The organism is Neobacillus fumarioli NBRC 102428 (assembly GCF_001591485.1).
Lineage (GTDB): Bacteria > Bacillota > Bacilli > Bacillales > Cytobacillaceae > Neobacillus > Neobacillus fumarioli.
In genome coordinates this window covers 1-41,021 of the sequence record NZ_BCUZ01000016.1, presented here as the reverse complement: position 1 = coordinate 41,021, position 41,021 = coordinate 1, and the positions used below count along the sequence as shown (strand labels likewise).

The 41,021-nt window shown below is 39.1% G+C and carries 42 protein-coding genes, 1 tRNA gene and 2 riboswitches; of the genes, 32 read left to right on the top strand and 11 right to left on the bottom strand.

Features of this window, described 5'->3' with window-relative positions:
* The first annotated feature begins 324 nt into the window (after nt 1-324).
* A tRNA-Val gene (locus tag BFU02S_RS04975) sits at nt 325-397 on the top strand.
* A 51-nt stretch (nt 398-448) separates the two neighbouring features.
* On the opposite strand, the gene BFU02S_RS04970 is transcribed toward BFU02S_RS04975, so the two are convergent.
* Complete coding sequence (locus BFU02S_RS04970; protein WP_066367411.1) at nt 449-1,147, bottom strand: alpha/beta hydrolase; 699 nt, start codon at nt 1,145-1,147, stop codon at nt 449-451.
* A gap of 293 nt (nt 1,148-1,440) precedes the next feature.
* On the opposite strand from BFU02S_RS04970, the gene pxpB reads away from it, so the two are divergent.
* From pxpB to BFU02S_RS04935, 7 genes are all read left to right on the top strand, one after another.
* Nucleotides 1,441-2,151, top strand: coding sequence for a 5-oxoprolinase subunit PxpB (gene pxpB, locus BFU02S_RS04965; RefSeq protein WP_066367410.1), 711 nt, complete (start codon nt 1,441-1,443; stop codon nt 2,149-2,151).
* Nucleotides 2,148-3,155, top strand: a complete 1,008-nt coding sequence (locus tag BFU02S_RS04960; protein WP_066367409.1) for a 5-oxoprolinase subunit C family protein — start codon at nt 2,148-2,150, stop codon at nt 3,153-3,155. Before pxpB ends, BFU02S_RS04960 begins: the two co-directional genes overlap by 4 nt.
* 20 nt (nt 3,156-3,175) lie before the next feature.
* Nucleotides 3,176-3,937: a LamB/YcsF family protein gene (locus BFU02S_RS04955; protein WP_066367408.1), complete on the top strand. Its 762-nt coding sequence runs from the start codon at nt 3,176-3,178 to the stop codon at nt 3,935-3,937.
* A 57-nt stretch (nt 3,938-3,994) separates the two neighbouring features.
* Nucleotides 3,995-4,921 (top strand): aldo/keto reductase, encoded by a 927-nt coding sequence (locus tag BFU02S_RS04950; protein WP_066367407.1) that lies wholly within the window; start codon nt 3,995-3,997, stop codon nt 4,919-4,921.
* 170 nt (nt 4,922-5,091) lie between these two features.
* The gene (gene desA, locus BFU02S_RS04945) at nt 5,092-6,102 is read left to right on the top strand and encodes a Delta(5) desaturase DesA (protein WP_066367405.1); all 1,011 of its coding nucleotides are present in this window, start codon (nt 5,092-5,094) and stop codon (nt 6,100-6,102) included.
* A 62-nt stretch (nt 6,103-6,164) separates the two neighbouring features.
* Entirely contained in the window at nt 6,165-7,304 is a 1,140-nt protein-coding gene (locus tag BFU02S_RS04940) for a sensor histidine kinase (protein ID WP_066367402.1), read from the top strand.
* Nucleotides 7,297-7,896 (top strand): response regulator transcription factor, encoded by a 600-nt coding sequence (locus tag BFU02S_RS04935; protein WP_066367400.1) that lies wholly within the window; start codon nt 7,297-7,299, stop codon nt 7,894-7,896. The genes BFU02S_RS04940 and BFU02S_RS04935 overlap by 8 nt, the downstream gene beginning before the upstream one ends.
* Before the next feature lie 45 nt (nt 7,897-7,941).
* On the opposite strand, the gene BFU02S_RS04930 is transcribed toward BFU02S_RS04935, so the two are convergent.
* Nucleotides 7,942-8,787 carry an alpha/beta fold hydrolase gene (locus BFU02S_RS04930; RefSeq protein ID WP_066367395.1) on the bottom strand — a complete coding sequence of 282 codons (846 nt, stop codon included), beginning with the start codon at nt 8,785-8,787 and terminating at the stop codon, nt 7,942-7,944.
* Between the two features lie 183 nt (nt 8,788-8,970).
* Between BFU02S_RS04930 and BFU02S_RS04925 the strand changes: the two genes are divergently transcribed.
* From BFU02S_RS04925 to ppc, 7 genes are all read left to right on the top strand, one after another.
* A complete protein-coding gene (locus BFU02S_RS04925) occupies nt 8,971-9,165 on the top strand; it encodes an IDEAL domain-containing protein (protein ID WP_066367393.1) in 195 nt (64 codons plus the stop codon).
* 128 nt (nt 9,166-9,293) lie between these two features.
* Nucleotides 9,294-10,067 (top strand): nucleotidyltransferase domain-containing protein, encoded by a 774-nt coding sequence (locus BFU02S_RS04920; protein ID WP_066367391.1) that lies wholly within the window; start codon nt 9,294-9,296, stop codon nt 10,065-10,067.
* A gap of 290 nt (nt 10,068-10,357) precedes the next feature.
* On the top strand, nt 10,358-12,004 hold the full coding sequence (locus BFU02S_RS04915) for a copper resistance CopC/CopD family protein (RefSeq protein ID WP_066367389.1): 1,647 nt from the start codon (nt 10,358-10,360) through the stop codon (nt 12,002-12,004).
* 18 nt (nt 12,005-12,022) lie between these two features.
* Nucleotides 12,023-12,646 (top strand): YcnI family copper-binding membrane protein, encoded by a 624-nt coding sequence (locus BFU02S_RS04910; protein WP_066367387.1) that lies wholly within the window; start codon nt 12,023-12,025, stop codon nt 12,644-12,646.
* A gap of 104 nt (nt 12,647-12,750) precedes the next feature.
* Complete coding sequence (locus BFU02S_RS04905) at nt 12,751-13,197, top strand: SRPBCC family protein (protein ID WP_066367379.1); 447 nt, start codon at nt 12,751-12,753, stop codon at nt 13,195-13,197.
* 64 nt (nt 13,198-13,261) lie between these two features.
* Nucleotides 13,262-14,569, top strand: coding sequence for a cadherin-like beta sandwich domain-containing protein (locus tag BFU02S_RS04900; protein WP_066367375.1), 1,308 nt, complete (start codon nt 13,262-13,264; stop codon nt 14,567-14,569).
* A 148-nt stretch (nt 14,570-14,717) separates the two neighbouring features.
* Entirely contained in the window at nt 14,718-17,477 is a 2,760-nt protein-coding gene (gene ppc, locus BFU02S_RS04895; RefSeq protein WP_066367417.1) for a phosphoenolpyruvate carboxylase, read from the top strand.
* A 104-nt stretch (nt 17,478-17,581) separates the two neighbouring features.
* On the opposite strand, the gene BFU02S_RS04890 is transcribed toward ppc, so the two are convergent.
* The 3 genes from BFU02S_RS04890 to BFU02S_RS04880 form a co-directional block, all read right to left on the bottom strand.
* A complete protein-coding gene (locus BFU02S_RS04890) occupies nt 17,582-18,013 on the bottom strand; it encodes a hypothetical protein (RefSeq protein WP_157075855.1) in 432 nt (143 codons plus the stop codon).
* 196 nt (nt 18,014-18,209) lie between these two features.
* Nucleotides 18,210-18,650, bottom strand: coding sequence for a DUF6114 domain-containing protein (locus BFU02S_RS04885; RefSeq protein WP_066367370.1), 441 nt, complete (start codon nt 18,648-18,650; stop codon nt 18,210-18,212).
* Between the two features lie 39 nt (nt 18,651-18,689).
* Nucleotides 18,690-19,289, bottom strand: a complete 600-nt coding sequence (locus tag BFU02S_RS04880; protein ID WP_066367368.1) for a DUF6230 family protein — start codon at nt 19,287-19,289, stop codon at nt 18,690-18,692.
* A 251-nt stretch (nt 19,290-19,540) separates the two neighbouring features.
* On the opposite strand from BFU02S_RS04880, the gene BFU02S_RS04875 reads away from it, so the two are divergent.
* Entirely contained in the window at nt 19,541-20,725 is a 1,185-nt protein-coding gene (locus tag BFU02S_RS04875; RefSeq protein ID WP_066367366.1) for a response regulator transcription factor, read from the top strand.
* Between the two features lie 64 nt (nt 20,726-20,789).
* On the opposite strand, the gene BFU02S_RS04870 is transcribed toward BFU02S_RS04875, so the two are convergent.
* Complete coding sequence (locus BFU02S_RS04870; RefSeq protein ID WP_066367364.1) at nt 20,790-21,611, bottom strand: glycerophosphodiester phosphodiesterase; 822 nt, start codon at nt 21,609-21,611, stop codon at nt 20,790-20,792.
* 185 nt (nt 21,612-21,796) lie between these two features.
* Here BFU02S_RS04870 and BFU02S_RS16275 point away from each other — a divergent pair, with 185 nt between their 5' ends.
* Nucleotides 21,797-21,898, top strand: a complete 102-nt coding sequence (locus BFU02S_RS16275; RefSeq protein ID WP_084360990.1) for a YjcZ family sporulation protein — start codon at nt 21,797-21,799, stop codon at nt 21,896-21,898.
* A 19-nt stretch (nt 21,899-21,917) separates the two neighbouring features.
* A complete protein-coding gene (locus tag BFU02S_RS16270) occupies nt 21,918-22,040 on the top strand; it encodes a YjcZ family sporulation protein (protein ID WP_084360989.1) in 123 nt (40 codons plus the stop codon).
* Between the two features lie 65 nt (nt 22,041-22,105).
* On the opposite strand, the gene BFU02S_RS04865 is transcribed toward BFU02S_RS16270, so the two are convergent.
* Nucleotides 22,106-23,848 (bottom strand): AAA family ATPase, encoded by a 1,743-nt coding sequence (locus BFU02S_RS04865; protein ID WP_439950988.1) that lies wholly within the window; start codon nt 23,846-23,848, stop codon nt 22,106-22,108.
* Nucleotides 23,849-24,058: 210 nt separating this feature from the next.
* Between BFU02S_RS04865 and BFU02S_RS04860 the strand changes: the two genes are divergently transcribed.
* The 3 genes from BFU02S_RS04860 (at nt 24,059) to BFU02S_RS04850 (ending at nt 27,880) form a co-directional block, all read left to right on the top strand.
* A complete protein-coding gene (locus BFU02S_RS04860; RefSeq protein ID WP_066367362.1) occupies nt 24,059-25,639 on the top strand; it encodes a peptide chain release factor 3 in 1,581 nt (526 codons plus the stop codon).
* 361 nt (nt 25,640-26,000) lie between these two features.
* Nucleotides 26,001-26,747 (top strand): RNA polymerase sigma factor SigI, encoded by a 747-nt coding sequence (sigI, locus tag BFU02S_RS04855; RefSeq protein ID WP_066367359.1) that lies wholly within the window; start codon nt 26,001-26,003, stop codon nt 26,745-26,747.
* The gene (locus BFU02S_RS04850; protein ID WP_066367356.1) at nt 26,744-27,880 is read left to right on the top strand and encodes an anti-sigma-I factor RsgI family protein; all 1,137 of its coding nucleotides are present in this window, start codon (nt 26,744-26,746) and stop codon (nt 27,878-27,880) included. Before sigI ends, BFU02S_RS04850 begins: the two co-directional genes overlap by 4 nt.
* A 50-nt stretch (nt 27,881-27,930) precedes the next feature.
* Here BFU02S_RS04850 and BFU02S_RS04845 read toward each other — a convergent pair whose 3' ends face one another.
* Together BFU02S_RS04845 and BFU02S_RS04840 are read right to left on the bottom strand one after the other, a co-directional pair.
* Nucleotides 27,931-28,128: an alpha/beta-type small acid-soluble spore protein gene (locus BFU02S_RS04845; protein ID WP_066367353.1), complete on the bottom strand. Its 198-nt coding sequence runs from the start codon at nt 28,126-28,128 to the stop codon at nt 27,931-27,933.
* Nucleotides 28,129-28,237: 109 nt separating this feature from the next.
* Nucleotides 28,238-28,591, bottom strand: a complete 354-nt coding sequence (locus BFU02S_RS04840; protein WP_066367351.1) for a DUF3905 domain-containing protein — start codon at nt 28,589-28,591, stop codon at nt 28,238-28,240.
* Nucleotides 28,592-28,719: 128 nt separating this feature from the next.
* Here BFU02S_RS04840 and ykzP point away from each other — a divergent pair, with 128 nt between their 5' ends.
* Entirely contained in the window at nt 28,720-28,887 is a 168-nt protein-coding gene (ykzP, locus tag BFU02S_RS16975) for a protein YkzP (protein ID WP_169797575.1), read from the top strand.
* Complete coding sequence (locus BFU02S_RS17480; protein ID WP_268872890.1) at nt 28,880-29,008, top strand: hypothetical protein; 129 nt, start codon at nt 28,880-28,882, stop codon at nt 29,006-29,008. Before ykzP ends, BFU02S_RS17480 begins: the two co-directional genes overlap by 8 nt.
* Nucleotides 29,009-29,022: 14 nt before the next feature.
* Here BFU02S_RS17480 and BFU02S_RS04835 read toward each other — a convergent pair whose 3' ends face one another.
* Nucleotides 29,023-30,768 (bottom strand): B12-binding domain-containing radical SAM protein, encoded by a 1,746-nt coding sequence (locus BFU02S_RS04835; RefSeq protein WP_066367344.1) that lies wholly within the window; start codon nt 30,766-30,768, stop codon nt 29,023-29,025.
* A 198-nt stretch (nt 30,769-30,966) separates the two neighbouring features.
* On the opposite strand from BFU02S_RS04835, the gene BFU02S_RS04830 reads away from it, so the two are divergent.
* Nucleotides 30,967-32,136 carry a PAS domain-containing sensor histidine kinase gene (locus BFU02S_RS04830; RefSeq protein WP_066367339.1) on the top strand — a complete coding sequence of 390 codons (1,170 nt, stop codon included), beginning with the start codon at nt 30,967-30,969 and terminating at the stop codon, nt 32,134-32,136.
* Nucleotides 32,137-32,336: 200 nt separating this feature from the next.
* Here BFU02S_RS04830 and mtnK read toward each other — a convergent pair whose 3' ends face one another.
* A complete protein-coding gene (gene mtnK, locus BFU02S_RS04825; RefSeq protein ID WP_066367336.1) occupies nt 32,337-33,524 on the bottom strand; it encodes an S-methyl-5-thioribose kinase in 1,188 nt (395 codons plus the stop codon).
* Nucleotides 33,525-33,629: 105 nt separating this feature from the next.
* A riboswitch (SAM riboswitch) is annotated at nt 33,630-33,787 on the bottom strand.
* 166 nt (nt 33,788-33,953) lie between these two features.
* Here mtnK and BFU02S_RS04820 point away from each other — a divergent pair.
* The 8 genes from BFU02S_RS04820 to BFU02S_RS16265 all read left to right on the top strand — a co-directional run bounded on the left by BFU02S_RS04820 (nt 33,954) and on the right by BFU02S_RS16265 (nt 41,007).
* The gene (locus BFU02S_RS04820; RefSeq protein ID WP_066367331.1) at nt 33,954-35,144 is read left to right on the top strand and encodes a pyridoxal phosphate-dependent aminotransferase; all 1,191 of its coding nucleotides are present in this window, start codon (nt 33,954-33,956) and stop codon (nt 35,142-35,144) included.
* A 47-nt stretch (nt 35,145-35,191) separates the two neighbouring features.
* Nucleotides 35,192-35,296, top strand: a riboswitch (SAM riboswitch).
* A 67-nt stretch (nt 35,297-35,363) separates the two neighbouring features.
* Nucleotides 35,364-36,572 (top strand): 2,3-diketo-5-methylthiopentyl-1-phosphate enolase, encoded by a 1,209-nt coding sequence (mtnW, locus tag BFU02S_RS04815; protein WP_066367327.1) that lies wholly within the window; start codon nt 35,364-35,366, stop codon nt 36,570-36,572.
* On the top strand, nt 36,573-37,241 hold the full coding sequence (locus tag BFU02S_RS04810; protein WP_066367326.1) for a 2-hydroxy-3-keto-5-methylthiopentenyl-1-phosphate phosphatase: 669 nt from the start codon (nt 36,573-36,575) through the stop codon (nt 37,239-37,241).
* On the top strand, nt 37,241-37,855 hold the full coding sequence (locus BFU02S_RS04805; protein WP_066367322.1) for a methylthioribulose 1-phosphate dehydratase: 615 nt from the start codon (nt 37,241-37,243) through the stop codon (nt 37,853-37,855). Before BFU02S_RS04810 ends, BFU02S_RS04805 begins: the two co-directional genes overlap by 1 nt.
* A 24-nt stretch (nt 37,856-37,879) precedes the next feature.
* Complete coding sequence (locus BFU02S_RS04800; protein WP_066367319.1) at nt 37,880-38,419, top strand: 1,2-dihydroxy-3-keto-5-methylthiopentene dioxygenase; 540 nt, start codon at nt 37,880-37,882, stop codon at nt 38,417-38,419.
* 321 nt (nt 38,420-38,740) lie between these two features.
* Nucleotides 38,741-38,986 (top strand): aspartyl-phosphate phosphatase Spo0E family protein, encoded by a 246-nt coding sequence (locus tag BFU02S_RS04795; RefSeq protein WP_066367317.1) that lies wholly within the window; start codon nt 38,741-38,743, stop codon nt 38,984-38,986.
* A gap of 441 nt (nt 38,987-39,427) precedes the next feature.
* Nucleotides 39,428-40,723 carry an FAD-dependent oxidoreductase gene (locus tag BFU02S_RS04790; RefSeq protein WP_066367316.1) on the top strand — a complete coding sequence of 432 codons (1,296 nt, stop codon included), beginning with the start codon at nt 39,428-39,430 and terminating at the stop codon, nt 40,721-40,723.
* Complete coding sequence (locus BFU02S_RS16265) at nt 40,723-41,007, top strand: ferredoxin family protein (RefSeq protein ID WP_084360988.1); 285 nt, start codon at nt 40,723-40,725, stop codon at nt 41,005-41,007. Before BFU02S_RS04790 ends, BFU02S_RS16265 begins: the two co-directional genes overlap by 1 nt.
* Nucleotides 41,008-41,021 lie beyond the last annotated feature (14 nt).

Genomic DNA, 41,021 nt, shown 5'->3' with positions numbered 1-41,021 from the left:
TAAATTACGATTAGGATAGTGGTGTGGTTAGACGGTTTTTGGATTTGTTGTGGTCATATTATTGTTAGCTTTATCGGCATTTGGTGTCTTTGTGACACCTTTTTTTAGGCTAAGAATCTAAATTAATTAGAACTCATTAAAGTTTTTATACTAGTTCAATGCTATTTAACATTTGTTGTTTAGAATGATACAGAAAAAGTTTTATTTAGACAACTTTGTGTCGATCTGTCTATAAAATATCTAAAACCATTTATATAATAACCTAAAAATAACTATTGACTTTCTTCGTTTTTTTATTATAATTAATTTTGTAGTTAATAAATCGATCTGTTAGCTCAGTTGGGAGAGCACAACCTTGACAGGGTTGGGGTCGGGGGTTCGAGCCCCTCACAGGTCATTATTTTACAGGAAAACTCAAGTCCTCTAATGGATTTGAGTCTTTTTTATTTTAATGATATTTGTTTAAAAATGTTAACACTATCTGGATCACTGTATTTGCTTCACAATCCAAACAAATATGGTGTTTTGAACCGGGAAGATAGTGCAGCTCCTTGTCTTTTGATGAAGCAGCATGATAATTAAATTTGGCACTATTCGGATCAGCTATTTCATCTCTTTGCCCGTGAATGATGCAAAGCGGTACTGAAAGATGGTTGAAAATCCCTCTAGCTTGACGAACAACTTTTTGAAATTGCCACAAATTATATATAGAAGTAGATCGAAGAATGTAAGGAGTTTTGCACATTGTTTGATATTCCGGTGAACGATTTCCTTTCTTGCTTTGAAACAAATTTTCCAGCCTGATTTTTAATAAATTAGGGGTGACGACATATACTGCCGGAGAAAGCAATACCAAGGTAGAAAGTTTAATTCTGTATGCCATAATGGAAGCAATCATCGCCCCCATCGAAAATCCCATCATATGAATCTTCTTATTTTCTTTAACTGCCTGCTTAACTATTTCCTCAACCATTTGCAGCCATTCAGCTGCTGCTATATTTTCCATTCGTTCATTATTATCAGTATGTCCTGGCAGTAAAGGAGTAATCACTTCATAGCCTGCTTGTTCCAGCGCATCAGCCAGCGGTTTTACTTCAAACGGATTTCCAGTAAATCCATGAATAATGACACATAATTCCTGCTGCATAAAATTACTCCCTAATATCTATTATTCGATGAGCATATTTTTCCTTTATAAATGCATGGTCATTCGTAAATTTGGAAACATGTCCATTTTAAAAAGCAATTGAGTTTATTTTTTCCTCCCAACAGGAAATAAAGTCCAGTTTATTGGATCATGGGGGTCCATTTTTCTTCCCAACGGGTAATGAAGTTTAGTTTATTTGACCACGGGGTTTTGTGAATATTATGATTTAATTAATAATTCGGAGATGTGTATAAGAGAAGAAAGCTAACTTTTTCTTTAAGGGAGGAAAATGAATGGATAGCGATCAATTTGCTCCACTTGGGGATTCGGGGATTATCGTTAAAATGGGGGATGGCATTGATCAAAAGACACATGAAAAAGTGCAGGCACTAGCGCGACTTTTACAGAAACATCCTTTTGAAGGGATAATCGAAATCGTCCCTGGCTTTACGACTGTAGCTGTTTTTTATGATCCTATTCGGCTGTTTCATTTGGGGATTGAGTTCCCTTATAACTGGGTTCTTGCCAAATTGAAAGAAATTATGGCAACATTACCTGAAACATCTGTAAAAGATGCAAGGGTGGTGGAAATTCCTGTTTGCTATGGGAAAGAATTCGGTCCCGATTTGGAGGTTGTTGCTGTACATAATGGCTTGACACCGGATGAAGTGATTCGAATTCACTCTGAAACAGAATACCTCGTTCATATGATTGGCTTTGCTCCTGGCTTTCCCTATTTAGGTGGAATGGACGAGCGGATTATTACACCCCGGCGCAGTACACCCCGCTTAAAAATCCCGGCAGGAAGCGTAGGAATTGGCGGAGAGCAAACAGGGATTTATCCGATTGAAAGCCCTGGCGGCTGGCAGTTGATTGGCAGGACTCCACAAAGGCTATTCCGGTATGAAGGGGAGCCTCCAAGTCTGTTGCAGGCTGGCGATCTCGTGCGTTTTCGGCCAATTTCACTTGTTGAATATCACAAATTGGAAGGGGCAGATTCATGAGTGTTGAAGTACTTCAACCGGGGCTATGTACAACCATACAGGATATAGGCAGGTATGGATATCAGCAGTATGGTGTGATTGTGAGTGGCGCGATGGATCCTGTTGCTTTTCGCCTTGCGAATCTGCTTGTTGGCAACCCTGAAAATGAAGCTGCATTGGAAATGACTCTTATTGGCCCAAAACTAAAGTTTAATGGAGATCAGCTGATTGCCATATGCGGCGGTGAATTCTCCGCGGCAATTGACGGAAAGCGAATCCCATCATGGCGGCCAATATTGGTAAGGGACGGGAGCGTCTTGGAGTGCGGTCATGTGGAAAAAGGCTGCCGGGCCTATATGGCTTTTGCAGGTGGTATGGATGTACCTTATGTCCTTGGAAGCCGCAGTACGTACATAAGGGCAGGAGTTGGGGGGTATAAAGGACGTCTGTTAAAAAAAGGCGATCAACTGCAAGTGAAACAGCCAAAAGCGAATAGTTTACGGCTTAGAGGGCTTTTATCAGGTAAACATCTCAATGAACCATGTAAGGTGGCCGATTGGCGGATCTCTGAGCATTTACTTCCTTCCTATGAATCCTCCACAATCCGTGTCATTCCTGGACCGCAATTTGATCAGTTTACTTTTGCAAGCAGAAAAAGTTTTTTTGAACAGGAATTTTTCATCACGCAAGCTTCTGACCGAATGGGATACCGTTTATCTGGAAAAGCATTAGAATTGGAGCAACCGCTGGAACTTCTTTCTGAAGCGGTTACGGCAGGAACGATTCAAGTTCCCTCAGACGGACAGCCTATTATTCTTATGGTAGATCGGCAAACGACAGGCGGCTATCCAAAGATTGGATTTATTGCTTCGGTTGATATACCTATTGTGGCTCAGCGAAAACCAGGAGAAAAAATTTGCTTTAAGGAAATTCATTTGCAAGAAGCCCAACAGGCATTGTTCAAGAGAGAAAGAATGATCAATATAGCCGCACATGGCATTGATTTAATTGAATCTAGAAAATGAATCATGTTGGGGGAACATAAATGTTTATTGATTTAAATTGTGACATGGGCGAAAGTTTTGGTGCTTATCTAAAAGGAAATGACAAAGAAATTTTAAATTATGTATCATCCGCAAACATTGCTTGTGGTTTTCACGCGGGGGATCCTTCTACAATGAGAAAGACGGTTACATTGGCTTTAGAGAAGGGGGTTGCCATCGGTGCACACCCAGGGCTGCCTGATTTAGTTGGATTCGGCCGCAGGAATATGGATATATCCCCGCAGGAAGCCTATGATCTCGTTCTTTATCAAGTTGGGGCTCTCCAATCATTTGTTCATGCCGAAGGGGGAACGCTTAGGCATGTGAAACCTCACGGGGCATTATATAATATGGCAGCGAAAAACACGGAACTTGCAATGGCCATTGCCAAAGCTATCTATAAAGCTGGGCCGGAACTGATCTTGTTTGGTCTTGCCGGGAGCCATCTCGTGAAGGCTGGGGAAAAACACGGACTGCAAACTGCCCATGAAGTTTTCGCAGACAGAACCTATCAATTGGATGGGACGCTGAAGCCAAGAAGAGATCCCAATGCTTTAATAACCGATGAGGAACAGTCGGTCAAACAAATCATTCGTATGGTAAAAGAAGGACTTGTCCGTACAGTGCAAGGAGAGGATATTCAAGTTCAGGCAGATACGATTTGTATTCATGGCGACGGTCCATACGCACTTGAATTTGCCAGGAACATTCGCTCCAGTCTCGAATCAGAAGGTATTTTAGTTCGGGCTATTTCGGGTAAATGACAAGTTTTCCAAATTTAAAGTATAATGTATTTGTATCAAGTACAGGGAGGGGTTACCATGAAATACATAAATATCGCAAATACCGATTTACATGTTTCCAATATCGTGATGGGCAATATGCGTTTGACACAGCTTACAGTGCTGGAAGCAGAGAAGTTAATTCGTACCGCGATGGATGAGGGCATCAATTTCTTTGATCATGCGGATATTTACTGTAAAGGGCAGTGTGAGGAAATTTTTTCAGAAGCTATTCAAATGAATCCATCCATTCGTGAAAAAATGATTCTGCAAAGTAAATGCGGCATCATCTCGCCGGAAGGTTATTTTGATTTTTCAAAAGAACATATTATCGAATCTGTCGATGGAATATTAAAACGTTTAAGAACAGAGTACCTCGATATTCTGCTGCTTCACCGGCCTGATCCGTTAATGGAACCTGCTGAGGTAGCTAAAGCTTTCGAAGAACTTCATCAAAGCGGCAAAGTAAAGTACTTCGGTGTTTCCAATCACAACCCCGCGCAAATTGAACTGCTGCAAAAGTATATCCCGTATAAGCTCGTTGTCAATCAATTGCAGCTAAGCATCGCGCATACCCCGATGATCGATTCCGGTATCACTTTGAACATGAAAGTAGACCAAGCAATCAATCGCGACAGCAGTATCTTAGAATATTGCCGCCTGCAGGATATTACCATTCAGGCATGGTCGCCGTTTCAGCACGGCTTCTTTAGCGGCACATTCCTTGGCGATTTAGAGCGTTTCCCTGACTTGAATAAAGTGATTGACCGTCTGGCTGAAAAATATGAGGTAACCAATGCAGCGATTGCAGTAGCATGGATTACCCGTCACCCGGCAAATATTCAAGTTATACTTGGGACTACCAACCCTCAGCGAATGAAAGATGCATGCAAAGGTTCCGAAATTCCTTTAACAAGACAAGAATGGTACGAGATATATAAAGCGGCAGGGAATATGGTTCCATAAATAAATTTTAAACAGCGTGGATTTGCTCTATCGTATAGGAGAGGTATCCACGCTTTTTTGTCAGATAGCTATATGACATTTATCATGTTTTATGTATGACATGTATGTCTATCAAAGGGGTGTTTTTTCCATTATAATTGAAATAATTATAGTGGAAGGGAAATAAGAGTATGCTAAATGAAAATGAAAAAAGATTGCGAAAGCTTGTTTCGCCATATGAAAAATCAAATGTAAAGGCTAGTGTTTGGCAGTTGCTTAATACGATTGTTCCTTTTTTTCTCTTGTGGTATTTGTGCTATAAAAGTTTATCTGTTTCCTATCCTTTGGCATTGGTCATTGCCGTTATAGCATCAGGTTTTTTAGTGCGAACATTCATTATTTTTCATGATTGCTGCCACTATTCTTTCTTTAAAAACCGTACAGCGAATAAAATATTGGGAACATTGACAGGGATTTTAACCATGTTTCCTTACAGCCAGTGGCAGCATGACCATGCTGTACACCATGCAACAAGCAGTAATTTGGATAAGAGGGGAACTGGTGATATTTGGATGCTAACTGTAGAAGAATATCAGTCAGCTACAATATGGAAAAAAATTCAATACCGCCTGTATCGAAATTTCTTTGTCATGTTTATATTAGGGCCAATCTATATTTTTCTTATTAAAAACCGCTTTAATCGAAAGGGAGCAAGATTGAAAGAACGTTTCAATACGTATTTAACAAACTTGACAATTGTCGCTGTCATTGCTGTACTATGCTGTACCATAGGCTGGCAACCCTTCTTATTGGTAGAAGGTCCGATTTTTTTACTTTCCGGGATTGCTGGTGTCTGGCTATTTTATGTGCAGCATACATTTGAAGATTCGTATTTTGAGGAAGATCAGGAATGGGAGTATGTGAAGGCGGCTGTCGAGGGCAGTTCCTATTATAAACTGCCAAAAATCCTGCAATGGTTTACAGGAAATATCGGATACCACCATGTCCATCATTTAAGTCCAAGGGTGCCAAATTATAAGCTCGAGCAAGTTCATAACGATACAAAACCATTGCAAAATGTCCCAACCATTACGGTTAGAACGAGCTTAAGCTCATTAAAGTTCCATTTGTGGGATGAGCAGAGGAAAAAGTTTGTACAATTTAAAGAAGCAAAATGTTCCGCAAAAGTGAACAGTTTATAGAGAAAATTTATTCTTGGTGCGATAAGATAGAAGATATGATTTCTTTTTAAAGAGGTTTTTCTATGGTTAAAAAGTATTTGACCTTCCAAAAAAGCAATAGTATTACTCCCTATATATGGACGGTCCTTTGTATTTTACCGTTTTACTTTATTTTTCAAACTTCTTCGATGATCCGTATTATCGTAGGAATTTTGCTTACATTCCTCTTTTTTATCTTATATCGGATTGCATTTTTTTCGAAAGGCTGGGCTGTTTATCTTTGGACATTGATTTTGATTGGGATTTCGATTACAGCGACTAATTTATATAGTTATGTTTATTTTGCTTTCTTCCTTGCTTATTTTTTAGGAAATATTAAAGATCGGATTGCTTTTTTTACCCTGTATTTTATTCATTTGGTCAGTACCTCTATATCCATTAACTATAACATCGTTGTGCAAGAAAAATTATTTTTACAGCAATTGCCTTTTGTCATCATTATTTGGATCAGTGTGATCCTTCTGCCTTTCAATATTCATAATCGAAAGGAACGGGGACAGCTTGAAGAAAAACTTGAAGATGCGAACAAAAGAATCTCAGAACTTGTAAAATTGGAGGAACGGCAGCGAATTGCCCGCGATCTCCATGATATTCTTGGACAAAAACTGTCGCTGATTGGTTTAAAAGCGGATCTGGCTGGTAAATTAATTACAAAAGACCCAGAGCAGGCTCAAGCTGAATTAAAGGATGTTCAGCAGACGTCCAGAACTGCTTTAAGTGAAGTTAGAAAACTAGTTTCCTCCATGCGCGGTATTCGTTTGAAGGATGAGATGATTCGCATAAAACAAATAATGGAAGCCGCTCAAATAAATTTGGTTACAGAAGGAAATTTCAATTTAAAAAACATTTCATTATTAACAGAAAATATATTAAGCATGTGTTTAAAAGAGGCAATCAATAATGTGGTAAAACACAGTGGTGCAAGGAATTGTTATATTTCCATCGAGCAATCTTGGAAAGAAGCCATATTAACGATTCGGGATGATGGCTGCTTTAAAAAAGAAACGAATGTGACCCCGGGACACGGTTTAATTGGTATGAAAGAACGGCTGGAGTTTATTAATGGCATCTTTGAATTAGACACGAATAAAGGAACAACCATTATCATCAGAGTACCAAGTGATGTAAAAGGCGGAAAAGGAGGTTCTAGGGCAAATGATTAAAATTATCATCGCTGAAGACCAAAAGATGCTTTTGGGCGCTTTTGGCTCGCTGCTTAATTTAGAAGACGACATGGAAGTAATAGGAAAGGCTTCAAATGGAGAAGAAGCTGTGGAGCTCGTAAAGAAATTGTCCCCCGATGTTTGCATCATGGATATTGAAATGCCTGGGAAGAGTGGTCTAGAAGCAGCAGAGGAGCTTAAAGGTCTTGGATGTAAAGTGATTATTTTAACAACTTTTGCCTGTTCTGGTTATTTTCAGCGTGCATTAAAGGCTGGCGTCAGCGGGTATTTTTTAAAGGACAGTCCAAGTGAAGAACTTGCAGCTTCGATTCGAAGTGTAATGGCAGGCAAGCGTATTTATGCTCCGGAACTAATGGATGATTTCTATTTAGAAGAAAATCCGTTGACGGAACGTGAAAAAGAAGTGCTGGAGCTGGTAGCTAACGGCAAGAATACGAAGGAAATTGCAGAAGAGCTCCGGATTAAAACTGGAACCGTCCGTAATTATATTTCCGTCATTTTAGATAAACTTGAAGTGAAAAACCGAATAGAAGCCATCAAACAATCGAAAGAAAAAGGGTGGTTTAAATAAAATAAACGTACTCGCTAAGCTATATGGCGGGTACGTTTTTTAACATTAATTAGCAACAGATTGAGATTTCTTTAAAAAACTTTTTATATATTCATATACCTCACGAGGCCGTTCTTCCGGCAGCGCATGACCTGTTTCTTTCAACACGACAAGTTCAGAATTGACTAAATCTCTGCTCAATTTTTCCCCAACAGAAAGAGGCATCGATTTATCATGATCTCCCCAGATTAATAGGCATGGGGTTTTAATTTTGTTGAGGATCGTTGATGGTAAATCTCCCTCCCGGTGGCGGATCATTCTTGTCAAAGCCACAAAAATATCATCCTGCAAAAATGGCTCCAAATAACCCTTAATCATTTCATCATTAATAATGGAGTGATTATAAAGCGTTTCTTGAAGATTCTTTTCCACGCCCGTCCGGGAAAGCCAATACTTCACACACACATGGAAAAAGGGGATATAGCTTGAAAGAATCAGCGGCATCTTAGCCCGTCTTAAATAGGAGGAACTGCAAAGCAGAATCGCTTTGTCTGCAAGTTCTGGCATCATATGGATAATATTCAATACAATCTGTCCGCCCATAGAATGTCCGATAAAGATCATTTTGTTTAAGCCGAAAGATTCTGTCAGTTTAATCACGATCCGGGCAATATTTTGATACGAATACACAAAGCGTCTGCATTTTCCGCTTTTTCCAAAAGGCGGGAGATCTACGGATAAAATTTGAAAATCGTTCCGTAATAACGAAATTAAATGGCGGAATGTAAAGCTGGAAGAAAGAAAACCATGCAATAATACAAATGTTTTGTCAGCTTCTTGGTTTGGATAAAATTCATAATAAACATCAATGTCACATACCGATTTATAACCGGTTTTTACATTTTGGTTCATTAAATCTCATCCTTCCTGCATCAAGCATAAATGATGAATTTAATGTGCCCAATTCTTGATCCTTGAATAGTGTGGTTCTTAAAATATTTATATTTTAAATTTTTTCGTAATTTCCAAAATAAAGTGTTTGAATTTTTAGAAAACGGGTAGTATAATAAGAAAAAGAGCAAGGAGTTGATTTCCATGGATAAGAAATTGCTTAATTCACCACAACACTCAAATGAGAACACGGATTCGTTGGTTGCTGAGATGTTCCTGGATTATATCATACTTGAGTTCAAACGGGAGAAAATCCTCAAGGAAATCGACAAAACCTTACAGGATGGAAACAAGGAATTGTTCTTGAAATTAACAGAAGAATTGAAGAAAATTTCTTAAATGACAATTAAATGACTTTTTCTAATAAGAAGTCCTATCCACATTGGATAGGGCTTCTTGGCCTTTCAAGCGAGTTTTTGCCGTGCAAATGGGTATAATACAATGGATGGATACGAGGAGAGAATCTAATGAGAGAGAGGATCCTGGAAGAATTAAAAAAAGTAGAAACGGAATTTGAGGTGAAAATCTGTTATGCCGTTGAAGCCGGAAGCAGGGCATGGGGCTTATCATCCAAAGATAGCGATTATGATGTCCGATTTCTTTATGTCCATAAAAAAGAGTGGTATTTATCCATTGATGAAAAACGAGATGTGATTGAGATACCGATAAATAACCAGCTGGATATCAGTGGGTGGGATGTAAGAAAGGCGCTCAGGCTTTTTCGTAAGTCCAATCCTCCTTTGATGGAGTGGCTTCATTCAAGGACTATTTACGACCAGGCCTACTCCCTAGTGGGTAAAATGAAAACAATCCAAAATAAAGTATTTTCACCGAAATCTTCCCTTCACCACTATTTACAAATGGCAAAAAGAAATAATCAAGACTTTTTGCAAAAAGAGCATGTGAAAATCAAAAAATACTTTTATGTTTTGCGTCCGATTTTAGCTTGTCAATGGATTGAACAGCATGGTACAGTCCCTCCGGTTGAATTCAATATATTAATGGAGAAGCTGCTGCCGGAAAACTTATTGAAACAGGCAATTCATAGGCTCATTGTGGAAAAAATTAGCGGAGAAGAATTAGACTTGAAGATTGAACGAACCATCATTAACGACTTTGTGAAGAAAGAGATTGAGCGGATTCAAACATACATAAACTCATTAAAGGAAACAAAGGGGGAAGACATGACTCCCGAACTGGATAATCTGTTTAGGGAAACACTTCACGAGGCTTGGCTATAAAAAAATAATGCTGCCTCTTCAATCAAATTGTGTTTGAAATGAGGCTTTGTCAAATAGTCATATATTAAGAACCCACAAGCATAGTTCTAGTGACAATAAAGTAGCCTAAAGCCACTATTCAATAAAATAGTGGCTTTAGTTCTTTGAAGGAGATAGAAAAAAATTCATGAAATCTTCACAATCTCGCATGATGAAGGTGTTGTTTATATAAACTAGGTTTGTTAAGCTAAGGCTGGTGCAATCATTATCAATTCTATTATCCTGCTTGCCCATTTAAAGGAGGTGAAAATTTGCGTATTTTTGGAAAGTGCAGTATATCGTTGATCATCCTATTCGTTATGATATCTGTATTCCCATCCCATTTTTCAGCACATGCCTATATTATAAAGACCGCTCCATATGATAATGAAATTTTAACAAATTCTCCAAGAGAGGTTGTTATTCAATTTGATGAATCGATTGAATCTCCCTTTGATTCAATAAAAGTATTGGATGCTTCCGGACATCGGGTTGATCTGCAAAATGGAAAGGTGGATCCCAACAGGCCGTCTATACTAAAGACAGGTCTGAAACCAAACTTGCCAAAGGGTATATACACGGTCCAGTGGCGGGTTGTCTCTGCAGATGGACATCCTGTTGAGGGAGTTATTCGCTTTCAAATACGCAAAGGGAAGCAGGACACGAAAGAAACACGAACAGGGACAAAGGGCTATATACCAAAAGCAGATCTAATTATTATTCGCTGGTTGCATTATATTAGCAATGCAGCCATTGTTGGATTACTTTTCTTTTATTTAGTTTTGCTGCCAAATAAGCTAAGGCACAAGCGTTATACCGAAAAGGTTTTTTTAAGGATTGTACCTATTAGTTTAGTATTCCTTTTCGTAAGTATTGTGCTCAGTTTGCCGCTGCAGGCGAGTATTGAAGCAGACATACCTTGGCACGAAGTATGGAAACTGCCATTGCTCGAAGAGTTGATCACAGGCACGAACTTCGGAAGAATCTGGATGATTCAATTAGCCATGCTTGTGATTCTCGTGTTGATGATTTCCATTCTAGTCATAGTGAAGTCATCAAGGGAGCTGATTTTATGGTGTTGTTTCGTTTTAGGGATATCTTTATTGTTTACGAAAGCTTTTACGAGCCACGCTGCTGCCCAAACAACTAACGTGATTACCTTGCCAATGGATATGATCCATTTGCTTTCTGCATCTGTTTGGATCGGAAGTTTAATCGGTTTTGCTGCCTTTCTGCCGCTTGTAAAGAACGTAGAGACAAAGCCTATATTTTTACAAATGGTTAAAAGCTTCTACAAATGGGGAATTATTTTCGTGCTTGTCATTGCTGCTACAGGGATCTATGCTGGATTTCAGTTTATACCTGATTGGCAGTCATTGACTACAACAGCCTATGGAAAGGTGCTGCTTTGCAAAGTTAGTTTGTTTATTTTAATGCTTATTTTTGCGGCTATTAATTTTTACAAAGGAAGACCATTACGGGAAAAAGGATTAGGGGCCACACTTTGGGGAGAATTGTTAACGGGTGCAGTAATCCTGATTCTGACGGTGATATTGGCAAACCTTCCGCCAGCATCATCATCCACTGGTCCATTTCAGCAAACCAATACAGTATCCGGGAACAATATAACTTTAAATGTTACGCCAAAGGTTATTGGTGAAAATACTTTTATCGTTACTGTAAATGATGCCAAAGGGCAGCCTATAAAGAATATTGCTCAAATATCTTTGACTTTTGTTATGACTGATATGAATATGGAGAAGGATACTGTCCAGTTGACTAAAGCGAATGAAGGGAAATTCCAAACGAAGGGCTTATATTTTATAATGGCCGGGAAATGGAAGATCCATGTCCATATTCTTACTACATCTTTAGAAAGCATTGACACTGATTTTTATTGCCGAGTTAGCGGCAAATAAAACTAAAGGAGTATTCATATGAAAAAAAAGCTTGCTATTTTTATTTCTGTACTGATTTGCTTATTTTTCTTTTCAAGCATAGCCAGTGCCCATGTAACTGTGACGCCAAACACATCGAAAGCGAGTGCATGGGAAACGTACACAGTTAAGGTGCCGGTTGAAAAAAATATAGCGACGACAAAAATTACTTTGAAAGTACCAGCTGGTCTGGAAGTTGAAAGTTATCAGCCTGTGCCTGGCTGGAAATTTTCCTCCGTCAAAGACGAAAGTGGAAAGACAAAGACGATTACGTTTGCAGCAACAGGTGAAGGGATCCTGCCTGGGCAATTCCAGCAATTTACGTTTGTTGCCAAAAATCCCGACAAACCTGGGAAAATTGCCTGGGATGCTTTTCAATTCTATAAAGACGGAAGTATTGTTGAATGGACTGGAAATGAAGGGTCGGATACCCCGCATGCCATTACGAACATTGTAACAACCAAGGGAACTCAGACAAATAATCAGCAGGAAACACAAACAGCAACTGCAAAAGATACAAAAACGGCGGAATCAGGCACAAATTATACCGTTCTGCTTGTTGTGTCTGTCATTGCTTTACTGCTTTCGATCGCTGCTTTGATTGTTTCATTGCGAAAAAAATAAAACGAATGGATCTTCTAAAACGATATTGTCAATCATATACTTTTGAAAAAGGCCTTCAAGTAATTGAGGGTCTTTTATATTGAAAAGAAAAGAGGGAAACTACTATGCCTAGTGGTATGCATCAAGTTATACTAGATGTTCCAATAAATGATATTTGGGACTTCGTTCATGATATGGACAATTGGGCCCCGCTTGTTCCTGGCTACTTGCATCATGAGAAAATCAATGAACGCCAGTCAATATGGGAATTTGCCGGGGATGTCGGCATTTTTAAAAAAAAGATCAATTTATTGATTAATATAAAAGAATGGCAGCCGCCAACAAAAGTCAGTTTTAATTTAACGAGTGAAAAGTATTCAGGTGAAGGATATTTTGAAGCAATTGCAATTCATCCAAATAAGACGAGGTTGACTGGATATCTCGAAGTAAATGCCATTGGTAAAATGGAAGCTGTGAAAAATTCCTTTTTAAAATCAGCAATTCCAAAATCTGCTGAAGAGATGGCTCTAGCAATTTCAGCCAAAATTGCAGAATTGTCTTTAAAAAATTAAGCAAAAGTTAAGCATCTCATGTTACAGTAGTCCAAACATAATTTTAGAAATCGGGTGATGATGGATGCTTGCCAAGATTCAAAAAAATACAGGAACGAAGCTGATCGCGGCTGCTTCGTTAGTTGGTTTTGGGCTTGTTACATCTATACCGGATGCTGCCATGGCGGCGGACACTCAATCTGGGACTTCAATTGTCACAATGAATGAACAAGAAACCAATACAATTTCGAAATTAGAAGTCAATGGAACCGAGCTTACACCGCAAGGGGGCGGGTATTCTGCTGTTGTCGGCTCGGCAGATCAGAGCTTTACGTTAAAAGCAGAAAGTGAAAATTCTAATGCCAAAATTAAGGTTCTTTATAATGGCCAGCCTGCAGCCCAAATCGGATCAGTTGGATCATACTCATTGCCAGCCGGGAATACTGTGGTATTTCAAATTATTGTAGATGATGGAGTAAATGCCACAAATACGTATACATTAACGATCACAAGAAAACCAAGCAACACTTCCGGTTCGTCTGGAAATACATCAGGTGCTGGAACAACAGGAACGAACACAGGATCAACGACCGGAACTGCACCGGGATCAGCGACAGGAAAAACGACCGGAACAACATCGGGGACAAAGCCGGGAACATCAACTGGCAAAAAAACGGGAATAACATCAGGATCAACAACCGGTACAACAAAGGGAAAAACACATGGCAAAACGACAATAGGAATATCAAAAGGTTCGACAACAGGAAAAATGATCGAATCAACACAAGGTATTTCAAGTAGTACAAAAAACAGGACAAATACCGGTATATGGGCAGGAAGGGAGTCAAGCACCGCAAAAAACAGAAGTGCTGCCTTACAAAAAAGTAGTTTTGGAATGACTGGGATAAATGATCAGCAAAATGCTGGTGCTGACAAAAAAGCAAGTACAGCAACACTCTCATCTATAACAGTCTCTGACGGTACTTGGGATTCCAGTTTTACTTCTGATAAGTTCACTTATCACCTATCAATATCCAGCAATGTTACATCGGTGATCATTAAGCCAACAACAACATACAGCAGTGCAGACTATACGATTAATGGTGGTACCGGCAATACAGTACAATTAACAGAAACCCATACGGCAGTCCCAATTGTCGTCACAAGAGGCAGCGACCGGAAAACTTATGTACTCGTATTTGATAAACCGGCGCCGCAAATACAAGTGGATGCAGCGTCACAATCTGCAGACACAAGTGTAACTACTCCCGCAGCAAACGTGATAACTACGGCATTAAACCCGCAAACATCTGTCTCAAGCTATCGGACAAATCAAAATCAGCCAACATCTTTTTGGGATAAAATTATAGCATTTCTGAAAAAGATTTTTTAAGAAAACCTGCTTTATGGTAGGTTTTCTTTTTGTTTCATATTTTTGTAATCTATTAATTTTTTTAAAAAGTAAGTTAAATAGTGAACATGTTTGGGAAAGATATGTTATATTTATATTTAAAAAATTCAGTAAAGGGAAGGTAGGAAACATGGCAGAATTAAAAGTGAAAGACAGCAGTCTTCCATTACGCCGGGACGTTAAATTGCTGGGAAAAATGCTGGGGGAAATTCTCGTTAACCATAGCGGTCCTGAATTATTTAATAAAGTTGAGAAAATCCGGCTAATGTGTAAGACATTGAGACAGCATTTCGACAAAGAGATTTATCAGGGATTAAAAGCAGAAATTGCTGCGTTAGATCCTCCAATACGGAAACAAGTGATTCGGGCATTTTCAATGTATTTCCATTTAATCAATGTGGCAGAACAAAACCACCGAATCAGACGGCGCAGACAGTACCAGCTGCAGGAAGATGCGGTTGTTCAGCCTGCTTCGATTGAAAGTGCCGTACTTTCATTGAAAGAAAATGGAATTGATGACATAACGATTCAGGAAGTACTTAATACACTATCTCTTGAACTGGTTATTACCGCCCATCCGACTGAGGCCGCAAAGCGTTCCATCTTGGAATTGCAGCAGCGGATTGCAGGAATTCTACAAAAGCTGGATCATCCACTACTAACTGCCAGGGAAAGAAGGAAACTCGAAGAGAGCTTATTTAATGAAGTGGCGATTTTATGGCAGACAGATGAATTGCGGCAACATAAACCAACTGTGATGGATGAAGTTCGCAATGGCTTGTATTATTTTGACCAAACTCTTTTTGATGTACTTCCTGATATCCACCAGGAAATCGCGGATTGCCTGGAGAAAAATTATCCGAATACTTCTTGGAAAGTCCCAAATTTCTTGCGTTTTGGTTCATGGATTGGCGGCGACCGTGACGGCAATCCGAATGTAACCCATCAAATCACCTGGGAAACACTTGAGCGGCAGAGAAGGCTAGTGTTAAAAAAATATAAATCTGTTTTAGTAGATTTAATGAAGCGTTATAGCCATTCCATCACAAGAGTTACAGTAAGTGAAGAGCTGTTAAAATTTCTGGATGAAAAGGAACATATATTTTTAACAAATGATAAGAAATGGCCGATTCAAGAAGAAGTATATCGGCGGGCTTTTGCTATGATCCTTGAACGGGTGAAACTAGTCGGTAAATCCGAATTAGGCTATAAATCCTCTGATGAGTTATTAGCGGACTTGGAAATGATTAAACGAAGCTTGAAGATGCATCATCCGGCAGCACATGAACTGAAAACAATCCAAAAGCTGATCCGTCAAGTACAGCTGTTTGGTTTTCATTTGGCAACATTGGATATCCGCAATCACAGCGGCGAGCATGAGGCAGCCATCACCGAAATCCTTAGAAAGGTAAGAATTTCGGAAAACTATGCTGAACTATCGGAAGAGGAAAAAGCAAACATTTTGCAAAATATCCTGCAAGATCCGAGGCCGCTTTTATTGTCAAATGAAGAATATTCACCTGAAACGAAGGAAATGATTCAAGTATTTCAAATGATTAAAAAAGCACACGAAGAGTTTGGCAAACGGTCGATTTCAGTTTACTTGGTAAGTATGACGAAATCACCAAGCGATCTGTTAGAGGTGCTTGTATTAGCGAAAGAAGCTGATCTTTACCGTCTCCATGCGGATGGATCTTTGGAAAGCCACTTAAATGTTGCACCGCTTCTGGAAACAATCGACGATTTAACAGCAGGTCCAAAAATCATGGAAGCCTTGTTTAACATGCCGGTTTACCGTGAGCATTTACGCATTTGCGGTAACCAGCAGGAAATTATGCTGGGCTATTCAGATGGAAGCAAGGATGGCGGAACATTGACTGCCAACTGGAAGCTGTATAATGCGCAAATTGAAATACATGAAATGGCGAAAAAATATGAGATCGGTCTTAAATTCTTCCATGGAAGAGGCGGCTCTTTCGGCCGAGGAGGAGGCCCGTTAAATAAAAGCATTTTATCGCAACCAGCAGAAACTATTGGTGAAGGCGTTAAGATCACTGAGCAAGGTGAGGTTCTGTCTGCACGTTATTTACTTGAGGACATCGCCTATCGCAGCCTGGAGCAGGCAACCTCTACCCTTCTACTTGCGGCCGCACATGTTTCCACGGAAGCTGAACAAGGACACTTAAGGGAAACAATTTGGGAGGAGGCTATGGAGGAAATTTCAAAAGTAGCCTTGGCCAAATATCAATCTCTTGTGTTTGAAGATCCGGATTTTCTAACCTATTTTCATCAAGCTACTCCATTAAGGGAACTTGGTGAATTAAATATTGGATCAAGACCAATGAGCCGAAAAAATCGCGGCAGGTTTGAAGATTTACGGGCGATTCCATGGGTGTTTGCCTGGACCCAAAGCCGTCAGCTTCTTCCGGGTTGGTATGCTGCAGGAACCGGCTTGGACAGTTTTGCCAAAAAGGGAAGACAAAATTTGCAGATTTTACAGCAAATGTATGAACAGTGGCCGTTCTTTAAAGCAACAATTGATAATTTGCAAATGGCGTTAATGAAGGCAGATATTACAACAGCCAAAGAATATTTAACATTGGTGGAAGATCAATCGATTGCAGATCGGATTTTTTCAAATATCTTTGAAGAATATGAAAAGACAAAAGCGATTCTCCTGCAAATAACTGGTGATAAAGAATTGCTGGATCAAACACCGAATATTCAAGATTCCGTGCATAGACGTAATCCATATGTCGATCCGCTGAACTTTTTACAAGTGGAGTTAATTAAAGAATTGCGCAAGCAGGAGGAGCCGGATGAAGAACTATTAACAGAGGTTCTATTGACGATCAGCGGAATTTCCGCTGGATTGAGAAACACTGGTTGATTAACATCGGCAAAGCCACATGTTCTAGGAAACTAACATGTGGCTTTTTTGAAAACATGATCGTATAAATATAGACCGCTAGTTCAATGAATAATGTTTTGGTATCATTTCTCTTTGCTTATATTTAAAAATTGTTTAAGTTTTGTTTCTATTTGAAGCAATTCTTCCTCATTTTTTGACTGCATTTCAAGTTGCCCCCCGTTCGTAAAATGTAAAGCAAACTTGGAAAGATCTGCACTAGTAGATGTAACATAATGGGCAAGCAATTTTATATGCTTAAAGCCAATTTTACCTTTATCAGATACGTAAACCCCTTCAAATTCGGCATTTGTTACTTTTACCCCTAAATTTTTAAAATGAGCTGTATCTTGAGAGGATATATCCGTTGTAACAGTACCATTAGGAGTCTGAACGATTTTTTTTATTACTAAACCTTCCGCAGAAGCTTCTGTAAATTTCATATCAAGCATCGGTACGTTTTGAGCAAGTACGGTGTCTCCGGTTGACAAGCCAAGACTTTGGATCGTTCCTTCCATTTGGGCTGCTTCAATGATAAAACCGGTCATAAATGGACTTGTAGCATAACTATTTTTAGTGGGGATTACCCACCCGCCTATGAAAAGAACAAATAGAATGATGAGCTTATATGTTAGTTTTCTATGTCTCAAAATGATCACCGTTTCTTTGAAGGCTAATGTGAATCAGCTAATATCACTAAAGTTATTTCAATCTCTATTCAGGCACTAGTTCTTTTCCTGAAGCAGCTTCTTTCTCAGCTATTTGATCATGGATAGGGTGGCTGAGTGATTCTTTAGTGCCAAATTTAGGGTTCCAAGCGATCATCATCGAACCGCCTATGATACCGAGAATTGTTCCTATCAGAAACCCGCCCAATGCACCCATGATTGATAATACGGACGAGAGAATTGCTAAAATTCCGAGTAAGGTTGAAAGCCTCGGCATCATGAATCCTAATATCCCCATTAACATAGTAAGTCCGCCTAATAAGAGACCAATGACAATCATGCTTCCCGGGGCAGCAGCAATTTCGTAAAGCTGCACAGGGACGGACAAAATAATGATTCCTGATATTACAGACAAGGTCGACGCCCAAAAAGGGCGTTTTGCTCTCCAATTTTTAAAGCGTTTTCGTTTTGAAAAATCAGTCCCCATATTAATCACCCTTATTCATGTTTGATTGAAAGTTTGAAATTAATTATTAGCAGGTTCAAAAGAAACCTTCATTCCATTAAGGGTGACAGACTTTTGGAAAAGATATAGAGTATCAAGAACACCATTTGTAATCGTAATAGTATCTGCAGTTTGAAAGAAATGTTGAGCTGCTGCAGTTGGAAGGTTTTTAGGATCATTTAACAGATCCCCGACATATTTATCTGTCATTGTCATCGATGAAAAGGAAGCATCACCGCTTATTTGGGTAGCTTTCTGCTGGAGGCCGGTAATCTTTACTGGCTGACTGGCAGAAACAACTGCATTAATATTAAGAAACGGAATTTTCTTTGTGATTTTTAAATTAGTGATGGTAGCGTTATCAATTTCATTCACAGCAACTGGGTTATTTTGTTTCATTGCACTATCAGCCAAACTGCCATACATCTTAAAACCAGTGCCTTCCAATTTGTCGAAGCTGACGGTGAATCCTCCTACTAATGGAACGGCTGCGGCATATCCTGTGATCCCAAAAGTCCCAAGAAGAGCTGTTAAAAACAAAAACCCACCGATAATTGCCAGCAATAGCTTTTTCTTACTCGTTTGACCTCCAATAATAACTGACTCTGCTGCAAGATTCATTCCTTTTCCTCCTTTTTTAGAAGATTAGGCATCATGAAAGATGCTTGAATTATTTATCCTAATTTTACGACAAATCAGAAAATGATTTAATCCCTACATTTGTAGGAAGTTTATTCTTATTAACATTTCAGTGAAAAATTATAAAAAGAAGGCAGGAATTTTCATGAGAATTACGAAAATATTTGATTAAATGTCGAATGAATGTTCAAACATCAACTGCTTAGATTGTATTGAAAAGGAGTGTTTTCATAATGTCTAAGTCATTAAATCATCATTTGGACCATCTGCTTAACGATGCAATCAAGCTGTTAAGCAATTATCAAAATGACCTGCTTAATGAGTGGGGAAACACATTAAAATCTCTGAAAAATACAAGAAAGAAGTCGGTTGAGGTTTTTGAATTTATAAGCGATTCACTGGTAAGATTTTTGTATTCCTTTAATCAAGGAAATCATAAGGATATTTATCATTTGTTAAATGAAATTAATTCTGCATGGTATGCTAGGTCCAGCCGGAGTCCGGAACCGGAAGCCCTGATATTCCATTTGAATCTTTTAGAAAATTCCGCACATAAAGTGTTAAAATCTAAAATTAAGTATTCATCGAAACTTCATCCATCTATTCATTATTTGTTTTCGAAAATTAGTGAAGTTATGCTTTTTCAAACAGAAACGGAAATTTTTAGCATTTGGAAAGATGTTGTCATTTTGTTTAATGAATGGATTATCCGTTCGCAAAATTTTCAGGAATCGGTAGAAAATATTTGTTATGGCTTTGGCTACTTTCTCCCGTTTGAACGCTGCGCCCTTTTCAGGTTTACCAATGAAGAAAGCGTTGCTGTTGGCCTTTACGGTCATCATTTAAGTAATAAGGAGGTCAAGAGGATTGCAGAAAAAATCACGAACATTCCTGTCCTTAACGAAAGTTTGGTGAAATTGAAATCACAGGGGCATGAAATGAAAAATTTCCAGCCTATCTATATTCCCAATGCTGAAAAAGAATTTCCTGAAAGGTACGTCGAAAAATTTGGTCTCACTTCTTTAATTATTGTACCTGTTTATGTTCCTGAGGAAGGAAAAATCATTGGCGGCGTCGTGTTAGATAAAGGTCCTGGTAAGTACTTTACCGTTGATACGAGTCTGTATCCTGCTCTTATGAAATTTGGCCAAAGCTCGGGAGAGCTATTGTTAAAGTTTATTGAAGCAGAATTAAAACCCCAAAATCATTTGGAAAAACATGATGTCTCCTTAACGCCGCGTGAAATTGAAATTTTAAAGTTATTAGCAATGGGTGCCTCTACCCAAGAAGCGGCATCCAAGCTTTATTTAAGTGAGTTTACGGTTAGGGATTATATCTCTAATATTATGAAACGGCTGCATGCACAAAATAGGACCGAAGCAGCTGTCAAGGCAATTCGAATGGGAATTATCGATTAGAAAGTCGAGTAAATTGCTTATTAACCTATAATAGGTAAAGGTTGGAGTGTCCTCCCGTTTTGATTTACAGGTAATCCGGAAAGTCGCTGACAATTCCGTCAATATTGAGCCGGTTGAACAGATTCGCTTCTTTTTTCGTTTTAACCGTCCAAATAAAGGTTTTAAAGCCATGCCGTTGAATCCGTTTAATCAGCCGTTTACTTACCATTGTTTTTTTAGGATTTACATATGAAATATAGTTGGATAAGGATTTAAGATCTTTATCTGCAATTCTGGATATCGATCGATTTTTAACTAAGACCCCAAGAGGTACGGCAGGAAGGAGATGATGGAGTCGTTGTAGTGCATTCCGATCAAAGGATTGTACTATAATTCTATGATCATTTGCCTTGTCAAGTCCTCTACTCTTGAGTTCTTCAGCCAATTTTATTTCGATGTTAGGGTACAGGGACGGTTTTTTTAATTCGATTAAAAGGCATGCTTTCCCGGCAAACTCGTTGAGAAATTCATGGAAGGAAGGAATCTTTTCTCCCATAAATTTTGGGTCAAACCATGAACCTGCATCAAGTGATTGCAATTCTTGTAAAGTCATGTCCTTAACTTTTCCTTTTCCATTCGTGGTTCGGTTTACCGTTGAGTCATGAATAATGACTAATTCCCCATCTTTAGTCATCTGGAGATCGATTTCCAGATAATCCACTCCTAATTCGATTGCTTTATAAAAAGAGGCAAATGTATTTTCGGGACAGTAACCGGCTGCACCCCGGTGGCCGATTTTTAAAGGTTTCATTCTTACTTCGCTTCTTTTTCGGCTTTTTTTAAATGATTGAAAAGCTGCCGTCAAAAAAGTCACTCTTTTCTTCAATTTTCCGGCTCCAATCTTCATGATGAGGTAAGCACCTTTATGGTAAGAAAAACAGCATGAAAAGTCAATTTTAAACAATGAGGCTTTTACACTAAGAATGGGCTTAGTCTTTTTTGAGAAAATTGGGCATTTGGGATAATTGTCTATTGCACATTTATCATGAGATGAATAGGATATAAGGAATTCTACAAAGGAGGTTATGCTAAATGACTGTAGCAGGTGGTTATGGCGCTGGTTTTGCGTTAATCGTTGTATTGTTCATTTTATTAATTATTGTTGGAGCTTCTTGGGTCGGAGGATTTTATTAATTTAAAAGGAGGAAATTCCATGTTTGGATATGGTGGTTTTGGATATGGCGGCTATGGCGGTGGTTTTGGCTACGGCGGCTTTACTTTAATTGTAGTATTGTTTATCCTGTTAATTATTGTAGGGGCTGCTTGCTATTATTAATAGGATGAAAAAACCCGCTTTTTAAAAAAGCGGGTTTTTTGCGGTTGTGCACGTATAGATTTGCTTTAATTAACTGCGGCAAGTTTAGAATCAGGGGAATTGATGGCTTTTCCATGCACAATTTCCTCGACTTCAAAACCTTCGAGTGTTTCTTTCTTTAATAATGCTGCCACTAATTGTTGATATTGTTCTTGATGGTCTTGAATAATTTTTTCTGCTTTTTCAAGTCCTTTTGCAAATAACTCCTGCATTTTTGTTTCTTTATCCTGTTTATTAAAGGTTAAAGTAAATCCGTCTTGCAGCATTCCGATGTCTACCATTTGTTCAATGATTTGTTTAGCTTGCTTTACATCGCCGCTTACTCCGATGCTGTGTTCACCGAGAATCATTCTTTCGGCAACACCGCCAGCTAGGATCATAGAGACACGGTCTAATAAGTCACTGGCTGTTGATAAATGCAGCTCTTTTGGAATTGGAGCTACATACCCAAGGGCTTCTCCGCGAGGAATAATCGTTGCCTTTCTAACAGACCCCGGCTTTGTTACGGCGGAAACAATCGCATGTCCTGCTTCGTGGATGGCTACTCTTCGTTTTGTATCTTGGTCCTGTAAGGAACGGGACGTGTTGCCAAGAATAGTCCTGTCAAGGGCATAATCAAGGTCTACTTTATCAATCACGTTCTTTCCGGCCCGTACTGCCCTTCTGCTCGCTGTTTCAAATAGAGAATGAAGCTCCGCACCGGAAAAACCGGATGTGCTTTCAGCCAGATCGTCCAAAGAGGCTAAAACATCTGGTGCGAGCGCTTTATCTTTGGCATGTATCGCAATAATTTCCCTTCTTCCTTTCGTATCCGGAAGCGGGACATGGAAGGAGAAATCAATTCTTCCCGGGCGTAAGAAAGCTTCGTCGAGCATATCTCTTCTGTTGGTAGCGGCGATAAATAAGATGCCGTCATTTGATTGGCCGCCATCGAGCTGAACAAGAAGCTCTGTTAATGTTTTTTCAGATTCCTCGCCTCCGTGAGGTTTTCGTCTGCCGGCAAGTGCATCGACCTCGTCAATGAAGATGACAGCAGGACGCTGTTTTCTTGCTGCTTGAAAAAGGGCGCGGACACGGCTGGCACCGACACCTACAAACATTTCATTGAAGCTTGATCCGCTGGCAGAGAAGAAAGAAGCATTTAGCTCTTTTGCAATGGCTTGTGCCAATAATGTTTTGCCCGTACCCGGAGGACCGTATAATAGGATTCCTTTAGGAGGTTTAATCCCTAATTTAATTGCCCGTTCTGGTTCTTTTATTGCAGCGATGGATTGCAATATTTCTTCTTTCATTTCTTCCCCGAGACCGCCAACATCTTTTAAACTGATGGTCGGAAGCGGACGTGCTTTAGCTACACTGTTTTTCATGGTGTTTAAAAATCCGCCGCCTTTTTTCTTATGCAATGTGTAGGCAGTGCCTGCCAAGATCAGAAGGACTCCAAGACCAATCCATTTGCCATAACGGCTGCTTTCAGAATAGGAATAATCGATATTATATTTTTCTACTAGTTTATCAACCATTTGACTGTTTGGTGGAACACTGGAAACATACTCCTTGTTTCCGGCTTTGATATATACAGTTCCATCACTTTGTTCGGTAATGGCTACTCGTTTCCCGTGCTGCTGTTGCACTATTTTTTCAACGTTAGAGAAGGGAATGGCAATATCGTGGTTTGCTGTCTGAACAAACAATAAGAGGCTTGCGCATACTATAATGAACGCTATAAATAGCGGAATGAACTTAGTCATTGTTTTTTTGCTTTGATTCAAATTTCTCATCTCCTTTAACAAGGGTCAATACCATTATAAAACAATTTCCAGAAAAATGGGCAAGGGAATCGGTGGAAAAAGAATAAAATATTAAATACCACTTTAACATACAAATAACGCCTGAACACATTCTAATATTGCAAAGTTTAAATCTGCACGCTAAGATTGATTTTATGGACAAAATTTTTGTCAAAAGAGAGGATAGACTTTATGGGTAAGAATTTTAAAGAAGAGGTTTTATCGCGAAGGACATTCGCCATTATTTCCCATCCGGATGCCGGTAAAACGACATTAACGGAAAAATTATTATTATTTGGCGGTGCTATTCGTGATGCAGGAACCGTAAAGGCAAAGAAGACAGGAAAATTTGCCACGAGTGACTGGATGGAAATTGAAAAACAACGGGGAATATCTGTAACTTCCAGCGTCATGCAATTTGATTATAACGGCTATCGGGTCAATATTCTTGATACTCCGGGTCACCAGGATTTTAGTGAAGACACCTATCGAACATTGATGGCTGTGGATAGTGCTGTGATGATTGTTGATTCGGCAAAAGGGATTGAAGAGCAGACCATTAAGCTTTTTAAGGTTTGCCGCATGAGAGGAATTCCGATTTTTACCTTTATGAATAAGCTTGACCGCCAAGGGAAGCCGCCACTTGAATTGCTAGCGGAATTGGAAGAGGTTCTAGGGATTGAATCTTATCCGATGAATTGGCCGATTGGAATGGGAAAAGAATTCCTTGGGATCTACGACAGATTTTACAACCGGGTTGAACAATTCCGTGTTAATGAAGAAGAACGGTTTGTTCCATTAAGTGACGAAGGTGAAATTCCTGACGGTCATCCTTTAAGAGACTCCGGACTCTATGACCAGACACTTGAAGAAATTATGCTGTTGAATGAAGCGGGAAATGAGTTTTCCGCAGAACGGGTGGCAGCTGGAACATTAACGCCTGTATTTTTTGGAAGTGCGTTAACGAATTTCGGTGTGCAAACCTTTCTTGAAACCTATTTGCAATTTGCTCCGCCGCCAAAAGCCAGAAACTCATCGATTGGTGAAATAGATCCGCTTTCCGAACAGTTTTCTGGATTTGTATTTAAAATTCAGGCGAATATGAATCCTGCTCACAGGGATCGAATTGCCTTTGTCCGTATTTGTTCGGGAAAATTTGAACGCGGTATGGCGGTAAATCTTCCTCGGTTAGGCAAACAATTAAAGATTGCCCAATCGACTACGTTTATGGCAGAAGAGAGAAATACCGTTGATGAAGCAGTAAGCGGGGATATTATTGGTTTATATGATACTGGAACCTATCAAATTGGCGATACACTCACAACCGGTAAGGAGCAATTTCAATTTGAAAGGCTGCCTCAATTTACTCCTGAGCTGTTTGTCAGAGTTTCAGCAAAAAATGTTATGAAACAAAAATCTTTTCATAAAGGTATTCAGCAACTTGTTCAAGAGGGAGCCATTCAGCTGTTTAAAACAGTAAAAATGGAAGAATATATATTAGGTGCTGTAGGGCAGCTGCAATTTGAGGTGTTTGAGCACCGTATGAAAAATGAATATAATGCCGAGGTTTTAATGGAACGGCTCGGTTCAAAGATCGCCCGCTGGATTGAAAATGATGAGGTGGATGAGAACCTTTCAAGCTCCCGGAGCATGCTTGTGAAAGACCGATATGACCATTATGTATTTTTATTCGAAAACGACTTTGCCCTTAGATGGTTTCAAGAGAAAAATCCAAATGTGAAACTGTATAACCCAATGGATCGGCATGAATAATCGAAAAGCCTCTGATCAGATATACTTGGTCCAGAGGCTTTTTTCTTGAAAGATAAGAAAGTATAAATTTGACTTCGAAAATTGTCCAGCGCAAGCGTCCTAGCCCCTCGGGACAAAAACCAGATGCCCTAAAAGTCCAAAAACCAGACTTTTAGGGCAGAAGAACATTTGCCTGTCGGGGCTGACCAAGGCGCCCCGCGCTTTTCTTGTCGACAAAATTTTATTAACACCCCCACAAATCCCTAAACTGCAAACGTAACTATGTAGTGAAATTTGCAAGCCGAATTCCTCAGGAGTTTCTTCCATTACGCCCCTAAAGACCCGGTTCATATGTTATAATGGGTCGAATAGAGGTGAGCGAATGTTAGGTTTATTATTTTCGACCAAGAAAAAGAGACGCGCATTGGAAGAAGCGGCAGTCTTAATTCAACAAGGTGACAAAACCCTCCTAAATGAAATCATTCATGACTATAAACCTTTTATTGCCAAAACAGTTTCCTCTGTTTGCAAACGATATATATATGAAACAGACGATGAATTTAGTATTGGATTAATTGCCTTTAATGAAGCGCTTGGGAAATACTCCAAAGATCGAGGAAATTCCCTTTTAAGTTTTGCAGAAGTTATTATTAAAAGACGCGTTATTGATTATATTCGAAAGCAATCGAAAAACCAGTACATCAGCTTGGATTTAGCTCCCGCTTCCCCTGAAGAAGAATCACCGGGGAGTGTCATCGTCAATGAGCTTTCTGTTGAAGAATATAATAAAAAGAAAGATGAACAGTTAAGAAAAGAAGAAATTATTCGGTTTCAAGCATTACTGGAAACGTTTGATTTGAGTTTTAAAGATTTGGTGAAGAATTCCCCAAAACATGCTGACGCAAGGAAAAATGCAATAGCTGTGGCGAAAGTTTTAGTAGAAAACCAAGATTTGAGAGAGCAGTTGTATGAAAAAAAGCGGCTTCCCGTCAAAGAACTAGAAAAAATGGTAGATGTCAGCAGAAAAACGATTGAGCGGAACCGAAAGTATATCATTGCGATTGCACTTATATTATCAAGTGATTATATATATCTTAAAGAATATTTAAGGGGGGTGCTTGATAATTGAGAAAAGGTATGATTATGCAAATAGAGGAAAGATATTTGCTCGTACTCACCCCTGAGGGCGAATTTTTGCAGGCAATTAGACAAGACAAGGCATATTCTGTGGGTGAGGAAATTCAGTTTTTTCCTGAAGGAAGAGCGATATTCAGTCGAACATTTTGCACAGTAAAGAATTGGGTGAAACCCCCTGCCTTGATTATTGCAACGGCTTTGTTTATCTTTCTGGGAGCATTTTTTTCGATGTTTCAAAATAATAAAGCATATGCCTATATGTCCATTGATGTAAATCCAAGTTTGGAACTTGGGATCAATAAAAAAATGCAAGTTGTAGAATTAACTCCCTTCAATAAGGAAGGGAAAAAGGTAATTTCTCAACTGAAAGACTGGAAGAACGAAGAGGTTTACGGGTTAACAGAAAAGATTTTAAAAATTATAGAAAAAGACGGTTTCTTAAAAAATAATCATCGTGTGATTATCTCAACAGTTCGCACCAATCAAGCGGATCAAGAGGTTGAGAAGAAGCTGGAAAATAATATAAAGGAAATTGAGGCATCCGTATTTGCCCGGCATCTTGAGCTGACCATGTTAAGCTGTACGGAAAAAGACTTGCAAAAGGCACATAAGCTTGGAATTACTGCAGGGAAATATCAGATAGAGAATACAAAAAAAGCTGGAGCAGAAACGACAGAACCAGATTCTGAACAGAAGAAAAAAGGAATTCCAGCAAATCCGACTGTCCCTCAACCATCAGAGGAAATAAAACCTGCTGTGTCACAACCGCCAGAGAAGAAAAAGCAAGTTGCTCCGGAATCGACCGAGCAGAGTATGCCAAAACCTTCAGAGCAAATAAAAAGGCAAGATGAAAACGGAAGCAAAAGTCAATATCATCATTTCGAAAGAAAAATTCAACCTGAAGCGAAAAATCAAGCAGTTCCCCACCCAATGCCACCGGGACAGTTAAAAAAGGAATCGGAATCCGAAGCTACACGAAATAATGGGCATGTTAAAAAGCGATTCTTTCAAGTACATAAAGAGGAGCAAAATCATAAGCAAAAACAGAATGAATATAAACATGACAACCATCACGACAACTCTCATGGCCACCATTCTGACAACCATCAAAACGGTCGTCATTGATTATAGGTCCAGCTTAAAGCCGGACCTTTTTCCAAATGAATATGTGATTGTTATTCAGACTTACCGGATAATCGGGACTGGGCTTGTTTTACGAGTCTTTTCGTAATTTCCCCGCCAACAGAGCCATTTGCTCTCGAGGCAGTATCTGAACTTAAGTGAACGCCAAATTCCTGGGCAATTTCATATTTTACCTGATCCAAATATTGTTCAATTCCAGGTACTAATAATTTATTTCTGCTATTTGCCATTTGTATTGTCACCCCTTCTCATGAGAGTAATTGCATCTCTCTGTATTGTTATTATGAATTTGCTTTGTCTTTTTCATAAATGGAAATGTTTATCGGAATTGGAATCTTCTTAGTCTGTTCCCACACTTACATCTATTGTCGGATGCATAAACGGTGAACCTTGGGGGGGTCGTTTGGTCTCGAGGAGCTCCCGGTTTTCAGTTGTATTCCAGCCGATATCATTTGTTGGATGCACCCATTCTGGACCTGACATAATGGCCGGATCCGTATCCTTTGACCAGTTTTCTAATGGAGAATTAGCAGAAGTATATTTGCTGTCTCCGATCGTAACGCCATACTGATTAACAAATGGAGCTTCCATTTTTATACCGGTTCCTTTAAAGCTTGGTGCATTGATTTGATGCGGCATCGTTTCTTCAAGGCTGACTTGTTTTGGCGAAAATTTGTTTTGTTTCCTTTCCATATACATCACCCCTGTTTTTTCATTATTGTCCTCTAACCTTATGTTATTTATTTATAAAAAACAAACGAATATAAACCGTAATTTGAAGAAAACTATGATTGTAAGAAAATTTTTGAGGGGGAATTTTGATGGTGAAGCGGAAGGCAGAGTTCGATGCAGTAGAAAAATATACAAAGACACCTCGTAAAAATATCCAGGAAAGTGAATTTTCCGCAGAATTCACAGACAATAATAATGCAATCAGATTTGCAAATCGGAATTCAAAGTTAGGGAAAAAGGGCAGAAGCAATGACTAAACGAAGAAAAACACCGCCCCGCATACCGGTTCAGGAATTCAGCTTTGAATACGGGGACGTGAATGGCATACCGCTTGTTGAAGAAAAGAAAAAACAAAGTAAACTAAAAAAAGAAAAATAAGCCGAAAATTCGGCTTATTTTTCTTTAAACAGGAAAACATAAGTCCTATTATTGATCGTATCAAAATATGCCAATAAAAAGGCAGGAGTTCTATCAACTTCCCCAGATGCTAAATATTTGGCTAAATCAAATGAAATTTCTTCAAGCATTGTTCGTTTAAATATTTCCGCTTCATTCAGGTTAAGGTTAACAAATTCTTTTCCCAGCATTGCCGGATTTTCAGAAATGCGTTTGTAAATTAGGGATCGTGTTTTTTTATCGATCTCATGAGTCCACCATGGCTTTCTTGGTTTGTATTTATGGTGGATCAAATAATCGTATTTCATTAAACTAGCAATAATGTCAAGCTGATCAGCAGCTTTTGTCTGAAGAAATGTATAAAGCCGCCGGAACAAGTCTTCCAGCTGGTGCCCAATTCTCGACCAGCCTTGTTCATCCCAGAATGAACCGAATTCCTGATAAAAATCAAATGGAGTCTCAAATACATTTGTCACTAAAAATTCGACTGTGTGATCCATTCGATGGTCATTCCAATACTTTTCTAAAACGTCCTCCACTTGCTTAATTTTAATCACATCATCGAAAGATAATACATTATTAGACAAAATTTCATATGGAGATTGATCCATAAAGACATATTGATGTTCCTGAGCTCTTAGACGAACTCCTGTCCCACGAAGCATTTTTAAAAAACCAAGCTGTAATTCTTCTGGCCTCATTTCAAACACATCATTAAAGGTATTGCGAAATGACCAATAGTCCTCCTCAGGAAGCCCTGCAATTAAATCAAGATGTTGGTCGATTTTCCCGCCTTTTTTCACCATCGTAACGGTTCTCTTTAGTTTTGAAAAATTTTGTTTCCGTTTTACAAGTTCATTTGTCAGGTCGTTCGTTGATTGGACACCAATTTCAAACCGGAACAGCCCCTTCGGTGCTTCCCTATTTAGAAATTCAATCACCTCAGGTCGCATAATATCCGCGGTAATTTCAAATTGAAATACGACTCCGGGAAGGTGTTCATCGATCAAAAAGCGGAACATCTCCATCGCATAGCTTCTGCTGATATTAAAGGTACGATCAACGAATTTTATCGTTTTTGCTCCATTAGCCATAAGCCAGCGAATATCCTCTTTAATTTTTTCCCGGTCAAAGTATCGGACCCCAACCTCAATGGAGGATAGGCAAAATTGGCAGCTGAATGGGCATCCTCGGCTTGTTTCAATATAGGTGATCCGTTTTGACAGCTGGGGAATATCCTCCGGAAATCTATACGGAGAGGGAAGTTCCCGTAGGTCTAATTTATTTCTTTGTGGTGTGATGACTGGCTGGCCTCCGCTGCGATAGGCAATTCCGGGCACATTGGCGAAATTTTTTTCTGTATGAATTTCTGTCAATAATTGCTTAAAGGTTAATTCTCCTTCTCCCATTACGATCACGTCTATTCCCGGATAATTCTCCATCCATTCCAGCGTGTCGTAACTAACTTCCGGACCACCCAAAATAATGAAAAGCTCTGGGTCTATTTTTTTGAGCATATTGACGATTTTAAGAGTTTCTTCAATATTCCATATATAGCAGCTGAACCCTATTACATCTGGTTTTTGCTGATACAAATCTGTAACAATATTTATGGATGGATCTTTGATTGTGTACTCTTTTATTTGAATGTCAAACTCTGGCGCCGCAAATGCCTTTAGGTAGCGGATTGCTAAGTTTGTATGGATAAACTTCGCGTTTAAAGCAGCACATATAACTTTCATAATAAAGCTCCTTTTCATTACTAAAACACTTCTAATTATAGCCTATTTTCACCGATTCTGACAGAAGGCAAACATTGGGACAGAGAGGAATAAGATAAGCGGTAAATATATTGTCAAATTTAAAAGGATATTTCCATTTTATGAAGAATATACACATTGAAATGTACTGGATTTTGGTTAAAAGCGGGGTAGCATGAAATGATAAAACGATTCCATGTTAAAGAGCCAGTGATATCAGTCGATAGTTTAGAACAAAAATCGAAACCTATGATAGAACTAGGGAAAGAAACAATCGAAAGTTTAAAGGCTAGTGAACAGATGTATTGGCGGATATTCGAGGATTCGATTGATGGGATGCTTTTGTGGAATAATGAATTGCGAATTGTCGATGCAAACTGCATGGCTGAAAAAATGTATAAATTGCCAAAAGAACAAATGATCGGTCAGAAAGTGTATGAGCTTATTAACTTTCCGCAAGAAATAGAGGAGAAAGTCTTTGACCATTTAAAACAAGTCCTTCAAAAAGGAAAACATTCATCTTCTATTGTTATTGAAATAAAAGATGGAAAAAAAAGACACTATGAATATTCCTCAAAGCTTGAAATTGTTCAGGGCTTAAATTTTACAGTTATTAAAGATGTTACAGCTAAAGCAAGAATCGAGGAGCAACTTAGGAAATCGGAGACTTTAAATGTAATTGGAGAATTGGCAGCAGGGATCGCACATGAAATCAGAAATCCAATGACGGCTTTAAAAGGTTTTATTCAATTACTTGAAGGAAGTATTAAAGAGGAACACTCGATGTATTATCAGGTTATTACTTCTGAACTTCAGCGGGTTGATTCTATTATTAATGAATTTTTGCTGCTTGCAAAGCCGCAGGCCATCAAGTTTCAGGAAAAAGACGTCATTCAAATTATGAAAGAAACGATTGATCTTTTAAACGCTCAGGCGGTACTTCATAATGTTCAATTTTCAACCATATTTGATGACCATCTGCCGCCGATTTTCTGTGAGCCAAATCAATTGAAAAAAGTATTTGTGAATCTGATCAAAAATGCGATAGAAGTCATGCCAAATGGCGGCACGATTACAGTTAAGATTAGCGGAAATAAAAACAATCAAATTCATATTTCAATTAAAGATGAAGGAATAGGGATTCCTAAAGAGAAACTAAAACGATTAGGAGAGCCTTTTTATACAACAAAAGAAAGAGGAACAGGCTTAGGGTTAATGGTCAGTTATCGAATTATTGAGGAACATAAAGGGAACATTCAGATTGAAAGTCAAGAGGGAAAAGGATCTACTTTTCACATCTATCTTCCGATTCATCTTCACTACGATATGCCAAAAACCACTTCCATATAAGAAAGTGTTTTTTTGCTGTTTAACGGAATTGTATAATATTGAGTGTGAATAACTTTGATGTATGTTATCTGAATCCAGCTCAAGCGCCTAGCCCCTCGGGACAAAAAACAGATGCACTAAAAGTCTAAAAACCAGACTTTTAGTGCAGAAGAACCTTTGCCTGTCGGGACTGACCAATGCGCTTACGCTTTTTTTTATGATTATTTTAAAACATCTTTTACCTTTGTGAATAAAGCTGAAAGCTCTTTGATTTCTTTTCGTTCCTTAATCATTTCGGCTCCAAGTTCAAGTGTTTGCTGTTTTGCTGCTAACCTTTTTACATCGTCTTCGATTAGATCCAAATCGGCAACATGTGCCAAGCCGATTGTCCTGCGGATTAACTCACATCCGGCAAAGCCGATTGCATCTTCGAAAAATTTCGACAAATTTCTATACAGAAATCTTTCTGTTTTTGCTAAAGGCTCTTTATTTTCCTCATACCATAACTGTGAATATTCGTCCCTGAATGTATGCCAAACCGTTTCAATATGTTTTATAAACAGGTTTCGTTTTTCATTGTTCACAATAACTTGGAAAAGCAGATTGGCAAAAACTTGGCCAATATCAAATCCTGCCGGACCGTAGAAGGCAAATTCCGAGTCAATGATTTTTGTTTCACAAGGATTGGCAAATACACTGCCAGTATGTAGATCGCCGTGAAGTAGGGCTTCGGCTTCCGTTAGAAAGCTCTTCTTCAGAACATTCACATGGAACTTTAGTTCATTATCCTGCCATAAGTTTTTCACAGCAGAAAGTAAACCTTCTTCAAAATCGTTTGTCTCTGCATTATAGTAAGGGTCAGTAAATATTAAGTCTTCTGTTATTTTGCATAACTCGGGATTGATAAATTGTTGAACGAGCTGTTTTTTTGCACCTGGCCCCAATCCATAATCGGATGTGAAAAATAATGTTTTTGCAAGGAATTCACCGAGATGCTTGGAAATGAGGGGATAGGTTTCTCCATTAATAAAACCAGTTCTTGCAATGGTCATGTGTGAAAGGTCTTCCATGACCGTTACAGCCAGCACCTCATCTGTATAAAAGACCTTAGGAACATAATCCGGGACAATTTGTCCAAATAATTTGAGCGAATCAGCTTCAATCTTTGCCCTTTTTATTGTTAAAGGCCAGCTTTCACCGACTACTTTAGCGTAAGGCAATGCTTGTTTGATAATGATGCTTTTTCCATTTTCCGAATCCATAATATGGAAAACAAGATTAAGATTACCATCACCTATTTCTCTGCATGAAAGATTCACGGATTCTGGGAATAGATTTAAGCTTACGGCCAGTCGTATAGCAGTATCTTCTGTTAAGGGTTGATATTCTTTTATTTTTACTAGACTCATAGTCGTTCCTCCTTATCCTGGAGGCTTTTAAGCACTTGACCAGCACTAAAAAGCCTCTTTCCTTTCTGAAAGAGGCGTAGTTAACAGAAATCTGTTAATTAATGCCTCTTATCTCTCAGAAAGGGTATACTTCTGTTGGAATTAGCACCGTGCCTTACAGAGGAAAGCCTCCGGCGCTTTTTATGCGCCCCATTTCACAATGGTATTACGGTCGGTTGCTGGGCTTCAAAGGGCCAAATCCCTCAGCCAGCTCGTGATAAGAGTATTAAAATTTCAAATATTTTTCATGTTTGAAAAAACTATAACAGGTTAAAAAGAATATTGTCAATATTTTTATTATATATTTTTCTTTACAAGCTGTTTTAAAAGTTATATTATTTGTGAGAATTTCAACAAAAATTTCGACAATGAACTAAAGAAGGTGAGGATGTGAAGCAATTTCCGCCATCGGATTTATTGAACAGCTTGCCGAAACAATTTTTTGCTTCGCTTGTGAACACGGTCAATCAATTTATTCAGCAGGGGTATGATGTGATCAATTTAGGCCAGGGAAATCCGGACCAGCCGACGCCCTCTCATATTGTGGCAAAACTGCAAGAAGCTGCAGAAAACCCCGTTAACCATAAGTATTCGCCGTTTCAAGGCCATCGATATTTAAAACAGGCTGTAGCACAATTTTATCAGCGGGAATACGGGGTAACCATTGCCCCGGATACAGAAGTTGCGATCCTTTTTGGCGGCAAGGCCGGATTAGTCGAAATACCACAATGTCTAGTAAATCAGGGCGAAACCATTCTTGTTCCGGATCCGGGCTATCCCGATTATTGGTCAGGTGTTGCATTGGCACGGGCGGACGCGGCCATAATGCCATTACAGGAGGAGAATCATTTCTTGCCTGATTATTCCAAACTCACTTCGGATGTACTGGAAAAGGCAAAATTAATGTTTCTCAACTATCCGAATAATCCTACTGGGGCTGTTGCTACGAAAGATTTTTTTGATGAAACGGTCCGCATGGCACGAGAGCATGATATTTGTGTCGTTCATGACTTTGCCTACGGGGCAATTGGATTTGATGGGAAAAAGCCAATCAGTTTTCTTCAATCTGAAGGAGCAAAGGAAGTTGGCATTGAAATTTATACTCTTTCCAAAACCTATAATATGGCAGGCTGGCGTGTTGGTTTTGCCGTAGGCAATTCATCCGTGATCCGCTCGATCGAACTCTTACAGGATCACCTCTATGTCAGTTTGTTCGGAGCTGTACAGGAGGCGGCTCGTGAGGCGCTGACTGGACCGCAAGAATGTGTAAAAGAACTAACTGCACTATATGAACGTAGACGGAATGTACTGATTGACGGACTCCAGTCACTTGGATGGCAGGTAACAGCTCCTGCTGGTTCATTCTTTGCCTGGCTGAAGGTGCCGGCTGAATTTTCTTCAGCACAATTTGCTAATCTATTGCTTGAAAAAGCCCATATTGCAGTGGCACCCGGCATAGGATTTGGACAGTTTGGCGAAGGCTATGTCCGTGTAGGGCTATTAACTTCTGAGGAGCGTCTGAAAGAAGCTGTCAGAAGAATAAGTCGTTTGGAAATTTTTAAAAAACACGTTGACATTTAATGATTTTCTAGTAAAATAAAGTTGAAAAATGTATAGGATCAATCGTTTTCTTATCAAGAGTAGGCGGAGGGACTAGCCCAATGAAGCCCGGCAACCGACTTATGTTTTAAGCACGGTGCTAATTCTTGCAGCAATTTGCTGAAAGATGAGAAGATGTTAGTCTGATTTCTAACCTCTTCTCCTTGAAGAGGTTTTTTACTTTATAAAGGAAGTGTCGATATGTCTGAGATCATTGCCACCTATTTGATTCAAGAAGAAACAAATCTGGAGAAAAAAGCAGAAGAAATTGCTTTAGGTTTAACAGTCGGTTCGTGGACGAACTTGCCGGAACTTGAAAAAACACAATTGCTTAAACATAAAGGAAGAGTCGTTTCAATTGAGGGGATTTCTGAAAGGCAAGATCAATCATTGATCCGCATCGCCTACCCGACGCTTAATTTTTCCAATGATTTACCTGCAATTCTGGTCACTGTGTTTGGAAAGCTGTCTTTAGATGGCAAAATAAAATTACTAGATTTACAGTTTAATAAAGCATTAAAACGGGCCTTTCCAGGGCCGCGTTTTGGAATTGAGGGAATCCGCGAGCGGCTCAATGTGTACGACCGTCCGTTGTTAATGAGTATTTTCAAAGGGATTATAGGAAAAGACCTGGCATTCTTGACCGAGCAGTTAAAACAACAGGCATTAGGCATGGTCGATTTAGTAAAAGACGATGAAATTTTGTTTGAAAATGAACTGACACCATTTGAAAAGCGAATAACTGCCGGGAAGCAAGTTTTGCAGGAGGTTTTTGAGCAAATCGGGCATCGCACCTTGTATGCCGTAAATCTAACAGGCAGAACATCCAAGCTACGTGATCAAGCCAGAAGAGCTAGGGAACTTGGAGCTGACCTATTGTTATTTAATGTATTTTCTTACGGATTAGACGTTCTTCAGGAACTTAGAGAAGATGATGAGATTGCTCTACCTCTGATGGCCCATCCTGCGGTAAGCGGTGCCTTGACATCTTCCCCATATTATGGGATTTCTCATTCGCTTTTGTTAGGAAAATTGCTTCGTTATGCAGGAGCTGATTTAGGGTTATTTCCATCACCGTACGGAACGGTGGCTCTTGAAAAAACTGCAGCACTATCCATTGCGGAAGAGTTAACAAAGGAAGATGATTTTAAGCGGACATTTCCGGTACCATCTGCCGGCATTCATCCGGGGCTTGTCCCATTATTAATCCGTGATTTCGGGATTGATTCCGTTATTAATGCCGGCGGTGGCGTACACGGACATCCTGATGGCGCACGCGGAGGAGGTATGGCATTCCGCCAGGCGATTGACACGAATCTTCAAGGAAAGCTTCTTTCAGAAGGAGCAAAACACTATCCGGAACTTCAAAAGGCACTCAAGCTTTGGGGGAATGCTGAGGTGACTGCTTAAATGACAAAACCAATCATTTATTGTGATTTTGATGGAACTGTAACAGAAAGTGATAACATTATTGCGATCATGAAACGATTTGCCCCACCTGAGTGGGAACCAATTAAAGATCAGATCCTTTCCCGGCAAATTTCAGTCCGGGAGGGGGTCGGTCGGCTATTTCAATTATTGCCAAGCAATCTGAAAGAAGAAATTACTGCATTTGCAATTGAAAATGCAAGGATTCGTCCGGGCTTTAAAGAATTTGTGGAGTTTACCCGAACGGAGCAAATACCTCTTTATATTGTCAGCGGAGGGATAGACTTTTTTGTTTATCCGATTTTAGAGCCATATGGTCCGTTTGCAGGTGTTTTTTGCAATTCATCTGATTTTACAGGCGATAGGATTAATATTCTTTGGCCCCATAGCTGTGATTCGTTATGTGGAAATGATTGTGGCTGCTGTAAGCCAAGTATTATCCGGTCATTAAATCATGAGAACCGTTATAAAATTGTGATTGGTGACTCGGTTACCGATCTTGAAGCAGCAAAATATGCTGACTTTGTTTTAGCAAGGGATCTGCTGTTGAAAAAATGCGCAGAATGGAGCATTAATCATCAAGGATTTCATACATTTTTCGAGTGTATCGACGCACTCAAACAGCAACTGAAGGCAGGCGATCCGGCTTGATGAAGGAAAAATGGAAAGAATTAGCCGATGTGAAGGATGAACTGGCTGAGAGGGACTGGTTTATGGGAACGAGCGGCAATCTGGCGATTAAAGTGAGTGAAAACCCGCTGCAATTTTTAGTGACAGCAAGCGGAAAGGATAAACGTAAACGAACGGATGAAGATTTCCTGCTGGTAGATGAGTTTGGAGGAGCCGTCAGAGAAACCCATTTAAAGCCATCGGCAGAAACACTGCTTCATGTTGAAATCTATCGCAAGACTAATGCAGGCTGCAGCCTGCATGTTCATACAATTGATAATAATGTCATTTCTGAAGTATATGGCGACCTTGGTCAAGTCACATTTAGAGGGCAAGAGCTAATCAAAGCATTTGATTTATGGGAAGAAGATGCCGAGTTAATAATCCCGATTATTCCTAATTATGCCCACATACCGACACTTGCTGAAACTTTTTCTAAGCATGTTTTGCACGATAAAGGCGCTGTTCTGATTCGCAATCATGGTATTACTGTATGGGGCAGAACAGCATTTGAAGCAAAGAAAATTCTTGAAGCATCTGAATTTTTGTTCCGCTATCAGCTCCGGCTGTTGGAATATAAATCTAAAGTGTTTTAAATAAAGAAAAGGAGAGGAACTTTATTGGCTTATATTACATTTCAAAATAAAGAAGGGCGTATTGACCTGCAAGAAGAAGTAGCACAGTTTCTTGCATCCCAGGAAGTTATTTATGAAAACTGGGATATCACCAAACTTCCTGCTTCTCTTGTAGAAAAATATTTATTAACCGACGACGAAAAAGAAGAAATTTTGCGAGTATTCGCAAAAGAAATTGCTGATATTTCAGCAAGACGTGGCTACAAAGCTCAAGACATTATCTCTTTATCCGAAAATACACCAAACTTAGAGACTTTGCTGCAAAACTTTAAGCAGGAGCATCATCATACAGATGATGAAGTTCGCTTTATCGTGAGTGGACATGGTGTTTTTGTCATTCAAGGAAAAGATGGAGAATTTTTTGAAGTGCATCTCAATCCTGGTGACTTGATTTCCGTTCCGGAAAATACGCGACATTATTTTACACTAGAAGACGACCGTAAAGTTGTGGCGATCAGAATTTTTGTCACAACAGAAGGCTGGGTACCGATTTATGAGAAGCAGGAAATAAATAATGAATTGTGAAAACGAAAGACTGGCTGATATGTTTACAGCTGGTCTTTTTGTTTATTTTCCATAATTGGAAATTATTTTTAAAATCGAATATCTTTAAAGTTAAATGAGTGTTCATAACGAGCAGCATTTATTGAAAAGAATGGTTAAAGGAGAGGCTGTGTCGAAAATAGAGAAATTACGTTATTGGATTTGTTGAAAAACGAAATATTTAGCTTGTTTTGTCTAGTTTTGCGAAAGTATTTACATTTGTAAAATTTCTTGTCATAATCTTTCAAGTAGTCTACTTTTTTGACAAATAATAGTATGTTTTAATGAGGTAGGGAGATAACATTGTCTGAATATTGTATGAGTCCGCATGAAATGATTGAAGAAATTAAGCTAAAACGGGAATTGATGATTAAAAGCGCAAATACATTGGGGTTTACAAATGAGGAAACCATTAAATGCAGCCAAGAACTTGATGAACTAATTAATAAATATCATCGCATGATGGGACAAGCCCCAAAACCAAACAAAGAGGAAGTTAAATTTGCTTTTAAACAAATGGTCATGAATTACCCGAAGGTTTTAGTCTAGAAACAGATGGCATATCATATTTTATGTTTAAAAAAGTCAGGATCCATTAATCATTATTATGACAAGAAAGACCTTCTTGCAGTCTATTAGTTTAAGATCCTTGTTCGTGTAGAAAGAAGGTCTTTTTGACGATTTTACACTTGCATTTCCACCAATAATCAAATTGAACCCCCTGAATATTCATCCAATAGGTTCTGAAATCCTCAAGACTAAGATCACGATCCCAATCCATAACGATCATCCTAAAAAAGAAAAGTCCCATCACCGGTAATATGCTATTATGGCGATTCATATATCGTTAATAAAGCGTTTTACATTAAAGACTATCGTTTTAATGATTTTTCAAAATAAAGGAGGGGAGTCCTCACTTAATTGTCTGTGTGAAACAAGTACTTGAGCCGAAAATCTAAATAAGAAGCTGAAATGGCGGTGAAATGAGTCATGTATGAAAAATTTGATGTGATAGTAGTCGGGGCAGGCCCGGCAGGTACTGCTTGTGCCTTTACATGTGCCAAGAATGGCTTAAATGTTCTACAAATTGAAAGAGGGGAATATCCAGGGTCCAAAAACGTAATGGGAGGTGTTCTTTATCGTAAACAAATGGAAGAGTTAATTCCGGAATTCTGGAAAGAGGCACCGCTTGAACGCCCTGTTATCGAACAGCGTTTTTGGGTGATGGATCCCGAATCTGTCGTGCAATTTGGCTACAAAGGCCTTGAATGGGCAGTCGAGCCTTATAATAATTTCACCGTATTACGAGCGCAGTTTGACCAGTGGTTTGCAAAAAAGGCTGTAGAAGCCGGTTCGCTTTTAATCAATGAAACCGTTGTAACGGAATGTATAGTTGAAAACGGCAAGGTTGTTGGTGTCCGTACAGACCGCCCCGATGGTGAAGTATACGCCGATGTCGTCGTGTTAGCAGACGGTGTGAATTCACTTCTAGCAAAACAATTAGGATTTCATAAGGAATTTCGCCCGGATGAAGTCGCTTTAACGGTAATGGAAGTGATTAATCTTCCGAAGGATAGAATCAATGAACGTTTTAACCTCGAAGATAACCAGGGCTGCACAATTGAGATTTTTGGCGATTCAACGAAAGGCAACTTAGGAACAGCGTTTCTTTATACGAACAAAGAAAGTTTGAATATCGGGGTAGGAACAACTTTATCAAGCATGATTAAAGCAAGATTAAAGCCATATGAGCTTTTGGATTATTTAAAGAATCATCCGATGGTCAAACCATACCTTGCCGGCGGAGAGTCTGCTGAGTATCTTGCTCACCTGATTCCGGAAGGTGGATACCGTTCTGTTCCAAAAGTAGCAGGTAACGGTGTTGTTGTCATTGGTGATGCAGCCCAGCTTGTTAATGCTATCCATCGTGAAGGATCGAACATGGCAATGCATTCCGGAAAACTGGCTGCGGAGGCCATCATTCGGGCAAAACAGCGTGAGGACTTTAGTGAAGCCAGCTTAAATAGCTACCGGGAAGCACTTTTTGACAGTTTCATTATAAAAGATTTAGAGAAATATAAAGATGCCACCCACACATTTGAAAAATATCCTCAATACTTTAATGACTACCTACCGATGATGAATAAAGCGATGAGCAAGTTCTTCACCGTAGATGGAACATCGAAACGTGAAAAACAAAAACAAATCATTAAGAGTATTACAGGAGAGAAAGGAACCTTTAGAGTATTGCAAGATCTATATCGTGCCTGGAAGGCGGTGAAATAATGTCAACGAAGAATATTGAGGAAAAGCAATATTTAATCCGCTTTAAGTGTGATATGAAGTCCCATCTTACTGTTCTCGACCATGACATTTGCATGAGCAAATGCCCGGATAAAATATGTACCATCTTTTGTCCTGCCGAGGTCTATAAGTGGGAAGGAACTCGGATGCAGGTCGGTTATGAAGGCTGTCACGAATGCGGCAGCTGCCGAATTGGCTGCCCATACCAAAATATTAAATGGGAATATCCAAAAGGCGGACATGGAATTGTGTTCCGGCTGGCTTAAAATGAAAAAAGGGG

Bases quoted from the DNA above. Each gene is read 5' to 3' on its own strand.
- BFU02S_RS04960 (WP_066367409.1), top strand. From the start codon at position 2,148: ATGAGTGTTGAAGTACTTCAACCGGGGCTATGTACAACCATACAGGAT.
- BFU02S_RS04810 (WP_066367326.1), top strand. From the start codon at position 36,573: ATGACAAAACCAATCATTTATTGTGATTTTGATGGAACTGTAACAGAA.
- BFU02S_RS04910 (WP_066367387.1), top strand. From the start codon at position 12,023: ATGAAAAAAAAGCTTGCTATTTTTATTTCTGTACTGATTTGCTTATTT.
- BFU02S_RS04845 (WP_066367353.1), bottom strand. From the start codon at position 28,128: ATGGCAAATAGCAGAAATAAATTATTAGTACCTGGAATTGAACAATAT.
- BFU02S_RS04875 (WP_066367366.1), top strand. From the start codon at position 19,541: ATGTCTAAGTCATTAAATCATCATTTGGACCATCTGCTTAACGATGCA.
- BFU02S_RS04950 (WP_066367407.1), top strand. From the start codon at position 3,995: ATGAAATACATAAATATCGCAAATACCGATTTACATGTTTCCAATATC.
- desA (WP_066367405.1), top strand. From the start codon at position 5,092: ATGCTAAATGAAAATGAAAAAAGATTGCGAAAGCTTGTTTCGCCATAT.
- BFU02S_RS04870 (WP_066367364.1), bottom strand. From the start codon at position 21,611: ATGAAGATTGGAGCCGGAAAATTGAAGAAAAGAGTGACTTTTTTGACG.
- mtnW (WP_066367327.1), top strand. From the start codon at position 35,364: ATGTCTGAGATCATTGCCACCTATTTGATTCAAGAAGAAACAAATCTG.
- BFU02S_RS16265 (WP_084360988.1), top strand. From the start codon at position 40,723: ATGTCAACGAAGAATATTGAGGAAAAGCAATATTTAATCCGCTTTAAG.
- BFU02S_RS04805 (WP_066367322.1), top strand. From the start codon at position 37,241: ATGAAGGAAAAATGGAAAGAATTAGCCGATGTGAAGGATGAACTGGCT.
- ppc (WP_066367417.1), top strand. From the start codon at position 14,718: ATGGCAGAATTAAAAGTGAAAGACAGCAGTCTTCCATTACGCCGGGAC.
- BFU02S_RS04920 (WP_066367391.1), top strand. From the start codon at position 9,294: ATGAGAGAGAGGATCCTGGAAGAATTAAAAAAAGTAGAAACGGAATTT.
- pxpB (WP_066367410.1), top strand. From the start codon at position 1,441: ATGGATAGCGATCAATTTGCTCCACTTGGGGATTCGGGGATTATCGTT.
- BFU02S_RS04935 (WP_066367400.1), top strand. From the start codon at position 7,297: ATGATTAAAATTATCATCGCTGAAGACCAAAAGATGCTTTTGGGCGCT.
- BFU02S_RS04885 (WP_066367370.1), bottom strand. From the start codon at position 18,650: ATGGGGACTGATTTTTCAAAACGAAAACGCTTTAAAAATTGGAGAGCA.
- BFU02S_RS16275 (WP_084360990.1), top strand. From the start codon at position 21,797: ATGACTGTAGCAGGTGGTTATGGCGCTGGTTTTGCGTTAATCGTTGTA.
- BFU02S_RS04955 (WP_066367408.1), top strand. From the start codon at position 3,176: ATGTTTATTGATTTAAATTGTGACATGGGCGAAAGTTTTGGTGCTTAT.
- BFU02S_RS04970 (WP_066367411.1), bottom strand. From the start codon at position 1,147: ATGCAGCAGGAATTATGTGTCATTATTCATGGATTTACTGGAAATCCG.
- BFU02S_RS04790 (WP_066367316.1), top strand. From the start codon at position 39,428: ATGTATGAAAAATTTGATGTGATAGTAGTCGGGGCAGGCCCGGCAGGT.
- BFU02S_RS04840 (WP_066367351.1), bottom strand. From the start codon at position 28,591: ATGGAAAGGAAACAAAACAAATTTTCGCCAAAACAAGTCAGCCTTGAA.
- BFU02S_RS04880 (WP_066367368.1), bottom strand. From the start codon at position 19,289: ATGAATCTTGCAGCAGAGTCAGTTATTATTGGAGGTCAAACGAGTAAG.
- BFU02S_RS04930 (WP_066367395.1), bottom strand. From the start codon at position 8,787: ATGAACCAAAATGTAAAAACCGGTTATAAATCGGTATGTGACATTGAT.
- BFU02S_RS04900 (WP_066367375.1), top strand. From the start codon at position 13,262: ATGCTTGCCAAGATTCAAAAAAATACAGGAACGAAGCTGATCGCGGCT.
- BFU02S_RS16270 (WP_084360989.1), top strand. From the start codon at position 21,918: ATGTTTGGATATGGTGGTTTTGGATATGGCGGCTATGGCGGTGGTTTT.
- BFU02S_RS04940 (WP_066367402.1), top strand. From the start codon at position 6,165: ATGGTTAAAAAGTATTTGACCTTCCAAAAAAGCAATAGTATTACTCCC.
- BFU02S_RS04890 (WP_157075855.1), bottom strand. From the start codon at position 18,013: ATGGAAGGAACGATCCAAAGTCTTGGCTTGTCAACCGGAGACACCGTA.
- BFU02S_RS17480 (WP_268872890.1), top strand. From the start codon at position 28,880: ATGACTAAACGAAGAAAAACACCGCCCCGCATACCGGTTCAGGAATTC.
- BFU02S_RS04830 (WP_066367339.1), top strand. From the start codon at position 30,967: ATGATAAAACGATTCCATGTTAAAGAGCCAGTGATATCAGTCGATAGT.
- BFU02S_RS04905 (WP_066367379.1), top strand. From the start codon at position 12,751: ATGCCTAGTGGTATGCATCAAGTTATACTAGATGTTCCAATAAATGAT.
- sigI (WP_066367359.1), top strand. From the start codon at position 26,001: ATGTTAGGTTTATTATTTTCGACCAAGAAAAAGAGACGCGCATTGGAA.
- ykzP (WP_169797575.1), top strand. From the start codon at position 28,720: ATGGTGAAGCGGAAGGCAGAGTTCGATGCAGTAGAAAAATATACAAAG.
- mtnK (WP_066367336.1), bottom strand. From the start codon at position 33,524: ATGAGTCTAGTAAAAATAAAAGAATATCAACCCTTAACAGAAGATACT.
- BFU02S_RS04860 (WP_066367362.1), top strand. From the start codon at position 24,059: ATGGGTAAGAATTTTAAAGAAGAGGTTTTATCGCGAAGGACATTCGCC.
- BFU02S_RS04925 (WP_066367393.1), top strand. From the start codon at position 8,971: ATGGATAAGAAATTGCTTAATTCACCACAACACTCAAATGAGAACACG.
- BFU02S_RS04835 (WP_066367344.1), bottom strand. From the start codon at position 30,768: ATGAAAGTTATATGTGCTGCTTTAAACGCGAAGTTTATCCATACAAAC.